The organism is Protofrankia sp. CiP1_Cm_nod4 (assembly GCF_982290645.1).
In genome coordinates, this window is the sequence record NZ_CEVIVC010000017.1 from 8109 (window position 1) to 48687 (window position 40579).

The window sequence follows — 40579 nt, forward strand, 5'->3', positions numbered from 1 at the left end:
AACATCGACCGCAAGCACGACGAACGGGTCTTCTTCTTCGATCCCCGCAACGACCTGCGGGAAACCTACGAGCTCGACAAGCGGCTGCGGGACATCTGGCGCGACATCATCTACAGCTATACGGCGGCGCATCGTCCCGGCGAACTGAAGGAGCCCGACCCCAAAAACCCGGGAGCACTCGTATCGAGCCGTCACCTGGTCCCCCCAAAGGGCATGGAACCAGAGAAAATTACCGACGGTGACCTGCTCTACGTCCGGCTGGACGCCCGCGGTGAGATCGACAGCCTGTATCCGGTGACGATCGCGCGCGAGCTGTTCAGCGTCCCACCGAGCGAGCTGCTGCCCCCGTCGCTGCGGCCCGCGGACTCGATCAGTGAGCTGTCCCCCGCGGACCGGGTGTTCGGCTGGGTCCGCACCGAGGACCGTCCCGGAGCCGGGCCCGACGGCCGGCGCGACCCGGCTGGCGCCTGGCTCGGCGCCGTGCGCATCGGCCCGGTGCGCTGCGACCAGGCGTCGGACGCGCCCGCCGAGAGAAAAAGCCTCCCGCCGCCGGCCGGCGGGCCCGCCGTGGAGCGTTTCCGGGATCCGGGCCTGCCGCTGGCGATTCTCGGCCAGCCCAAACCCGGCCAGGGCCGTTTCTATCTCGGCACCGAACGCAACGGCCATCCCGCGCCGCTGCCGGCCGGGCTGCCCAAGGGGAGCTGGTTCGTCTCCGAGGGCCGAATGCTGCGCGGACGCAAGGTCTACCCGCATCACGCCGGCCTGCCCGACCGCTACTGGCAGGACCCGGCCGCCGACCGCACCCAGAGCCTGGACGGCGGGCGCTACCAGGAATACCGTCGACCGCGAAAGTCCGCGGTACCGGAGAACAATTCACGCGCGAACCCGCTGAACCGCGACGGAACCGCGTTCGCCACCCTCACCGGCGGCGGGGAGAAGGACGAGAACCGCGACGACCAGAACCGGTCGATCGAGGGCTGGGTCCGGCCCGGCACGACGTTCACCTTCAGCGTCGACGTCCGTAACCTCACCGGGGCCGAGCTGGGCGCGCTGCTGTGGCTGCTCGACCTGGGCGCCGGCGAGCCGAGCCGTTTCCACCGGCTGGGCCTGGGCAAACCGCTGGGTTTCGGCAGCGTCCAGCTCACCGTCGACCCGGCCCGCACAGACCTGCGCACCGGCGAGTCGTGGGCCGAGTACTACCGCTCGATCATCCCGGACGAGCCCGTTTCCGACGGTTTCCCGGCCGCGGCCCGAGAAACCGTCGGCGAGTTCCGGCGGGCGGTGGCCGGCGGCGATGACGAGCGGTTCGAGCAGGTCCCGCACATCCGGGCTTTCCTCGCCGCCGCCACCGGAAATCCGCTCACGCCCGTGCACTACCCAAGGGTCCGCCCGAACGGCCTGCGCACCGACGTCCCGGTACCCCCCGACCCCCGCGGCCGCTCGTTCGAATGGTTCGTCCAGAACGAACGCCAGGGCCGCGATGTCCAGGGCGCCCGCGGCGTCAGTCTCCCCGACCTCGGCGCCGCATCCTCTCCCCAGCCTCTCTCCATCTATCCCGGCAAGGATCAGCCCAGCAAGGACCGCTGACGACGGGGACGACAACCACGGCCGCGATCCTTCCCGGCCGCCAGCCGTACCGTGCGCTCCGCACAGTACGGCCCCACCCCACCCGAAGTATCGGCCGATCACGAGATTGAGGGAACAAGTGGCTGTGATAGCAGCCGTTTGCACCCTCAATCCCATGAGCGGAGCGGGATACGACCGGTGGCGCTCCGGCCGCCCGGCGCCGGGGTGTGCGGTCGGGCCCGGCGTGGTCTGCCGGTGACGGGCGGGCGGCGGCAAGGGCGGGATGGCGGCGGCGGTGGTGTCATGGGCTGAGTTGTTACGGGCTGACGGCGCTGTCGCACGCTGACGGCGGTAGCCAGCCGGGGGCGTCCGGCTGGGAGGAGCGCTACCGTCGGTTACTGAAGTCATGTCTTGCGGGGGCTGGAGGGAGGGGATGCCGGTGAGTACGGCTGCGGGGCGGTTGGCGGCGTTGGCTGGCATTCCGCTCGTCTCCCGGCACGTGCAAGGCACTTTCGGGCCGGCGACGCTCCGGCTCGCCGGGGCCCGCGCGGTGCTGGACCTCGACGACGGCGGCAGCCCTCCACTGCGCCTGACCTGGACGGACGAACCCTGCCAGGCAACGGATACACCTGGCCGGACGACGGGCAGGCCGGGCCGGACGACGGTGGGCCGCCAGCTCGCGGACCTGCTGCGCACCAGGGGCACGGCCGTGTTCGCCCGGCCCGACCTGCTGCGGCTCGCCCGCCGCAGGAAGATCACCGATCTGCCGATAACGGCACCGGCCGCACCGCGATCCGTGCAGGCAACCACGGTCCGTGACGGCGTCCGCCTTGAGATCACCTCATGGCCGGACCCCGCCGCCGGGACCCGTGTCCCGCGGAACACAGCCCCTGACAGCCATGACCGCGGCCTCCGCCCGGCTGGAACCCGCGTTCCGCGGAACACAGCCCCTGACGATCAGGCCTCTGAGCCCCAGCAGGCTGGGGCCCGCGTTCCGCGGAACACAGCTCCCACGGCATCGACAGTCCCCGGCGCTGGGCACGAAACCGAGCACGGGCCCCGAACAGCCCCGACGGTTCCAGCTCCGACGGTTCCAGGTGGCGCGCCGGCAGCCCCGCTGTCGGCAGCGGGAACGTCTACGGCCCACGATCCGGATCGTGACGCTCGGGATGCCCACACGACCGGCTTCGGGGCATGGGCCGGGACACGGGCCGTCGTGCTGTCCACGGCACAGGCACGTGACCTCGCGGACCTGCTGGAGGCATGGGCCGCCCTGCCGCCCGGCTGACGGCCGGGTCCAGGTCCGGGTATGTGACGGCCAGGTATGTGACGGCGCCGGCTGTGCTGTTTCTCGGCATCACGCCACCCCGTAGCCGTCAATGCCACGCAGCAGGACGTCGACCCAACAGACACCGGCCCCGGCGACGAGGCGCGTGAAGCGGCCGACTTCGGCTTCGGCCTCCTCCTCGCCCAGCCGCAGATGCCGTCGGAAGGCCGCGACAACGTCGGCCTTCTTGCCGTACGCGGCATCGACAATCACCTTTAACAACCGAACTGTGACGGCATTGAGTACCGGTTCACGAATGACACCGGCCTCACGCGCGGCACCAGGCTCACGAGTGGCACCAGGCTCACGAATGGCGTCGGAACCCGGGGCGGGAGGAGCCGCGCCAGGTCCCGCCCCGGGCATCCGCGCATCCGGACGGCTCTTCGGCCACGTCCCTGGCCGGCCGCTTTTCGGGTGGGTCTTCGGCTGGCTCTTCGGCGCGGTTCTCGAAGGGACCGCCTTCGGCCGCGGCCCCGGATTCTCCCGCCGGCCATAGCCATCGCCATGCGTGTCGGGATGCGTGTCGCCATGCGTGTCGGGGTGCGTGTCGCGCACCCGCCCGTCATCGCTGGGACGAACAGGCGGCAGGAGTTCGGCGATGATCGCCTTTCGTGCGGTGTCGGCGTCCGCCTCGGCCGCGCAGGAATCCTCGACGGACGGCACGTGATCGCCGATACATTCGTCCGGGCCGGTCTCATCCGGAACCCCGCCGGGCCGTCCGGCGAGCGGACCGGCAACGGCCCGCGCGTAGAAGTCGGGGTTGCACCGGCGCAGCAGCGCGAGCGAGCGCCGCAGCCGCTCGTCGGTCTCCCGCTCGCTGAGACCGAACCTGAGCTGCATTTTCGGCAGCGAGAACGGGTCGGTGATCTCGTCCCGGAGACCAAGCAGGAAATGGATGAGAATGTTCTGGCCGACGGGGTCGGCGCGCAGCGGCGCGGCCCATTCAGCGGTGCTGATCGCTACTTCCGGACGGGTCGGCAGGCCGCGTTCGGCGGCCGATTCCCGGCGCACGGTCGGCACGATCCGCCCGGCCGTGGGGAAGTGGACGAGCTGCGCCCACACCGCCCGCAGCCAGCCCGGCGGCTCCGGCGAGATTCCCCCGGGGAAGGCGGGGTGGCACAGCATGGCGCCGTGAACGGCGGCCTCCTGCCATTCGGCCTCGGGCGTCACAAGATGGTCACGGACGACGATCAGCTCACGAACTTCCTGACCGGCATTCGAGCCGCCGGCGATCGTCGGTACGTCGCCCATGAGAGCGGCACGTATCCGGCCGAAACCGTCCATGAGCCGAGGCGTCCACTGGTCCATGCAACGCTGGCAGAGCGGGCCGGGTATCGGGTGGGCGGCGTCGAACATGGGTGGCCGGTCGGGACGGCAGGCGCACGTCCCCGGCTTGGCCCGGTGGACATCGCGGACGATCACCGCCCACAGCGCCGGGCCCACCAGCTCGCGGAAGGCCGCGAATGCGTTGTTGTCGTCCTCGTCCGCGATGTCGGCGAGTGTCAGGGCAGCCATCGGTCCTCCTGTGTTGGGCACGCTGAACCACGGGTGGTGATCCGGCAACAAAGCGACGCCACGAAGACGCCACAGCACTCGGATGCTCCGAGTGCTTCACAGGGGACCGGGACCGCGAAGATCCTGGTCATCGACCACACGCCGCGCGTAGTGGCCGGTCGGCAACGTACTGGGGCTCGTCAGCCCCTGTCAACACCCACCCATTCCGGACGGGACGCCCCGGCCGCCGGCCCCATGGGCCCTCGCCGTCCGGCCCAGCGCCATCGGGTTCGGCGCCGCCCAGCGCCAAGCCCCCACATCCGATCGTCACCCGAGCTCCCTCCGCACGTCAGAGCCACAAGCGAACACGGGAAGCGCACGATTGTGCCGCTTTCGGCTCTGCCCCCGACCGCCCTCCTGCTGGAGAACAGGTCAGATTAGGGCATGCCCCGTCACGCCCCGCGGCAGGGTGCCCACGACACTCCCAGTCAATCCCCTGCGCACCATCGCAAACACAAAGAGCAACGAATCGGGCCATTTTCACGATCACCGAGGACGCGCGGACGCTCTCCTCTGAGAGCCGTAGGCAGAAACCGCCGCGGTGACAACAGCCACCACCTACGCCCCCGGACCCCGTAGGTGGAAACCGTCACGATAACAACCGGAATCACCCATATCTTCCGCAGTTCCGCAATCGCCCTCCGGCCGCCGGGCCGGCTTCCGCCCGACACGGAGATCCGGCCCCATGGACCGAAAGCACCGGAACGCGGAAGTCCGGATTCTGTTTCAAGCCGATGCGGAAAGCCGGTGCTCTACAGCTCAGGGTGCACGGCGCATTCCAGATGCTGAACTAGTTTCAATCCGATGCGGAAGGCTGGGGCGCTGCGACAGTACCACCGGTCCCGGGGGTGCTGACCCGCGCTTCCCACCGCTCCGTCGTCCGTCAGGGATGGGTGGGTCGTGTCGATGCGGTACGGGCGGGGTGGGGACGTTGGCGGGGCCCGGGATGGTGTGGCCGCTCCGGCGGCCTACCGTGAGATTCAGGTCGGGTCCTGGGCTGTGGCACGGGCAGGCCGTGGCAGGCCGGGACGCCGAGGATTGGAGAGGTGAGCTGTGCCCGCTCGCGTTGTCGTGTCCGTCAGGCCGGTGTCCCCGAGGGCGTTGCCGCCACCGTACACGGGGCCGGCGGTCAACGCCGCCGTGCTCGCGGCCGTCCGCGAGGAGTTGTCGCCCGAAGCCAGCGCGTACCTGCACGACGGGCCGCCGCCGCGGCCGTTCGCGATCACCCCGCTCCTCGACGAGCACCAGCGCGCCCCCGGCCGGTCGTCGGCCAGGGTCCGTTTCGAGGTCGGAATCCTGCTCGACGAGATCACCAGCTCGATGCTCGCCGCTCTCCGCAACCGCGACCGGTGGCGTTTCGGCTTCACCGACTACGTGACCGAAGCGGTCGAGCTCGCCGGGGGCGAGCCGTACCCGGATCTGCTCGCCGCCGCTCCCCCGGCGACGTCCTGGGCGTTCGGGCTGGTCACGCCGGTCAGTTTCGCCACCGGACGCGATGACGGCGTGCGCCGCCAGCGCATCCTGCCCGATCCCGAGCGCGTGTTCGGCACGCTGGCCTACCGGTGGCGGGCCTGGGCGCGGGATCTCGCGCCGTTACCCTCCGACATCGATGCCACGATCAACGGCCATCTGGAGCTCGTCGAGACGACCCTTTCCAGCGCCGAGTACGTCGTCAAGATCGGGGCGCCGAAACGCCGCGGCTGCGTCGGGTTCGTCCGCTACCAGCTTGCCGCGCCCGCGGACGTCCCGCCGCGGACGCGCGCCGCCCTCAACGCCCTGGCCCGTTTCGCCTGCTACGCGGGCATCGGCGACCGTACCCCCAGCGGCATGGGCTACGTCGTCGCCGACCCGGACGGCCAGCACCGCATCCGGCGCCCGGAGCGCGTCAGGCGTACGGACGGCGCGCCGTCCCGCGCGCCCGCGTGACCGCACCGGCCCGGGGCGGGGCCCCGCCCCGGGTGGTTGCGGCGGTCGAGCTGGGAAATGCTGCAAGATACAGGTGAGAAGGGAGCGACCGTATGACCGACACGAAGACAGCCTGGGACGACGTGGCAAACAGTCTCACCACGCTGGGGCAACGGGTGAAGGCGCACTTCGACGACGTCGTCGGCGAGCGTCCGTTCGACCGCAGGGGAGTCGACGAGGCGCTCGCCGAGCTCCGCGCGACCCTGGACCGGGCCTACTCCGCGGCCGGCCAGGCTGCGAAGGACCCGACGGTCCGTGAAAGCGCATCGAAGATCGGCTCATCGTTCGTGGACGCACTGTCCAGCACCTTGATCGACCTGGGCCAGCGCCTGAAGAAGCTCCGCCAGTAGCGGAACCTGATCCAGGCGAGTTTGTCGTTGTGCACGCTTTCCGGTCCCGCGGGCGTACACAACGGCAAACTCGCGGCGATCTTCCGCGGCCGGCGGGCGGCCCGGATGGTAAAGGGTGAGACCTGCGGGTAGCGTGCTTCGCCATGGATCCGGTACGGGTATTTCTTCTGGATGATCACGAGATCGTCCGGCGTGGCATCCGGGAGGTACTGGAAGATACCGGGGAGATCCGGGTCGTCGGCGAGGCGTCGAGCGCGACCGAGGCGCTGCGCCGCATACCCGCGTCCAACCCGCAGGTCGCGCTGTTGGACGCGCGGCTGGAGGACGGCAGCGGTATCGACGTGTGCCGGGACATCCGCTCCGCGCACCCGGAGATCGGCTGCCTGATCCTGACGTCGTACGACGACGACGACGCCCTGTTCGCCTCGATCATGGCGGGCGCGGCCGGCTATCTGCTCAAGCAGATCAAAGGCACGGATCTCGTCGGCGCGATCCACACCATCGCCTCGGGACGTTCCCTGCTGGACCCGGCCGTCACGCAGAAAGTGCTGGCCCGGCTGCGGGAGGGCCCGGCCGAGGACGGCAGGCTGGTGACTCTCAGCGACCGGGAACGGGAGATCCTGCTGCTGATCGCCGAGGGGCTGACCAACCGGCAGATCGCCTCCCGGGTCCACCTGTCCGACAAGACCGTGAAGAACTACGTGTCCGCGATTCTCGACAAGCTCGAGCTGACCAGCCGCACCCAGGCGGCGGTTTACGCCACGAAACTCCAGGGGCAGCAGAAAGAGCAGCAACAGGCCGTCCAGAAAAAAGCCGCCCAGAAGTAGGCCCGCCGGGCAGCGCGGAACACGGACGGGCCGCGTACGCGGGCGGCGGCCCAGTCCCAGTCCCAGGCCCAGTCCCAGGCCCAGTCCCGCCGGCCCGGATCGCGTTTCAGATCACGTTCACGCGGCGTTGGACGGCCAGGAGCGCCTCACTGATCGGCACCGCGGTCTGGATGACGCTGGCGGTTGGCCACGGTTGCGCGCGGGCCGCCATCGCCTGGTGGACGGCGAGGGTGGCGTCGGAGGGGTCCTCCCCGGCGGCGGCCCGGCGGGCGATCCGCGCGGCAGCCACCTCCGGGGAGGTGACGCAGCGCAGCTCGACGAGTTCGCTGCTGGTCTGCTCGGCGAGGCTGGCGGCGGCGGCCCGATGCCCGGCCGTGGACCACGACGCGTCGAGCACCACGTTCTCCCCCCGTTCCAGGGCGTGGCCGGCCCGGCGCAGCAGCTCGGTGTAGGTGGCGTCGGTCGCCTGGGCGTCGTAGGGCCCCTCGAACAGGCTGGCGGGCACGTGCTCGCCGGCGGGCAGGCCGGCCAGTTCCTTGCGGACGATGTCGGAGCGCAGCAGCACCCAGCCGTCCTCGGCGTCGGCGAGCTTCCCGGCCAGGGTGGACTTGCCGGTGCCGGGCAGGCCGCCGATGAGGACGAGCCGGACCCGGCCGCGCCGCAGGTGCGACAGCGCGATCCTGGCGAGCCGGCGCGCCTGCCGGGCGGCCTCCGGCACGCCCTGGCTGGCCCGGATGCAGGAGACCTTGGCCCGCACCAGCGCCCGGTAGGCGATGTAGAGATGCCGCAGCGACGGCGGGTGCGTCTCTCCGGCGAACTCCCCGTACCAGGCCAGGAACTTCTCGGCGGCGTCGGCGGCGCCGAGGCGCTCCAGGTCCATGGCGAGGAAGGCGACGTCGCCGAGCACGTCCCCGAGCCGCAGCCGGCGGTCGAACTCGATGCAGTCGAGCACCCGCGGGCCGTCGTCGAGGCAGTAGATGTCGTCCGCGAGCAGGTCGCCGTGCCCGTCCCGGATCCATCCGGCGCGCTGCCGGCCGGCCAGCAGCGCCGCCCGGCCGGCAAGGTAGCGGGGGGCGAGCCGGCCGATCTCGTCGATGACACTCGCGTCGATCAGCATCCCGCTGAACGGCGCGATCCCGGTGAGGCTCTCCCGCCACAGCCCCTCGAGGGTGGCTGGGCTGCCCGCCTCGGCGATCTCGGCGGAGGTCGGGCAGCGCTGGTGGAAGGCGGCGAGCAGCCGGGCGAGCGCGCGTAGCTGCCCGTCCACCCGCCGTCCCATGGCGATCATGCTGGACAGGCGCCGGTTCACGGGCATCCGCCGCATCACGACCATGTGGTCCACCAGCGTGCCGGCGCTGTCGCGGATGTCCGCCACGCCGAGATAGACGTCGGGGGCGAGGCGGCGGTTGAGCTCGACCTCGGCCCGGCAGGCCGCCTCCCTCGCCTGTCGGGTACGGAAGTCGAGGAAGCCCAGGTCCAGCGGCTTCTTCACCTTGTAGACGCGGTCGCCGGAGAAGTACAGCGTCGCGCTGTGCGTCTCGATCGTCTCCAGGTCGGCCAGCTGCGCCATGGTCAGCCGCGGGCCGGTGAAGCGGATGTCGGTGAACCGCGGGCTGTCGAACTCGGGGCGTCCGACCTGGAGATACATGTACGGACGCGCGTGCGGGCCCGTACGCTCCGGCACTGTCGTCCGGCCATCGACGGTCATGACACCTCCAACGTCAGAACATGTGGCGGCGGCAGGCGCGATAGTGATCATCCGAGTCGGCCGGACCAGCCGACCGGCACCGGCCCCGGGCACGCCGCCGCCGCCCGATGTCCATCCTGAGCTGGGAAGAAGGTCGAAACGACCGTCGGAAGTTTCTTCGGGGACGGGCCGTTCGGACCCCGCCACCCGGACCTCCGGCCCACGGCTCCCTCCGGATGGCGCTTCCCCGGACGGACGAAGCGTCCCAGGCGGCTCACGCATCCCGCACGGTCCAGCATCATACGAGCATGATTGATGACGTTGAGTAAGATCAGCCGGCCTGACCGGCTGTGGTGGGAACTGTGGGTGACTCAGGTCAGGGGTACGGACCAGCGCAGGTGGGTACCGCCTTCGGGCCCCGCGGAGAGGTCGAAGGTACCGCCCAGATCTTCGGCTCGGCTGCGCAGGTTCGCAAGCCCGCTACGACGCTCCGTGCTCCCGATGCCCACACCATTGTCGATCACGTCCACGTCGAGCCGGCCCCCGGCGGCCCGTACGACGACCTCGACGCTGCTGGCCCGGGCGTGCCGGGCCGCGTTCGACAGGCCCTCCCGCACCACGGCGAGCAGATGATCGCCGGCCGCCGCGTCCACCATCGTGTCCAGCGGGCCTTCGAACCGCAGGTACGGCGCGAAGCCGAAGGCGTCGCTCACCGCGTCGACGACGGAGGAGACCCGCGCCCGCAGGCCGGAACCGGCCGTCGCCCGCCGGCCCCGCAGCTCGAAGACGGTCGAGCGGATCTCACGGATCGTCACGTCCAGGTCTTCCACGTACGTGGCCATCCGGCGGGCCGGCCCTGGCCGCTCCTCGGCGGCGGCCAGCCCCTGCATGCCGAGCGCGACGGCATACAGCCGCTGCATGACGTGGTCGTGCAGGTCACGAGCGATCCGGTCCCGGTCCTCCAGGACGACGATCCGCTCCCTGGCAGCCCGCGCCTGGGTGATCTCGAGGGCTGTCGCCACATGCCCGGCGAACGCCGCCGCCATATCGAGATCACTGTCCGTGAACGGTGTGGCCCCGTGCCGCCGGCCGAGCACCACCGCCCCGTTGGCCACCTGGGAGCCGGCCAACGGGACGATCATCAGCGGGCCGATCCCCTGCGCGTAGGGATCGTTGCCACTGGCCTCGGCCGCGGCGTCCGAGACGAGCAGCGGCGCGCACATCCGCACCGCCTTGCCCCCCAGCGAGTCGTCCATAGGGATCAAGGTGCTCTGCAGCACACCGGCATCGTCACCGTCGGCAACCTCAACGGTCAGGTGCGACGAGGACTCCCCGCTGAGGAGGATCGCGGCCACGTCCGCGCCGGCGAGCTCCCGGGCCCGGCTGACAATCATGTTCAGTGGCCGCTCGCCGTCACCGAGTACGTGGCGGGTGATGTCCGCCGAGGCCTGCAACCACCGCTGGCGACGTTGCGCCTGATCGAACAGCCGGGCGTTGTCGATGGCGATCCCGGCGCTTGCGGCCAGCGCCAGGACGAGTTCCTCGTCCTCGGCCGTGAACGTCCGGCCATTGCGCTTCTCCGTGAGATAGAGGTTGCCGAAAACCTCGCTGCGGACCCTGATCGGAACACCGAGGAAGGTCCGCATGGGCGGATGGTTCGCCGGGAAGCCGACGGCCCGGGAATTCGTCGCGATGTCGTCCAGGCGGAGCGGCTGTGGCTGCGCGGTGAGCAGGCCCAGCACCCCCTGCCCCCGCGGCAGCTGCCCGATCTTCTCAACCAGTGACGGCTCCATGCCGACATGGATGAACTGCTCGAGATGTCCTTCTCTGGCGATCACCCCGAGGGCGCAGTACCGGGCGTCGACCAGCTGGCAGGCCTCCTCCACGATGCGGCGCAGCACCACCTCCAGGCTGAGGTCGGCGATGACCGTCCGGGTGGCCCGCAGCAGGCCGCGCAGCCTGCTCTGCGTCTCGATGACGTCCTGCGCCCGGTCGACGAGCTGGGTGAGCAGCTCATCGAGCTCGAGGCGGGCAGCTGCCGGGAAGGCCAGCTCTCTCACCGACTCCGCGGACGGGTCACTCGGCAGGGACGCGGATGTGCCGGAATCCAGCGTGCCCGTGGAGATCTTCCCCGTCTCCTGGTCGTCCATACCTCAGACAGACTAACGGACGTACGCCAACACCGACGAGCCCCCCGGAGTGATCGATCCACGAATTCCGCGTCCCCGCGCGGGCGCCCTGCGCCTCTGTATTCCTTGCGGAGCGGCACCGGCGGTGCCCGCCTCCCGGATATTCGCACCGAACTGGCCGGACGCGTCGAATACCCGTTTTGTTATGATGTGACCAGCCGCCAGGAACCAGCCGGTGCCCCGGCGGGCAAGCCGGTGACATGCCCATGCGCTCCGTTCGGGCCAGGCCGGAGAACTGGTGGGAGAACTGGTGGGAGAACTGACGGAGAACCGGCACGAGGCTGCCCCCCGGGCCATCTGCCCGGACGCGGCGGTGACATTTTTCGGCATGGCGGTGACGGCGTTTTCCACCGGATAGACAGCCCCGTCCAGGCGCTGTGCCGGAGCGGTAATGACATCGGCCGCGTCACGGCCCACCGCGACCGCGATCTGGTCGTCCGCCACGCTGCCGCGAGAATGCCGCGCGACAACCGTGAAGAGGTCGTTCACGAGGGCGCCGGGATCTCTGCCGGGGATGCGTGCCAGCTCGTCGGCCAGCCGCCGGAAACCGAACTGGTTCCCGGCCGGGTCGCGCGCCTCGGTAATGCCGTCGCTGTAGGCGCACAGCACGTCCCCCGCAGCCAGGCGGGCCCGCTCTGTCCGCCACGTGCCACTCCCGCCGCCGCTGCCGGCGGGCAGGATGGTGGCGACGAGAGGCCCTGTCGGCGCCAGCGCCACGAGCCCCGCCCTTCCCGCTCCGTTTTTTCCATCCCCTCTTTTTCCATCCCCTCCCGCGCCCAAGCCGTCTCCGGCGGTCAGGGCCTCCCCTTCCGTACCCGGGTCCAGATCATCCGGGTCCAGATCATCCGGGTCCAGATCATCCGGATCCAGGGCACCCGGATCCACGTCGCCCACCCTCACGTCGCCCGCGCGCACGTCTCGCTCGCCGCCCGGACTCCGGATGATCACCGGTTGTGGGTGCCCGGCGTTGGCGTACTCGACAAGGCCGGTTTCACGATCCACTGTTGCGACGAACGCGGTCGCGAACATCTCACCGGTGTCACCGAGGCATCGCTGCGCCCACCGGACCGCCTCGCCCGGGGTGCTCCCGGTGAGCAGCGCGGCCGCGAGCAGCTGCTTGACCAGCAGCGCATGCACGCCGGCGACCGGGCCGTGCCCCGCCGCGTCCCCCACCGTGAACCCGAGACGGCCGTCGGGCAGCTCGAAGATGTCGTACCAGTCGCCGGCGAGCAGGCCCTCCGCCGGGATGATCCGGCTCGCGATCCGCATGCCCGGGATCTCGGCCACGGACGCGGCCAACGCGTCCCGCAGCGCCGTCACCGTCGGTCCCTGTTGGCCGATCGTGGCCAACACACGCAGACGCATCGCGTCCAGCCCCTCTCCGAGCTCGGCCAGTTCGGCCGGGCCGTCCCGCGGCACAGCCTGGTCGTAACCGCCACCGGCAAGTTCCCTGACCGCGCGCAGCAGCCCGCGGACCGGCGCGAGGACCGACCGCCGGACGCCGACGACCATCACGGCGACGACCAGGAAAACCAGGAACACGGCACCCAGCGCGCCGGCCAGCAGCTGCCACCCGGCCCCGTCGGCCTGAGCCGACAGCCGCGCCTGGTGGCGCAGAATCTCCTGCTGTATCGCGGCCAGCCGGGTACGCATGGCGTCAAGGCCCGAGTTTGTCGCGGCAGCCGCCTCCGCCGGATGAATGACCACCGTGTTCTCGGTACGAACGGCGGCCACCGCGGGATCCGCGTGCGAGCTCCAGGCCCCGTGCGCCTCCGTCACCTGCCGCACAAGGCCGGACAGCCGCCCGAGACCGGCGACGGCGGCGGACAGCTGGTTGATCCTGGCCGAAATATCCTGGGACGCGACCAGCGGCGGCTTGAGAAGCTCGGGCCGGCCGGTCGTCAGATAACCGCGCCAGCCGCTGTCCTCGTCGGCGAGATGGTCCAGGAGAACAGCCACATCCGCGGCGGCCGGCTCCAGCCGGTCATGCTGGACGGCGGTGGCGTCCGCCGTCCGGACCGCGGCTGTCAGCGCGGCCCCGAGGCAGCCGAACGCGATGGCCAGCGTAATGGCCACCACAACGACCACCTTCCTCTTCATCGCGTTCTCCCCCGCGCCGACGGCCCTCTGTCAAGCGGTGGCCCTGGTGGTGAGAACCGCTGGGCAGCGGCGGAACGCCGGCTACCGGCCTGGGCCGCCCGTACGGGCCCGCGCCGCCGAGCGGCCCGCGCCCCCACGCGCCCTCACCTGGTTGTGGCTCCGGCCGCTCCACCAGGCCCTCTCCCAGCCTGGCGGAGCCGTCGCGGCTGTGACAGGGACCTTCGGCAGAGGCGGTGGGGTCTGTCCCGACCCGCCTTGACAGGTGCCATGACCTGGCCGGTAGGCAGGCAGCGCGATCTGGCCGGTCGGCCCCGGCGCCGACCGGCGCACGCGGCGGACGAACGGCGGTCATCCCTGGCATGGACGCGGTGGCGGCCACCGCGACGGAGCGTGCGCGGACGCGTCGCCGGCTACGGCGAGCCCCTGCCCGCCGCCACGAGGCGGCCGGAGGGCCCTCAGGATCTGAACGGATCCTTCATCTGGTGGCCGCCGGATGACCTGGTCAGCGCGTGGTACCGAGCTACGGCGTCCGTGCGGTTGGCCGCGCCGAGCTTCCGCAGAATGTGCTTCACGTGCGATTTCACGGTGCCTTCGGTCACGAACAGGCTGCTCGCGATCTGTGCGTTCGTCTTACCCGAGGCAAGGCTGCGCAGCACCTCGCACTCACGGGGGGTCAGGCTGGCGAACAGCGCGTCCTCGGGATATGCCACCGGCGTCTCCCGGAAGTTCTGCCCCGACGAGTACGCGCCCAGCGAGCGGTTCGCCGGCTTCTCCGAGTCATCGCCGATCTCCATGACGTCCTCGGCGATGTCGTCCACGAGGTCGTTGACCGCGCACACATGTTCGTTGAACATCGACCGCATGAACCGTAGCCGCCGGAAGAGCGCGTTTCTCTCGAACGCGACACCCACCCCCGCGGCGAACATGCCGATCAGGTCCCGGTCGAACTCGTCCACCCCGCCGCGCTCCACCTGCCGGTCGGCGTGCAGCAGCCCCACCACCTTGCCCCAGGAGATCACCGGGGCGGCCACATAGCCCTTGGTGTCGACCACGGCAACCATCTCGGTGTGGACGCGCGAGCTCGACTGGGGGTCGCGTACCAGGATCGGGACGCGGCGCCGTGCCATCTCGCTCTCGACCAGCGGGCCGGTCAGCGGCCGAGGGTTCGCGATACCGACCTGCACCAGCGTCTGGGCGAGCTGCTCCTCGCCCTCCATGTAGGCCGTCCGCGCGACCCAGACACCCTTGTCGATACGTGAGAACAGAATTCTGGTGAAACCCAGCCGATGGGCCTCCACCGGCGCCCGCTCCTCCAGAGCCGACAACGAGGAGGCCCCACGTAAGTGGCAGAGCGCCTGCTCGACGCCGAACATCCGCGCCGTCTGCCGCGCCAGCGTGGCCTCCATCAGCGCGACCCGGGCCAGCCCCGACTGCAGAAGAACCTCCCCCAGCTGCCGGACCGCGGAGTCCCTGGACGACTGGACGGCAAGGTTCATATATTCGGCCGCCGCGCACTGCGCCGCCCGCAACGCCGCGTCGGCCGCCTTCGAGTCACTGCTGGTGAAATTCGAATACGTCACGCCGTCGTCAAGAACCCGCTCGGCGGCTCTCAGTATCTCCCTGGCCCGCTGGACGCCGTCCTCGACTGCCAGCGGCCCCGGGCCGGCCATCTCCCCGGCCATCTCCCCGGCCGTGTCCCAGTCGGGTATGGCCGCGTCGGCCGTGCCCGAGCCCATCGCCATCATGCCCGGGCCCGACCCGTCGTCCAGCACGCGAGCATGGACACCACTGCCCATTCCCGCCTCCTCTTCGAGCTCTTCGAGTCGCAAGATCCCCTGCAGTCTCGAAGCCATGCGCCAGAGAGCTGGACGCGCGGCTGGCCGATCCTCCCTCAGCCTTCCGGCGACCGGTGTGGCACGGCTTCGACCCGTCACGCAACGGACGGTCGATGATCGACATATCACTCGACTTTGGTCGATACATTAGACCAATGGGCCAGACTGGTCCAGGCACGATGTGCGGCCGCTTCGCCGAGCGTCATGCGCTCGGCACGCCCCACCGAAATAGTCGATCATATCGCCGTGCACAGCCGGATGGAGGGTGGCCCTCGTCGGCGGGCGCCTTCCGCCAGGAAGATCATAAAGAGCATGTCGCCGGGTAGACCCACCGGGCCAAAAAAAACATACCAGCAGGAAACGCCCGGGCCGGCCGGTTTCGCGAGCCCGGCCTACAGGCCCAGCGACCTACTGATGATTGTCTTCATGATCTCGCTCGTGCCGCCGTATATACGCGTGACACGGGCATCCGCGTACAACCGGGCAATAGGGTATTCCAGGATATAGCCGTAACCACCGAACAGCTGCAGGCAGCGGTCGACCGCCCGGCCCTGCAGTTCGGTGCAGTAGAGCTTCACCTTCGCCGCGTCCACCGGGCTCAGCTCACCGGCGACGTGCTCGGCCAGCGCGCGGTCCACCATCGCCTGCGCCGCCTCTATCTCCGTGGCCACCGCGGCCAGTTCGAACTTGGTGTTCTGGAACTGGCTGACCGGCTTCCCGAACACCTGGCGTTCCCGGACGTAGGTCACGGTCGCGTCCAGCGCGGCCCGGGCCGCGGCCAGCGAGCTGACCGCGATGCTCAGCCGTTCCTGGGGCAGACCGCGGGTCATCTGCTCGAAGGCCGCCCCCTCCTCCCCCAGCAGGTTCTCGACCGGCACCCGCACGTCGGTGAACGACAGTTCGATGGTGTCCTGGATCTTCAGGCCGATCTTCGCCAGGTTGCGGCCCTTCTCGAAGCCCGGCGTGCCGTCCTCGACGACCAGCAGGCTAAGCCCCCGCCGCCGGTCGGAGCCGTCGCGTGAGGTTCGCGCCACCACGACCACCAGGTCGGCGAGCGCGCCACCGCTGATGAACGTCTTCGCGCCGTTGAGCACATAGTGATCGCCGTCCCGGACCGCGGTCGTGCGCACGCCGGCCAGGTCCGAACCGGCGCCCGGCTCGGTCATACCGATCGCCGCGAACAGGTCACCGCTCACCAGGCCCGGGAACCAGCGCCTGCGCTGCTCCTCGTCGGCGTAGTCCAGGAAATACGGAACCACCACGTCCAGGTGCACCTGTAACGTCCCCAGCGCGACCAGCGCCCGGGCACACTCCTCGTTGATCACCGCGTTATAGGTGAAGTCCGACTGGTCGCCGCCGCCGTATTCGGCCGGGAAAGCCATCCCCAGCACCCCGAGCTTGCCCAGGTCCCGGAAGAAGTCCCGGGGGACCGCGCCGGCGGCCAGCCAGTCGTCGAAGACGGGCACCACCTCGCGGGCGAGAAACTCCCGGAGCAGCTGACGGAAGCTCTCGTGGTCGGCGGTGAAACCGGTGCGCCGCATTTCCGACGTCCTCTCATGATGTCGTGGACAGCACGGTAGCCCCACCGGCCTCACCCGTCGCGAACAATCGACGACACCGAAGGGCCCCGGCCAGGTCCGCTGGCAGGGCGTGGGACAGCCGGGGGAACAATCCGGTATATACCGTAGCAAAACAGCCGAAGCCAGAAACGACAGTGCGATCAGAATTGGGCAGGAACAGGAAACAGCGGGGGCGTGGGAACGGCTGCCGGGCACCGCTCCCACGCCCCCGGGCCCGCCCGTGGTCCCACGGACGGCTCCGTGGCCTTCCGGGCTACGAGGTGTTCACTACAAGGTGTCCGCACAAGGTGTCCACCGCGCGCTCGGCTCAGCCCCGTTCGGGCGTCCAGGTGGCGGGCAGCCGCTTGACACCGTTCATGAAGTTGGACAACAGCATGTCGCGCTCGCCGACCCTGAGATCCTTCATACGGGTGTATATCTCCCGCACCTCAGTCTTGATCATCTGCTTGGCGAGCATGTGGCCCAGGCAGTAGTGCGGGCCACCGCCGCCGAACGCCTGGTGCGGGTTGAACTTGTTGACCCGCCGCACGTCGAACGTGTCAGGATTCTCGAACATCTCGGGATCCCGGTTGCTGGATATGTACCACATGACGACCTTGTCGCCCTTTTTGATGGCCTCTCCACCGATCTCGGTGTCCCGTGTCACCGTGCGGCGGAAATGCATCAGCGGCGGTTCCAGCCGCAGGCACTCGTTGACGGCGTCGTCCGCGCGCCTGTCGAAGTCCGCCAGGACGTAGTCGAGCTGCTCGGGATACTGCTGGAACAGCGCGAGCACGTGGGCCATCGAGTGCCGGGTGGTGTCGTTGGCGGCCGCGGCGAGCAGCGCGAAGAAGACACCGAGCTCCTCGACGGTCATCTTGTTGCCCTCGTACTGCGCCTGGGCGACCCAGCTGAGCAGGTCGTCACCCGGGTTTTCCCTGCGTTCCCTCGCCAGCTCGATCGCAAGGGTCGCCAGCTTCTGCGAGGCGTCGGCGAACACCTGGAGCGGAGAGCCGATATGCGCGTACTCGGGGTCGCTCCAGCACGCGAACTGTTCGGCCGCGTCCATCACGTACTGGATCTGTTCCGGGTCGGTGATCCCCATGAAGGTCGCGAAGATCCGGCCGGGCACCTCCTTGGTGATCAGCTGGCAGAGGTCCCCCTCACCCAGGGGGGCGACCCTGTCGATGACCTGATGAACGATCCCGCCGATGTCCTCCGACATCTTGAAGATGTTCTTCGGCGTGAAGGCGACGCTGACGATACCCCGCATCTCGGTGTGCCGAGGAGCATCCGTCACGATGAACGACAGCATCGTCTCCAGCTGCGGGAAGTCGTCGACGAACACGCCGTCGGCGGAGCTGAACAGCTCCGTGTCCCGGGAGACGTTCTGGATGTCGCGGTACTTCACCACCGACCAGAACCCCTGGGCGTTGTTCAGGTTCGGGTCCAGAGAATCGGGTGCCTCGTGCCAGCTGACCGGCTTGTTCTCCCGTAACCAGCGGAATGCCTCGTGATGGACGGACCGGGGCTTGGCCCAGAACTCGAGCGAGCTGAGCCGCGTGTCGACGGTGCCATCAGTAATCGTCATGGTAGCCCCTTTCTCAGGCATGTGCTACAGGCCTGACGGTAATCTTCCGAGCTTCGCCGCACTCCCCTCGTAGGAGTCAACCTGGTGCCCCTATCGAGATAAATTCCCGCGGGAGCCACCGCGCCGCCGGAGCCGTCCGGCGCGGACCGGGGACCGGGGAGTGCGCTCAAAACCACGACGAATTCTCGCCGTTCAGTTCAACCTGCTCCGACAACTGTGGCCGCGACCGCCGAAACACCGTCGCGCACCGGCACCTAACGGATGGAGCCGGCCGGGCGTCATACGATCGCCACGGCCGGCTCCTCTGGTTCTTCCATCAATTCTGTCCAGTTTTCGAGGAAGCCGGTCAGAAACGAATCAGACCGCGGATGTTCCGGCCGTCCAGCAGGTCCTGGTATCCCTCGTTGATGTCCTCCAGGGAATATTCCCTGGTCACCAGCTCGTCGAGCTTCAGCTGGCCACGGTTGTACAGCTCAAGATAGCGGGGAATGTCGTGCTGCGGGTTCGAGGAGCCGAACAGCGCGCCGCGGATCGACTTCTCGTACAGCGTCAGCTCGAACAGCGACCCACTGATCGAGAAGTCCGTGGGATGCCCGATCGCGGTCACCACCACCCGGCCGCGCTTACCCACCAGGCTCAGCCCCTCGCCGACGTACGCGCCCTCGGCGACGTCCGTCGTGATGATGCACGCGTCCGCCAGCTGCCCGCGGGTCAGCTCGCTGACCAGCTCCCGTGCCGCGTCGACGGTGGCGGCCGTGTGGGTCGCGCCGAACTCGACAGCCTTCTGCCGCTTGAAGTCGACGGGGTCCAGCGCGACGACGGTCCGCGCGCCCGCGGCCCTGGCCCCCTGCACCGCGTTGACGCCGATACCACCGACGCCCATCACGACCACGGTGTCACCCGGCCGCACCTGCGCGGTGTTCACCGCGCTGCCGTAACCGGTCGGGACACCGCATCCGATCAGCGCCGCCTTGTCCAGCGCCGCACCCTGATCGATCTTGACTATGGACGCGACCGGGACGACCGTGTATTCCGAGAATGTCCCGAGAACGCACATCTGCCCGATGTCGTGACCGCGCGTGTGGAATCGGTAGGTACCGTCCAGCTGGGGGCCGAGAATAATCGCCGCCCCGAGATCGCAGAGATTCGTCAGGCCACGCGAGCAGTATGAGCAGCGCCCGCAGGAGGGCAGGAAGCTCAGGACGATCGAGTCACCCTCCGCCACCTCGGTCACGCCCGGCCCGACCGCCGCGACGACACCGGCGCCCTCATGCCCACCGACGACCGGGAAAGGAATCGGGATGTCGCCGCTGACCAGGTGGTAGTCCGAATGACACAAACCGCTGGCGGTGAGTTTGACCAGAACCTCGCCCGCCTTGGGCGGATCGAGTTCGATCTCCTCGACCTGCCACTTCTCCCCCAGCCCCCACAGGACGGCGGCTTTGGTCCTCATTCCGGCGACCTCCTTCGACGGTGAAGGCTCCGTCTCGAGCGCGCCAGCCGGCGCCAGCCGAATGCTGCTGGCACGCTCGAGACGCCTGCTCCACAGGATGACCTTGTGACGTGGGTAACAGTACTCCCGCCGCACCCCCGACGGATCTTCCATATGAGGTGTTTCAGTACCCCTACGGGGAGAGGACGACATCGGGGGATGACAACCCGCTTATGATCATTACGGTCGCGGTAGCCACCCGGCCGAGGAGGGCCGGACCGACGACCGCGTGGGCCACCGCCGACGATGTCGCAGGCCGGCCGCCGGAGCCCACGCGCGGGCGGGCGGCGGCTGCGGTAGCCACCCGCTGACGGAACCGACCGGACAGACCTTGAGCAGATCACGAACGACCGGCGGCCCGGTATGCCCGCGCTCCAGTATGCGCACTACACCATTCACCGAGCGTCATCTCGCCGAAAGTCGTTCGAGCAGGCGGAAGCGCTGGCACGACCGGGATCGTGCCCCTGGTAGGAATCGAACCTACGGCCTACCGCTTAGGAGGCGGTCGCTCTATCCACTGAGCTACAAGGGCAGGGCTACAAGGGCAGGGCTACGAGGAGCTACAAGGGCGGGCCTGGTGTCACGAGAAGGCCTCCGACGGCACCCCAGCTTACGCATCATCCGTCGTCCCGGTCGTACCCGGTCGGCTATGCGAGTGGACCAGATGGGACGAGTCACAGGGCCGGCGGAGCCTGACCTGACCGTCTGTCACCATATGTCCCGCCGTCGATCGCTACCGTGACCGCCGCTCATACCAGCGCTCACGGCGCACGGGCACCGGCAGCGCTCGGCGCGGGCCGCGGCGAGCCACGTCCTGCCACGCACCCAGCCGTGTGACCAGGCCCGGTGAGGGACGACCGGGACGGGGCCGCCCGGGCGGTCAGCCGAGCTGTTCGGCCAGCTCGACGAGCTCCTTGCATTTCGGGCACACCGGGAACCGCTGGGGATCACGCACCGGCTCGAACCTGTAACCACACAGCGCGGTCACGCGTCCGCCTTCGATGGAAGCCCGGACGATCTCCTCATGGCGCGCATAGTGGGCGAAGTCATTACCCTCGTCCGTACTGCCGTGAGTTGTCTCCGGTGCGATCTGGGTCGAGCTCATACACCGAAGTGTATGACCCGCACCGGGAGACCGATCCGCCGATCCCGCCAGCCGTTTCCCGGCCGGGCTCCCGGCGGCCGGAACAGGCCCTGAAGCCGGTCGACGCGCAACCGGCACGGGCAGCAACCAGCACGGGCAACCAGCCTGGAAACGGCGCGGACAGGGCGGCCCGCGTACCTAGGTGGGTACGCCTTCACAGGCGTACTCTTGAGGCTGGATGAAGGAGCCCGGTGACTGGACTGATCGACAGTACCGAGATGTACCTCCGTACCCTCTACGAGCTGAGGGAGGAGGGCATCCCGCCACTGCGCGCGCGTCTGGTGGAAAGACTGCACGTCAGCGCACCCGCGGCCAGCGAGTCCACCTCACGGCTGGCCAGCGAGGGCCTGGTCGCCCTCGCCAACGACCGCACCGTGCAGTTCACCGAGAAGGGGCTGGTCCGCGCGACAGCGGTCATGCGCAAACACCGTCTCGCCGAACTGCTTCTCACCGAGGTGATAGGTCTGGACTGGGCCCTCGTCCACAACGAGGCCTGTCGGTGGGAGCACGTGATCTCCGACGAGGTGGAGGCACGGCTCACCGCGATCCTTGGTGACCCGGAGAAGTGCCCGTTCGGGAACGTGATCCCGGCAGGCCCGTTCGACCGCCCGGTGGGGCCGCGGCCCCTGGCGCCGCTGAGCCTGCTGGCCGCCACCGACTTCACCAGCGCCGGGACGGCCTCGGTCACGGTCAGCTGGATCTCCGAACGGCTACAGACGGACGAACGGACCATGCGCCAGCTCCGGGACGGCGGGGTGCTGCCCGGTGCCACGCTCGTCATCCGCGGGCACGGTGACGTCGTCGAGGTCATCTCCTCGGACGCGGTCGCCCCTGCCGAGGAGGCGGGCGCGTCAGGCCAGCTCCCGGGGCGGGAAGCACCGGCCATCGACATCTCACGGCGTGCCGCGGGGCTCGTGTATGTCGAACACCCCGGTATCCCCCCTCACGGCTGAACACACACGTAGCATCATCATCCAACGCCTGGTCTGGACACGGCCGGCTTCAGGCACCGGGGCGCACCGCACCGGCGTACGTCTCCCACCAGACCGGCTCGAGGCGGATCACCGTCCCTGTGCGCGGTGCGTCGATCATGTTCCCGTTGCCGACGTAGATCCCCACATGGTGTAGATCCTCACCGAAGAAGACCAGGTCACCTGGCATGAGTTCGCCGCGGGAGACCCGCCGTCCCTCGTTCCACTGGGCACCGGTGAAGTGGGACAGGGCGACTCCCGCCTTCGCCCACACCCACTGGGTGAGCCCCGAGCAGTCGAAGGCGTCCGGCCCGGCCGCCCCCCACACATACGGCTTGCCCAGCTGCGCACGGGCCTGTGCGACCGCGACCGCCGCCCCGCCGCTCCCGATCGCGGGCGGGCGGGCCGGCGTGGCGGCGGCATCGGTGGCTCCACGGCTGGTGCTGCCGATCAGGTCGCTGCGGCCGCGCAGCTGGTCCCGCTCGGCCGCGGCCGCCTGTGCCTGCGCCTGCGCGGCCGCGGCGGCTGCCAGCTCGCCCGCCCGGCGGGCCGCCTCCTCGCGGGCACGCGCCTGGCGGACAAGCTCGGCGTGCCTGGCGACCAGGCCGTCGAGCAACGCACGCTGCTCCGTCACCGACGCCTCGATGCGCTTCTTCCCCTCTTCGAGGGACGCGGTTTCGCGTTGCCGCTCGGCAAGAGCCGCCTGCGCGGCGGCCTGCGCGCCGGCCAGGTCGTGGCGGGCCGAGCGCAGCTCGATCTCGGCGGCCCGGCCGCGGCGGGCGAGCGAGTCCATCGCGCCCACCCGGTCGAGTGCCGTGCCGGGGTCGCCGGAGAACAGCACCGAGAGCTGTTCGAGACCGCCCGAACGGTAGGTGGCGGCTCCCAGCGCGCGGCGTCTGTCCGCCGCGGCCCGCACAGCGTCCCCCGCATGCCGGACGTTCTCGGTGGCCGTCGACACGGCCTGCTCGGCGGCGCTCAGCCGCAGCCGCCCGGCGTTGAAGGCTTCGGTCGCCGTCTCGGTCGAGTGCGTCAGTTCGGCGAGCTGTTGCTGAGCGGCCGCGATATCTCTGTTGACCTTGTCGATGCCGTCGGCTCTGGCCGGTGTGGCGGCGCCCGGCAGCAGTATGATCCCGCCGGCGAGAACGCCGACCAGACCCAGAGCGCCCGGTAGCCGTTCAGGCACCCGGCGACAGCTTTCCGAGGCCTCCGGAACAGCCGGAGCCTCCCCCGAGGCGCCGGGGACGCGGCCCGGCCGCTGGCGCGCGCGGCGTTCGTGCGATCTACGGACGAACGAGCCACGCCAGCCGGCGCCACCACAACAGTAGCAATCCGCAGTCAAACCATCACACACGGAGAATCACGGTAGCCCGTCGGAGCAAGTAGGATCACATAAACGCGCCGGAAGTCACGGAGGGCGATGTGATGTTCGCCACGAGCCCATCGAAGCGGGCCACGAATCGCCCAATTTAGCGATTTCACATACCGGAAACAGGAAAGATACCGATCCGGAACAGATCCTATCGACTCTTCGGCCGAAGGATCCGGGACGACGGGTGGGCCGCGGACCGGTGAGCATGATCCACGCGGGCACGCGGGGCGACCGACGGGAGAGACATGAACCCAGACCAGCTTAAGGAACTCCAAGACGGTATAGCCGGCGCAGCGGGTGTGGGCAGCACCGCCTGGATTCTGGCTGCCTCGGCACTCGTACTGCTGATGACACCCGGCCTTGCGTTCTTCTACGGCGGCATGGTCCGCGCGAAGAACGTGCTCGGCATGCTCATGCAGAACTTCTTCTGCATCGCCGTCGTCAGCGTCCTATGGGTACTGATCGGTTACAGTATCGCGTTCGGCGACGGCAACCAGATCTTCGGTGGGTTTCACTTCGCACTGCTCAACCATATGAGCGAACCGGTTCCCGGGTATGCCGAGGTGACGTTCGCCCCGCCCTATGAGACGAACTCGCTCGCCCAGGTGATCCCACCGATCGTGTTCGTGGCATTCCAGCTCATGTTCGCAATCATCACCCCGGCACTCATCACCGGAGCCACCGCTGACCGGTGGAAATTCGGGGCTTTTGCCGCCTTTGTGACGATATGGTCGATTCTCATCTACTCGCCGGTGGCGCACTGGGTGTTCTCCCCCGAAGGATGGCTGTTCAAGAGGGGCGCCGAGGACTTCGCCGGCGGTACCGTCGTCCACGCGAACGCCGGAGCCGCGGCCATCGCCGTCGCGCTTGTCCTGGGTAAGCGCAGGGGCTGGCCCGCCACCAGCTTCCGGCCGCACAACCTGCCGTTCGTACTTCTGGGAACCGGCCTGCTGTGGTTCGGCTGGTTCGGTTTCAACGCCGGGTCCGAACTCGCCGCCGACACCCGCGCCGGGTTCGCATTCGTCAACACCAACACCGCGACCGCCGCCGCCGTGCTCGGCTGGTTGTTCGTAGAGAAGATCCGGGATGGGAAGGCGACCACCCTGGGTGCCGCCTCCGGCGCCGTCGCCGGCCTGGTAGCCATCACCCCGGCCTGTGGCTTCGTCTCCCCGGCAGGCTCGATCGCCATCGGCCTCATCGCCGGTGCGGTCTGCGCTCTGGCCACGGCCATCAAGGGCAAGGTCGGCATCGACGACGCGCTCGACGTAGGCGCCGTCCACCTGGTTGGCGGTGTGCTGGGTGCGCTGTTGATCGGGTTCTTCGGCACTGCCGACGTCGCCCCCGGCTACAGCGCGGACGGGATCTTCTACGGCGGTGGCGCCAGCCTGCTCGGCAAGCAGGCGCTCGCCGCCGGCGCGGTGGTCGCCTACTCGTTCGCGGCAACGTTCATCATCGCCTTCGTCATCGACAAGATCTACCGGATGAGGCTGTCGCCGGACGAGGAACTCGAAGGAATGGACATCGTCCTGCACGGTGAGACCGCCTACGAGTTCACCGCGCTCGGTGACGGATCGGCACCGGCATCGGTTTCCACCGACAAGGTCGCAGAGGAGGCCAAGGCGTGAAACTCGTAACCGCGGTAATCAAGCCGTTCAAGCTGGAGGACGTGAAGACCGCGCTGGAAAACCTCGGCGTGCGCGGCCTGACCATTTCGGAGGTCCAGGGCTTCGGTCGACAGAAAGGCCACACCGAAGTGTATCGGGGAGCCGAATACAAGGTCGACTTCGTCCCGAAAATCAAGATTGAAATCGTCGTGGACGACGACGCCGTCGACGAACTGGTAAGTGCCATCACCACGTCCGCGCAGACCGGGAAGATCGGTGACGGCAAGGTCTGGGTGGTCCCGGTCGAAACCGTCGTACGGGTACGCACCGGCGAACGTGGATCGGACGCGCTGTAGACCGTGCACCTTGTCGGTGTGCTGGCCGGTGCGGGCCGTTGGCTGCCGCACCGGCCAGAACAGGCCCTTCGATGACGAACCGGCTGGCGACTCTTACGGGCCGGTCCGAGGAGTTCGGCGGCATCGTCGGGCCGGCGCTGCGCCACGCCCTCATGGACGTCGCCGAAGCCACCCTGTGTGCTCTTTTCGGCGAGCCGGGCGCCGGCGTCGCCCTGATGGCGGTCGGTGGCTACGGGCGGGGTGAGCCCGCCCTCGGCAGCGATCTCGACCTCGTCCTGCTGCACGACGGCCGCCGGGACGACATCACCGGCATCGCCGACACCCTCTGGTATCCGCTCTGGGACGCCGGGATCGGCCTCGACCACAGCGTCCGTACCGTCGACGAGGCCGTCGCGGTCGCCGACAACGACCTGAAGGCGGCGCTGGGCCTGCTGGAGGCCCGCCCGGTCGCCGGTGACCGCGCCCTCGCCGGGTCCCTGCTCGAGCGCGTCCGCGCCCGTTGGCGCGCTCGCTCCCCCCAGCGTCTGCCCGAACTCGCGGACCTGGTCGCCGACCGGGCCCGGCGCCACGGCGACGTCGCCTTCCTGCTCGAACCGGACCTGAAACAGGCCCGCGGTGGCCTGCGGGACGTCCACGCGCTGGCCGCGCTCGCCATCGCCTGGGTCGCCGAAACCCCGTCCGCGCGGGTGCTCGAAGCGCGCCGGGTGCTCCTCGACGCCCGTGGCGAGGTCCGCCGGCTCGCGCACGGCCGCCGGCAGGACCGGCTGCTGCTGCAGGACCAGGCCGCCGTCGCGGCAGCCCTGGGCTATCCCGACCAGCTCGCGCTCGCCCACGCCACCGCCGACGCGGGCCGCACGATCTCCTGGACCTGGGACACCACCTGGTACCGGGTCTCGGCCGGCCTACGATCGTCCGCGCGCCGGCGCCCCGGCCCCCCGGTCCGCCGGCCCCTGGACCAGGACGTGGTCGAGCAGGACGGCGAGGTGCAGCTCGCCCGGGACGCCGATCCCACCCACGATCCCGCGCTGGTCCTGCGGGCCGCCGCCGCGGCGGCCCGGGCCGGCATCCCCATCGGCCGGTACGCCCTCACCCGGCTCGCCCGCGAAGCCCCACCCATGCCGGCACCGTGGCCGGACGCGGCCCGACAGGCCCTGGTGACCCTGCTCGCCACCGGCCCGGCCATGATCGGTGCCATGGAGGCGCTCGACCAGGTCGGGCTGCTCGTCCGGCTGCTGCCCGAGTGGGAGACGGTGCGCAGCAGGCCGCAGCGCAATCCCTACCACCGCTTCACCGTCGACCGGCACCTGCTGGAGACGGCCGCCGCCGCGGCGGCGTCGACCCGCAAGGTCGACCGGCCCGACCTGCTGCTGCTCGGCGCACTGCTGCACGACATCGGCAAGGGCCGGCCCGGCGACCACACCGACGTGGGAGTCGAGATCGTCCGTGACCTCGCGCCGCGGCTCGGGCTCCCGCCGGCGGACGCCGACATGCTCGTCACGATGGTGCGCCAGCACCTCCTGCTCATCGAGGCCGCGACCCGGCGGGACATCGACGACCCGGCGACCATCGAGGCGGTGGCCCGGGCCGCCGGCAGCCCCCGGGTCCTCGGCCTGCTGCACGCCCTGACCGAGGCCGACGCGCTCGCCACCGGCCCGACGGCCTGGAGCCCCTGGAAGGCACGGCTGGTCGGCGACCTGGTGGAGCGGGCGACAGCGGTCCACCGCGGCGAGCGGGCACCGTGCCCGCCCGCCCTCACCGACCGTCAGCGGGCTCTTCTCACGCTCCCGGACGACTACCACGTGGCGGTCAACCCGCTGCCGGACGACCCGATGTTCGAGATCGTGCTGGTGGCACCCGACCGTCCAGGGCTGCTGGCCGCCACCACGGGAGTGCTCGCCGTCAACCGGCTGGACGTGCACCGCGCCTCCGCCCGCAGCGAGAACGGCCGGGCGCTGTTGCAGGCGGCGGTGGCAACCACGCACGACGGGGAGCCCAACGCCGGGAAGCTGCGCGGTGACCTGCTGCGGGTCCTCGCCGGCCGGGTCGACCTGGACGCCAGGATCACCGGCCGGGAACAGGCGTACGCGGCCACCCGGCGCCAGCCGCCGCCCGCGCCACCAAAAATCATCTTTGACGACTCCGGATCCGACACGGTGATCGAGATACGGGCACCTGACCGTGCCGGTGTGCTGTTCCGGATGGTCCGCGCGCTCTCCGCGGCCGGGCTCGGCGTGCGGACCGCGATCGTGGCCACGATCGGCCTCGACGTCGTGAACGCCTTCTACGTGCGGGAGGCCGACGGCAGCACCGTGCGGCGGCCGGAGCGGCGGGAGGAGGTGGCGAGCCTCGTCCTGGCCGCGCTCGGATGAGCGCCCCGCCCGGGCACGCCGTCTGTGGGCAGGCCGTCTGTGGGCAGGCCGGACGGCCCGGCCTCGCCCCGGGCCGTCCGCTGGACACGGATGTGGGAGAGGGCGGCAAAGCCACACCGGAGGTGGCGGCTATACTCAGAACGCACGTTGGAGGCTTCGCCTAGTCCGGTCTATGGCGCCGCACTGCTAATGCGGTTGGGGGTAACCCCCCCTCCCGGGTTCAAATCCCGGAGCCTCCGCCACTGACCAGGCGTTTTGAACACATGTTCGAGACGCCTGGTGTCATTTCAAGATCCATGAATGGCCTCGGTCGGCACAGGGCTGACACGAACGGAAGCGATCTTGTTTCGGCGCGGCGCGGACGCCGCGATCACGACGACCGCCCGCTCCGCCCGCTCCTCGGTGACGACCGCGTACATGTCGCTGGCGAAGGCGGCTGGCACATGGCCCAAGACGTCGCTCACCAGCTTCATCGGCACCCCGGACACGAAACCGGTGGGAGCGCGTCGTGGCCCTCCATGTCGCCAGCCACCCGGCCGGCCGCGACGGGTGGACGCACGGCACACCCGCGGCCGATGACACCGAGCGACCAGAATGCTCCGGCGCGGGCACGGAACCGGCACCACCGGCGAACCGGATATCCACGGATGAATGCTGGAAATCGTGCGACCGCCGGCGGGACGGCAGGCAGCCGTCAATCTGGTCATTCACCCACGAAGCCGACCGGCGGCGGCCGGTTCGCCGACGTACGCATCATGATTCACGGCGCTGGCGTGGCGTGAAGCCTGCGAGCGGGGGCATCACCGACTCGACCACGCACTTCGGCGACCGGCGCCCGTATCCACGGGAGTCGGTCATGTTCGGGAGCCCGATGAGTCGAAAGGAGCTGCCATGCGTTCCACGGCAACGCCGGCGGGCCACGCTCAGGGCGGTACCACGAAGCTTCGATGGTGGTATCTGCTCGGCGCGGGGATCGCCTTCGTCCTTTTTGCGCTGGCAATTCCACAGTTCGGTCTGACCACGGTTCGCTCGGTCGCCATACTTCTGGGAATCGTCCTGCTCCTCAGTGCCGCCAGCGAATTGCTGGCGGCGTCGGCGACAGCGCGGGACTGGCGATGGTCCCATGTCCTGCTCGCCGTCCTCTTCGTCGTCGGCGGTATAGTCGCGCTGGCCTGGTCCCGCCCGACCTTCCCGGTGGCGGCGAGGATCCTGGCCTGGTACTTCCTGATCAAAGGTGTTTACGACATCGTCAATTCCTTCGTCGCGAGACGGGCCGAACATTACGGCGCGGCCGGTGAGGACACCCGCGGAACAGCCCAGTGGTGGATGCCGCTGGCGATCGGCGCGCTCGAGATCGGCGTCGGCTTCTGGGCCGTCAGCTATCCGCGGTTCTCGATCTCCCTGCTGGTCCTGTGGGTGGGGCTCGCGGCCCTCGCCACCGGTCTGACAAAAATCGCGATGTCATTCCGGAAACGTGGCCTCCGCAGGGATATGCCGGCCTTTTCCGAAGGCCACTTCCCGCCGGTTGGATTCGGTACCGGCGCGGCCCGCGAGGCCGGCCGGGCGGAGGCCGGGCGAGCGGAGGAGAGCCGAGCCCGCAGATCTCTTTCGGAAGGGCGGTGACATAAATCCCGGAAAAGGGATATGCACCCCGGGAGGGGTGGTCGCGTACATTCCGCCCCTCCCGGGGACGGCCCTGGCGATGGAGCACCGTGCGTGGCCGCCCCACGGGTCACCGACGCGATTCGCGGAAATCCTCACGTGGGTTTTCACGGCAGGCTCGACCGCCATCGTCGCCACGGGCCGGGGACGCCGATCCCCGGCCCGCCCTCGGCCGCGCGCTTCCCAGCCGCGGCCTTCCCGATCACAAGCGTCCCGATCACAGGCGTCCTTGTTTCGAGCCTTCCCGAGGCCGACACGGGCGCGGTGGACACGTCCCGTTTTGTCGGCATCACGCCGTATCGTACTTACATGCGCCTGACACTCACCGTGGCTGACCCAGCCCAGGATGTCAGTGCGGACATCCTGCTGGACACCGATCCGGACGCGCCCGTCGGCCTGATCGCCGACACTCTGGTACGGCACATCCGTCCAGGCATACCGGCTCTCCCCGTGGGTCGGCCGCGCCTGTTCGTCGAGGGCCGTGCGGTCGGCGAGACGCTCACCGTCGCCGGCTCCCCGATCCGGGACGGTGTTCTGATCAGCATCGACTCGCCTGTGGCCTGCCTTCCTCCCGAGCCACCGGGCCTGGTCGAAGTCCGGGTGACCAGCGGGCCGGGCGCCGGGGTCGTCCACCGGCTCGGCCCCGGCGAGTTCACGGTCGGCACCGCGGAGACCTGCGCCGTGCGCCTGGACGACCCGGGCGCCGCCGCCGAAGCCATGACGATCACCGTGACGGTGGACGGCGCCTGCCGGATCGCACCGGTCACCGCTCCCGCCGGGCCAGACACCGGCGACGTGCTCGTCGAACGCGAGCCCCTGGTCGCCGCGGTCGACCTGCCCGCCGGCAGCACCCAGCTCACAGTCGGATCCGTGCTGCTGGCGGCAGGTGTCCCAAGCCGGGCGGACGCCGCGCTCAAACCGTCCGACGACGGGTCGGGGCTGGACTTCAACCGGCCGCCCCGGCTGCTGCCGCCGATCCGGCGGGCACGGTACAAACTGCCCGGCGAACCCTCCGAGCCGGAGCGGCGGCCCACGCCGATCTTGATGGCGGCGCTTCCGCTGGTCGCGGGCGTCACAATGGCCTTTGTCTTCCGGCAGTACTACTTCCTGCTGATGGCTGTGGTCGGCCCGCTAGGCATGATCGGCATGCACGTCTCGGGGAGCCGTCATGGCAGGCGTAGCTACCGTAAGCAGCTGACCGATTACCACAAAAGGCGTCAGGATGTCGAGGACGATGCCGAGCAGGCGCTCCGCACCGAACGCACCGCCCGCCGCGGCGACTTCCCGGACCCGGCGAACGTCCTGCTCACCGCCATCGGGCCACGCGGACGCCTGTGGGAACGCCGCCGGGACGATCCCGACTACCTGCACCTGCGCCTGGGCACCGCCGACCTGCCGAGCGAGGTCGTCATGGAGGACCCGGCCGCACAGGAGCACAAACGAGAGATCACCTGGACGGCCCCCGACGTCCCGGTGACGATCGCCCTGCCCGAACGCGGCGTTGTCGGTATCGCCGGCCGCGGCGACCTCCCACGGGTGCTGGCCTGCTGGCTGGTCGCGCAGGCGGCCGTCCTGCACAGCCCACGCGATCTCGCGATCTGCGTGCTCACGGACAGCTCCGGCGAGCAGGCGTGGAACTGGGTGCGCTGGCTGCCGCACTGCCGTCCGACCGAAGGCCAGGACACCACCGTCCTGCTCGGGACGGACGACGCTTCGCGGGCCCGGCGGGTCGGGGAACTGCTCGGCCAACTGGGGACGCGGGCGGAGGCGCGGGCCCGGCCGGGCGGCGCGAACCCGCTCACCGACGGCCCGGACATGCTGGTCATCATGGACGGCGCCCGCCGGCTACGCTCCATCCCCGGTGTGATCTCCCTGCTCCGGGACGGGCCGGCGCTGGGCATCCGTTCGATCTGCCTGGACCGCGACATCCGGCTGCTGCCCGAGGAATGCCAGGCCGTGGCCGAGGAGACCCCGACAGGTCTGCGGGTCGTGGAGACCCGCACCGAGGTCGTCCATGACGTCCGCCCGGATCTCGTCGCCACGGCGGCCTCCGACGATCCGGAGCTGACGCTCACGGTCAGTGGCGCCGCGGCCTGGTGCGAACGTCTTGCCCGCGCACTGGCGCCGGTACGCGACGTCGGCGGGGACGACGAGGGGTCGCTCCCGGTCTCCGCCCGCCTCCTCGACGTGATCAGCCTGGAACCTCCGACCGCGGCGGTGGTAGCCGCCCGATGGCAGCTCCTCCCCCGCAGCACAGCCTTCCCCGTGGGTCTGTCCCTCGACGGCCCGCTCACGCTGGACCTGCGCCGCGACGGCCCGCACGGGCTGATCGCTGGTACCACCGGCTCCGGCAAGTCCGAGCTACTGCAGTCGATCGTGGCGTCGCTGGCTGTCGCCAACCGGCCGGACGCGATGGCGTTCGTGCTGATCGATTACAAGGGCGGCAGCGCCTTCGCCGACTGTGTCCGGCTCCCGCACACCGTCGGCATGGTGACCGACCTCGACACGCATCTGGTGGCTCGCGCCCTGGAGTCGTTGTCGGCGGAACTACGCCGGCGTGAGCGCATCCTGGCCGACGTCGGCGCGAAGGACATCGAAGAGTACATTTTTCTGGCCACCGCCGCCGGTGACGCACGGACACCTGGTGACGCACGGACACGCAGCGGCGGGCCGCTGCTGCCGCTGCCCCGGCTGCTGCTGGTCATCGACGAGTTCGCCTCGCTCGCCCGGGAGCTGCCCGCCTTCGTCACCGGTCTGGTCAACATCGCGCAACGAGGCCGTTCGCTGGGTATCCACCTGCTGCTCGCGACGCAGCGGCCCAGCGGCGTGGTGTCCCCCGAGATCCGCGCGAACACGAACCTGCGGATCGCGTTGCGTGTCACCGATGCTTCGGAGAGCACCGACGTTATCGGCGCACCTGACGCGGCACGCATCTCGCCGTCGGCCCCCGGACGGGCTTACGCCCGTCTTGGGCACGCCTCCCTGGTCCCCTTCCAGTCCGGACGGATCGGAGGCCGCCGACCCACCGGTGCCGCCGGTGCCGCCTTTAATGATCTTTCTCCGCCTTGGATCGCCCCGCTGACCTGGGCCGCGCTGGGGCAGCCCGCGCCGGCTCCCCCTCGGCCACGGACCACCGACAACGAGATCACCGATCTGAGGACGCTCGTCGAGACTGTCCGGGACGCGGCCGCCATCCTGGGGGTCGAACCAGTGCGCAGCCCCTGGTTACCGCCGCTACCAGAACGACTTACCCTACGGACAGTAAGCGCATCTATGCCCGGATTCACGTCCGGATCCGTGTCCGAGGAATCACAGGTCGTCTCCCGGCAGCCGCACAGCGGCGGCCCGGGCATGCTGCCTCCCGTCCCGATCGGGCTGGCCGACCACTGCGGCATCCAGGCGCAGCTTCCCTACACGATCGACATCGACAACGGGAGCCATCTGCTGTTCGTCGGTGCGCCGCGGTCCGGACGGTCGACGGTTCTGCGCACCATCGCCGGCTCGACAGCCGCGTCCATCTCTTCCAACGATGTGCACCTGTACGCGTTGGACTGTGGCAACAACGCCCTGGCGCCGCTGGTCCACCTGCCGCACACCGGGGCCGTGGTCAGCCGGGACGCGCCGGAACGGGTACAGCGGCTGCTCACCCGGATCATCCGCGAGATCGTCGAACGCCAGGAGATCTTCGCCGTCCATGGATACGCCGATCTCGCCGAGCAACGATCAGCCGATCCCGAACGCCCGCTACCGTACCTGCTCCTGCTGATCGACCGCTTCGAAGGTTTTCTGGCCTCCTTCGAGGAAGCCGACGGTGGAGCGCTTGTGGACATGCTGGCCCGGGTGCTGCGGGAAGGGCCGTCCGTCGGCGTCCGGGTCATCATGACCGGTGACCGGCGCAGCGCCTCCGGACGGTTCAGCGCGGCGATCGAGAACAGGTTCATGCTGCGGATGGCCGACAGGTCCGACTACACGATGGTGGGTCTTGCGCCCGCGGCCGTACCGGACAACCTGCCGCCGGGCCGGGGGTTCCAGCTCGAAGGGACGGTCGAGACCCAGATCGCTCTGCTCGACGACGATCCGTCCGGCCGGGCACAGGTGGCAGCGCTGCACCGGCTGGCCGAGGCGGCTGCCGCGCGCGACGGTGTACCGACCGGGCCAGGTACCGGTGCCCGCGAGGACCACCGCCGCCCGTTCCGTATCGATGTGCTGCCAGCACGCATCACGGTCACCGAGACCAGGGCACTGCGCCCAGGCCCGGGGCACAGCTCACGGACGGGCCCGCCATCACACCTGGATCCGGGCCTGGGCCCGCAGACGAGCCAGCCGGCGGGCATCCGCACGGACGGGCTCGAGGGCCCGCTGCCGGCAGGGCAGCCGTCGGTGCCGGCAGGTTGGCCGAGCCCGCAGCCGGTGCCGCTGGTAGCCCTGATCGGTGCGGGCGGCGACGAACTCGCTCCGGTTGAGATCGATCTCGCCGCCGACGGGCCGGGCTTCGTCATCGCCGGGCCCGCGCGCTCGGGCCGCAGTTCGACGCTGCTGACCATGGCGGAGTCGCTGCTGGCGGGCGGTGCCCGACTGCTGCTGCTGGCCCCGCGACGCTCGCCGTTGTCCACACTCGCGGACCGGTCAGGCGTGATCGACCTGCTGGGCGCGGATGCCCAGGCCGCCGGCATCGACGCGGCGCTGACGGCAGCCGGCCCGTCCGGCGGCCTAGTCACGATCATGGATGACGCGGAACTGCTGGCCACCGCCCCAGTCGCCGATCGCGTATCCGAGTTCCTCAGGACCGCGCGTGACAGCGGATGCGCGTTCGTCGCCGCCGGCACCACCGAGGATCTGACCAGTCAGTACCGGGGGTTCATGGTGGACGCCCGCCGGTCACGATGCGGAGTGATCCTCGCGCCAGGAGCACCCAGCGATGGCGATCTGTTCGGCATCCGGCTGTCACGTAACACCGGGGGCAGCACGCCGGCCGGCCGTGGCCTGTTCGTCCACCGGGGAAAAACAACACCGATTCAGATCGCATACCACGAGTAAGGACACCACCATGCGACCTGCCCAGGCCCTCCTCCCACGTCGGTACGAATTGCACCGTCACCGCAGGGTGAATCACCCTGCAGGCCATCACTCATTCCGGTCGAAAAATTTCCGACAACCCTCCACATGTTCACCGGAAAGGAGCAGATGATAAACAGTCGTAAAACACTGGATGGCGATCGAATGACTTCCGCCTTCGGCGCGAACCCATCCCGGCGCAGAGCCCGCCCCGGCCGATGACCACCTTTGCGATCTCCATCCTGAAAACATACGGATGTCAGAACGTGTGCGCACCGTCCGGCCGAACAGTGTTATGAAGTAGCGGTGTCCGACCACCGTCTTCCCGGGCGTGACGCCGATCCCGGCCAGGAGCCACCTGGTGACCGGCCCGTTTCCCCGACCGAGCCGGTCACGGAACCATCCGGAAAATCGACCGACCGGTTTTCCGGGCGGCTTCCCCGGCCGGGCCGCCATGCCGCGGGCCCGTCCAGGAATCCGACCGGGCCGTGCGCTGTCGGGCCCGCTCAGGCCGACGCAGGTGTCACCGAGCCGTCCGGTGAGCCGACCGTTTCGACCAGCCGGCTACGGCGCCGCATCGGCCTGGCCGACGCGGTGCTCCTCGGGCTCGGCTCAATGCTCGGGGCCGGGGTGTTCGCCGCGTTCGGGCCAGCGGCCCACGTGGCCGGAGCCGGTGTGCTCGTCAGCCTCGCGATCGCAGCTGTGATCGCTTACTGCAATGCCATGTCGTCCGCGCAGTTGGCCGCGCTCTACCCTGAGTCCGGCGGGACATATGTGTACGGACGGCGTCGGCTCGGCGCCAGCTGGGGCTTTATCGCCGGCTGGGGGTTTGTGGCCGGCAAGACCGCGAGCTGCGCGGCCATGTCCCTGACCGTCGGCGCATACGCGTGGCCGCAGCATCCCCGGCCGGTCGCGGTCGCCGCCGCAGCCCTACTCACCATGGTCAATTATTTCGGCGTGAGCAAGACCGCCCGGCTGACCCGCGCCCTCGTCGCACTCACCCTGCTCGCGCTCGCTGTCGTCGTGGTGGCATGCCTGGCGGGCGGGACCGTCAGAACAGCGCGGCTGAGCCCCTTCTGGTCTGGCAGCGGGCTGGACGCCGTACGCGGGATACTCCAGGCCGCGGCCCTGCTCTTCTTCGCGTTCGCGGGTTATGCCCGGATCGCCACCCTGGGCGAGGAGATCCGTGATCCGGCGCGGACGATTCTGAAAGCGATCCCGACCGCGCTCGGGATCACGATTGCCGTCTACCTGCTTGTCGGCCTGTCCGCGTTGCTGGCGGTCGGCCCGGAACGTCTGGCGAGCGCCGTGGACCCGTTGGCCGCCGCGACCAGCGCCGGTGGCCTGCGCGTCCTGACTCCCGCCGTCCGTGTGGGCGGAGCGGTCGCAAGCCTCGGCGTCCTGCTGTCGCTGCTCGCCGGGGTCGGACGCACCGCCCTTGCCATGGCCCGGGAAGGCGACCTGCCGGGCTGGCTTGCGGCGGTACACCCACGGTATGTGGTTCCCCACCGTGCAGAGTTGCTGCTGGGCGGGGTCGTCATCGCGGTGGTCATCGCCTCGGATGTCCGAGGCGCCATCGGTTTCTCCAGCTTCGCGGTTCTCGTCTACTACGCGATCGCGAACGCCAGTGCCTTCACCCTCGACGGCCCGCAGCACCGCTGGCTGCGCCCCCTGTCGCTGTTCGGCGGTGTCGGCTGCCTGGTCCTCGCTCTTGTACTGCCGGCCGCCTCGGTCCTGACCGGCTTCGCCGTCCTCACCATCGGCATCGTGATCCGTGCCGTGCGCAGGTCGTAAACACAGAAAGCATTATCACTTGCACACCGCGGTACCATTCAGCCGTCACACCGTCACACCGGAGCCATGAGCTCCCCGCCATCGGTGACGAACCGGAAAGTCGAGGTCACCGCGTCGAACAGATCGTGCAATGCGTCCACGAGCACCAGGTTCGGGCTGGAGCAGGAGATCAGGGCCACCTGGTCGGACCGTGGGACCGGGACGAAGGTCTGCATCATCGTCGTCCTGATCCAACCAGCCCGGTCAGGCAGTGAGATGTCCTCCACCCCGTACGAGCGGGCCCCCTGCCCAACGCGAGGAAGATCGACAAGGGTCACCGTAGTCCAGGTGTCATCCTGTGATCGGGCGGCCTTCTCCGCCAGAGAAGACATGATCATTGATGGAGTCACCTCGGTCATGCCGACAACCTGGACATCATCCGGCGCGGGAAGCAAGGATACGGTCACGCTGGCGGATAAGCCGGCGCCTTCTACCGCCTCGGCCATGACGCCGCAGAACAGCGCGCCACCGGCCGCCGCGTCACGGGCGGTGTGCCGGAGCAGCCGGGAGATCGCCGCACGGTTCGCCGCGAGCTCGGGGACACCTCGCGTACGCTCCCGGACCAGAGCGTCGATGGACGCCCGCCGGGTCACCGGATTCAGGTCGACCTCGAACCAGGTATCGGGAACGCTGATCGAAAAACCCAGGACCATGGGCTTTTCGGCAGCAATATGTCCGCTCAGTCTCCTCTCCCCCCTCCCTCTTCCCCACTGGCCGACCGCGACGCACGGACCAGCTCGGTACTCAGATCGGCATCGGCCTGACGCAGGGTCTCCGCCGACCGGGAAGCCATCGTCGCCAGTTTGTTCGCATTTTCGTCGATCTTCTTACGTCCGTCCTTCCAGCCGTGCTCGAAGTCGTCCAGGGCATCCTCGATCTCGGTCGATCCCGTCTGCCCTCGGTAGTTCTCCAGCATCGAACGGGTCGCGTTCATCGCCGAACGGATCGACGTCAGATTGCCGGCCAGCGAGTCCAGCCCAGGAAGATCGACCGAAAGCCGGTCAGTGGTCATCGCGCACTACCTCTCTCACCGTGATCCTGTCGCAGGACAGGCCTACGACGACCGGCCCGTTCACGGAAGGCACAGGAGAGATCGCAGATGTCCCGGGGGCACGGCACCTGTCAACGTCCTTCTGAACAGCGCCCGTTCGGACCGGACGGAAAGCCACCGTGCAGGACGGCGACCTTCGCGCCGTGCCCGGACAAGCACCAAGAATGCCCGGCACGCCGGACGCCTCACCGAGCGAAAACCGCCTCCCGGCGACCTGGGCCCCCGCGCCCATGGACTTCTTCCCAGGACCGGACGCGGAAAACGTGATCACGCCCTGCCGTCGGCCCGTCAGCTCTGGCCACGCAGTGAACTCGCGAGCTGGGTATCAGCGGTCCGGAACACCTCAGCCGCCTTCTTCAGGTAGTCGGCCATGCCGTCGAGCCCGGCCAGCGTGTTGGTGACACCGGTATTGAACCTGTCGTAGGACCCCTGGAACTGCACGCTGGACTGGTCGGTGACGTACCCACCAGCGGCCAGGGCCTCGACCATTTTCTTCAACGTGACAAGCTGGGCCTCGATGTCGGCCCTGCCGTTCCTGAGCCTGATACTGGCATCGTCCATGTCCTGGTACGTGACATTGAGGTTGGGCATTGTCAGACCCTTTCAGACAGGTTTTCAGCAGCAAATATCGACCGCGCAGGATAGGCCGCTCTGGCGACACAGCGTGATTTCTGGGCCGCGCCGCCCAGAAGCGGTGTATCAGACGGCTTCTACCGCGGTCCAAAAATCATGCTCAGGCAGGACGGTGCTGTCAGCGCGTACCCGATCACACTTCCACTGTTCTTGATGAGCACAACACCGGGTCGATACCGAAACCCGCGGCCCCACTCTCACGGATCATGTATCCAGGGGACGATCCGGCAGCTTCGCTGCCAGGAAGTATCGCACACCAGTGCCGTCCGCGACGCATTTCGTACGCTTTGCACCCATCCGCCTGGTACCGGTTTACACCATGCTCCCGGCTTGTGACAAGACCACCGGGAGAGCGACGTCGACACGACACCGACCACATGATCGCTTCGGTGCGGACGTCGACGCCGGTTGCCCGCCATCATGCCGGACCGACCGCCGGGCGACCCAGTTATCCACAGCCAAGTTATCCACAGGAAAGGTCGCACGGTAGCCGCTCCGCCCGTTGGCGGAAGATGATGAGCCCGTGACACCGCGCTACCTCGACCAAGCCAGCCGGCGACGTTCAGCTCCGCCGGCCAGGCGCCACCCGACGGCTGACAACCCATGGAAGCCGACGGGCGGGCTGGCCGCGCTGTTCTCCAGGCTGCTCTCCAGCGTGGCCGTCATCTTCCCATCCATCCTGTTCCCGCCCGCCCCGGACAAGCGCGGCCGGCGTCCCGCCCTGGCTCAGGCGACAGCGACAAACGCACCGGCGGATGCATGCCCGACCGCAACGACAGAAATGAGCACGCCTGACACGAGCACGCCGCTGGACGACAGGTGGAACACCACGACACGACCCGAAGGAACCGTACGCTACCATCCAGTTACGAACCAGCCGCTTCCCCTCACGACTTCTCCCACGGAGGAGGCTGGACAGCGGGGTACCCGGGCACAGGCAGCACCGAGACACCACGACGTACACCCACCCGTCGTCCTATCTGTCATACTGACGACAGGAATGATGGTTGCACTGATGAGGCGACGGCCACGATTCAAGGGCGGCAACCCCCTCGGTCAGACCAGGCCCGGGCTCCGCCTCGCCGCGGACGGGGGGGCTGCCCGATTCCTCGACCAGGCACTGCGGCTTCTCGCCGCGGAGCTCACCACCGCTGGTCGCACCCTGCCATCCGTGTATGCGGCAACCGTCTCCGACAGCGGACTCGTCCTGCACATCGCGCCGGCTGAACCTGACGGACCGCCTTCACCCTGGCAGGCCGGCCGGGCACCGGGTACCTGGCGTATCGCGCGGACCACCACCACGGCCGACGGCCTGCCCGCCGATGACAGCCAGAGAGTTCCCGTAGACACACCAGCCCCCTATCCAGGCCTGGCCACCGTGGGCACGGACGACCGAGGAGCTCGTGTTCTCGTCGACATCGAGGCTGCCCCCGGGATCATCAGCCTCGGTGGGGACGCCGCGCTCGCGCGAGAGGTGGCCGTGTCCGTCGCGGTGGAACTGGCCACGAATCCCTGGTCGGGCGATCTCCGCATATACATGATCGGGTTTCCTGGGCGCCTCATGTCGATTGCCCCGGACCGGCTGCGACCCAGTACCAGCCTCGACGATGTCCTGGACGAGCTGGAAAGCCGTCAGCCGTGGCACGGCCGGTCAGCTGGCGGTGAACCACGAAACGGCGGATCTCCCGATCCGGCGCTCCGAGGGCGGCCGGCGGCCCTGCGCCAGGCCCTGTGGGCGCCGGAGCTGCTGCTCCTGGCCGCCCCTCCGTCCGAGCGGGAGACAGCGCGGCTTTCCGCCCTCTTCAGGGATTCCACCCAGGGGGTCGGTGTCGTGACCGTCGGCAATTCGACCGCCGCACGCTGGCGCTTCACCGTGAGCCCGGAGCGTAAGCTGCACCTCGGTGTCCTTGGGCTGGAGGTCAGTGCTCAGACGCTGAGCACGCGCGAGTACTCCACCATTGCCGGCATGCTCCGTATGGCGGGTACGGCGTACACACGTTCCGGCCAAGCCGACGCCGTGTCACATATCCCAAAAACGGAAACCACGGGCCCTGGTCCCGATCATCCGCACCCCGCATATCCGACAGATCCGCCGCCACGGCGGATCTCCGCTCCAGCGGCACAGTCGCCGCGCCGTCCCGGCCTCGGGAACGGCGTGGCGCAAGTGGACGACCGTAGCCGTGGGAACGAGGACGCCGATGCGCGTGCCGCGTTCCCGGACGGATCCCGGCCAGCCCCCACCTCGAATCCGGACCAGGTGCCGACGCCATGGGTACCCGAAATTCCGCCGTGGATGCGCCCACAGGCATCCACGGCGGAATCAGAGTCCCTCCATCGCAGGCATCCGCCAATTCCACCGGTGCCGTCGGTGCCTCCCCCGTCAGCTCCTGCGCGGACCCCAGCGACGCGGGCCCCGTCCCCGCCCCCGCGGACGCCTTCACCGGCCATCGCTCCTCCGGTTGGCCGACCACCCAAACCCCCGCCGCCTCC

Annotated in this window: 25 protein-coding genes and 2 tRNA genes; 12 read left to right on the top strand and 15 right to left on the bottom strand. The window is 69.4% G+C overall.

Features of this window, described 5'->3' with window-relative positions:
- The coding region (locus AC5LSR_RS05665; protein WP_250282167.1) for a TIGR03986 family type III CRISPR-associated RAMP protein at positions 1-1587 on the top strand (1587 nt) is incomplete at its 5' end.
- A 1336-nt stretch (positions 1588-2923) separates the two neighbouring features.
- Here the strand turns inward: AC5LSR_RS05665 and AC5LSR_RS05670 are convergent.
- Positions 2924-4063 carry a hypothetical protein gene (locus AC5LSR_RS05670; protein WP_493468229.1) on the bottom strand — a complete coding sequence of 380 codons (1140 nt, stop codon included), beginning with the start codon at positions 4061-4063 and terminating at the stop codon, positions 2924-2926.
- Positions 4064-5500: 1437 nt separating this feature from the next.
- Here AC5LSR_RS05670 and cas6 point away from each other — a divergent pair.
- From cas6 to AC5LSR_RS05685, 3 genes are all read left to right on the top strand, one after another.
- On the top strand, positions 5501-6373 hold the full coding sequence (gene cas6, locus AC5LSR_RS05675; protein ID WP_250292635.1) for a CRISPR system precrRNA processing endoribonuclease RAMP protein Cas6: 873 nt from the start codon (positions 5501-5503) through the stop codon (positions 6371-6373).
- A gap of 92 nt (positions 6374-6465) precedes the next feature.
- Complete coding sequence (locus AC5LSR_RS05680) at positions 6466-6762, top strand: hypothetical protein (protein ID WP_250282172.1); 297 nt, start codon at positions 6466-6468, stop codon at positions 6760-6762.
- Positions 6763-6905: 143 nt separating this feature from the next.
- Positions 6906-7589: a response regulator gene (locus AC5LSR_RS05685; protein ID WP_250282174.1), complete on the top strand. Its 684-nt coding sequence runs from the start codon at positions 6906-6908 to the stop codon at positions 7587-7589.
- A 106-nt stretch (positions 7590-7695) separates the two neighbouring features.
- Here AC5LSR_RS05685 and AC5LSR_RS05690 read toward each other — a convergent pair whose 3' ends face one another.
- The 9 genes from AC5LSR_RS05690 to AC5LSR_RS05730 form a co-directional block, all read right to left on the bottom strand.
- On the bottom strand, positions 7696-9297 hold the full coding sequence (locus AC5LSR_RS05690; RefSeq protein WP_250292632.1) for a bifunctional aminoglycoside phosphotransferase/ATP-binding protein: 1602 nt from the start codon (positions 9295-9297) through the stop codon (positions 7696-7698).
- A gap of 350 nt (positions 9298-9647) precedes the next feature.
- The gene (locus AC5LSR_RS05695) at positions 9648-11426 is read right to left on the bottom strand and encodes a sensor histidine kinase (protein ID WP_250292629.1); all 1779 of its coding nucleotides are present in this window, start codon (positions 11424-11426) and stop codon (positions 9648-9650) included.
- A gap of 12 nt (positions 11427-11438) precedes the next feature.
- Positions 11439-13565, bottom strand: a complete 2127-nt coding sequence (locus tag AC5LSR_RS05700) for a PP2C family protein-serine/threonine phosphatase (RefSeq protein ID WP_445548559.1) — start codon at positions 13563-13565, stop codon at positions 11439-11441.
- Between the two features lie 455 nt (positions 13566-14020).
- A complete protein-coding gene (locus AC5LSR_RS05705; protein ID WP_250281250.1) occupies positions 14021-15361 on the bottom strand; it encodes a LuxR C-terminal-related transcriptional regulator in 1341 nt (446 codons plus the stop codon).
- A gap of 431 nt (positions 15362-15792) precedes the next feature.
- Complete coding sequence (locus AC5LSR_RS05710) at positions 15793-16941, bottom strand: acyl-CoA dehydrogenase family protein (protein WP_250281249.1); 1149 nt, start codon at positions 16939-16941, stop codon at positions 15793-15795.
- A 346-nt stretch (positions 16942-17287) separates the two neighbouring features.
- On the bottom strand, positions 17288-18550 hold the full coding sequence (locus AC5LSR_RS05715) for a cytochrome P450 (RefSeq protein ID WP_250281246.1): 1263 nt from the start codon (positions 18548-18550) through the stop codon (positions 17288-17290).
- Positions 18551-18896: 346 nt separating this feature from the next.
- A complete protein-coding gene (locus AC5LSR_RS05720; protein ID WP_250281244.1) occupies positions 18897-20003 on the bottom strand; it encodes an NDMA-dependent alcohol dehydrogenase in 1107 nt (368 codons plus the stop codon).
- A gap of 498 nt (positions 20004-20501) precedes the next feature.
- Positions 20502-20574, bottom strand: a tRNA-Arg gene (locus AC5LSR_RS05725).
- A gap of 348 nt (positions 20575-20922) precedes the next feature.
- Positions 20923-21147 (bottom strand): DUF3039 domain-containing protein, encoded by a 225-nt coding sequence (locus AC5LSR_RS05730; protein WP_047223755.1) that lies wholly within the window; start codon positions 21145-21147, stop codon positions 20923-20925.
- A gap of 230 nt (positions 21148-21377) precedes the next feature.
- On the opposite strand from AC5LSR_RS05730, the gene AC5LSR_RS05735 reads away from it, so the two are divergent.
- On the top strand, positions 21378-22139 hold the full coding sequence (locus AC5LSR_RS05735; protein WP_250281243.1) for a metal-dependent transcriptional regulator: 762 nt from the start codon (positions 21378-21380) through the stop codon (positions 22137-22139).
- Positions 22140-22188: 49 nt separating this feature from the next.
- Here AC5LSR_RS05735 and AC5LSR_RS05740 read toward each other — a convergent pair whose 3' ends face one another.
- Complete coding sequence (locus tag AC5LSR_RS05740; RefSeq protein WP_250281241.1) at positions 22189-23340, bottom strand: C40 family peptidase; 1152 nt, start codon at positions 23338-23340, stop codon at positions 22189-22191.
- Between the two features lie 431 nt (positions 23341-23771).
- Here AC5LSR_RS05740 and AC5LSR_RS05745 point away from each other — a divergent pair, with 431 nt between their 5' ends.
- The 4 genes from AC5LSR_RS05745 (at position 23772) to AC5LSR_RS05760 (ending at position 28097) form a co-directional block, all read left to right on the top strand.
- Positions 23772-25151 (top strand): ammonium transporter, encoded by a 1380-nt coding sequence (locus AC5LSR_RS05745; RefSeq protein ID WP_445548179.1) that lies wholly within the window; start codon positions 23772-23774, stop codon positions 25149-25151.
- Positions 25148-25486 (top strand): P-II family nitrogen regulator, encoded by a 339-nt coding sequence (locus tag AC5LSR_RS05750; protein WP_250281239.1) that lies wholly within the window; start codon positions 25148-25150, stop codon positions 25484-25486. The genes AC5LSR_RS05745 and AC5LSR_RS05750 overlap by 4 nt, the downstream gene beginning before the upstream one ends.
- Before the next feature lie 71 nt (positions 25487-25557).
- Positions 25558-27855: a [protein-PII] uridylyltransferase gene (locus tag AC5LSR_RS05755; RefSeq protein WP_250281238.1), complete on the top strand. Its 2298-nt coding sequence runs from the start codon at positions 25558-25560 to the stop codon at positions 27853-27855.
- A gap of 149 nt (positions 27856-28004) precedes the next feature.
- Positions 28005-28097: transfer RNA gene (locus AC5LSR_RS05760), tRNA-Ser, on the top strand.
- 45 nt (positions 28098-28142) lie between these two features.
- Here AC5LSR_RS05760 and AC5LSR_RS05765 read toward each other — a convergent pair.
- On the bottom strand, positions 28143-28328 hold the full coding sequence (locus tag AC5LSR_RS05765) for a hypothetical protein (protein ID WP_493468230.1): 186 nt from the start codon (positions 28326-28328) through the stop codon (positions 28143-28145).
- A gap of 418 nt (positions 28329-28746) precedes the next feature.
- Between AC5LSR_RS05765 and AC5LSR_RS05770 the strand changes: the two genes are divergently transcribed.
- The 3 genes from AC5LSR_RS05770 (at position 28747) to AC5LSR_RS05780 (ending at position 36366) form a co-directional block, all read left to right on the top strand.
- Positions 28747-29478 (top strand): HdeD family acid-resistance protein, encoded by a 732-nt coding sequence (locus AC5LSR_RS05770; protein WP_250281234.1) that lies wholly within the window; start codon positions 28747-28749, stop codon positions 29476-29478.
- 366 nt (positions 29479-29844) lie between these two features.
- The gene (locus AC5LSR_RS05775) at positions 29845-34554 is read left to right on the top strand and encodes an FtsK/SpoIIIE domain-containing protein (RefSeq protein WP_250281233.1); all 4710 of its coding nucleotides are present in this window, start codon (positions 29845-29847) and stop codon (positions 34552-34554) included.
- A 324-nt stretch (positions 34555-34878) separates the two neighbouring features.
- Positions 34879-36366, top strand: coding sequence for an APC family permease (locus AC5LSR_RS05780; protein WP_250281232.1), 1488 nt, complete (start codon positions 34879-34881; stop codon positions 36364-36366).
- A 53-nt stretch (positions 36367-36419) separates the two neighbouring features.
- Here the strand turns inward: AC5LSR_RS05780 and AC5LSR_RS05785 are convergent, their stop codons facing one another.
- The 3 genes from AC5LSR_RS05785 to AC5LSR_RS05795 form a co-directional block, all read right to left on the bottom strand.
- Positions 36420-37058 (bottom strand): hypothetical protein, encoded by a 639-nt coding sequence (locus AC5LSR_RS05785; RefSeq protein WP_250281231.1) that lies wholly within the window; start codon positions 37056-37058, stop codon positions 36420-36422.
- 26 nt (positions 37059-37084) lie between these two features.
- Positions 37085-37417, bottom strand: coding sequence for a hypothetical protein (locus AC5LSR_RS05790; RefSeq protein ID WP_250281230.1), 333 nt, complete (start codon positions 37415-37417; stop codon positions 37085-37087).
- A 327-nt stretch (positions 37418-37744) separates the two neighbouring features.
- Entirely contained in the window at positions 37745-38047 is a 303-nt protein-coding gene (locus tag AC5LSR_RS05795) for a WXG100 family type VII secretion target (protein ID WP_250281228.1), read from the bottom strand.
- Positions 38048-40579 lie beyond the last annotated feature (2532 nt).

Coding starts and splice junctions, on each gene's coding strand:
- AC5LSR_RS05680 (WP_250282172.1), top strand. CDS start 6,466: ATGACCGACACGAAGACAGCCTGGGACGACGTGGCAAACAGTCTCACC.
- AC5LSR_RS05685 (WP_250282174.1), top strand. CDS start 6,906: ATGGATCCGGTACGGGTATTTCTTCTGGATGATCACGAGATCGTCCGG.
- AC5LSR_RS05690 (WP_250292632.1), bottom strand. CDS start 9,297: ATGACCGTCGATGGCCGGACGACAGTGCCGGAGCGTACGGGCCCGCAC.
- AC5LSR_RS05695 (WP_250292629.1), bottom strand. CDS start 11,426: ATGGACGACCAGGAGACGGGGAAGATCTCCACGGGCACGCTGGATTCC.
- AC5LSR_RS05700 (WP_445548559.1), bottom strand. CDS start 13,565: ATGAAGAGGAAGGTGGTCGTTGTGGTGGCCATTACGCTGGCCATCGCG.
- AC5LSR_RS05705 (WP_250281250.1), bottom strand. CDS start 15,361: ATGGGCAGTGGTGTCCATGCTCGCGTGCTGGACGACGGGTCGGGCCCG.
- AC5LSR_RS05710 (WP_250281249.1), bottom strand. CDS start 16,941: ATGCGGCGCACCGGTTTCACCGCCGACCACGAGAGCTTCCGTCAGCTG.
- AC5LSR_RS05715 (WP_250281246.1), bottom strand. CDS start 18,550: ATGACGATTACTGATGGCACCGTCGACACGCGGCTCAGCTCGCTCGAG.
- AC5LSR_RS05720 (WP_250281244.1), bottom strand. CDS start 20,003: ATGAGGACCAAAGCCGCCGTCCTGTGGGGGCTGGGGGAGAAGTGGCAG.
- AC5LSR_RS05730 (WP_047223755.1), bottom strand. CDS start 21,147: ATGAGCTCGACCCAGATCGCACCGGAGACAACTCACGGCAGTACGGAC.
- AC5LSR_RS05745 (WP_445548179.1), top strand. CDS start 23,772: ATGAACCCAGACCAGCTTAAGGAACTCCAAGACGGTATAGCCGGCGCA.
- AC5LSR_RS05755 (WP_250281238.1), top strand. CDS start 25,558: ATGACGAACCGGCTGGCGACTCTTACGGGCCGGTCCGAGGAGTTCGGC.
- AC5LSR_RS05765 (WP_493468230.1), bottom strand. CDS start 28,328: ATGAAGCTGGTGAGCGACGTCTTGGGCCATGTGCCAGCCGCCTTCGCC.
- AC5LSR_RS05770 (WP_250281234.1), top strand. CDS start 28,747: ATGCGTTCCACGGCAACGCCGGCGGGCCACGCTCAGGGCGGTACCACG.
- AC5LSR_RS05785 (WP_250281231.1), bottom strand. CDS start 37,058: ATGGTCCTGGGTTTTTCGATCAGCGTTCCCGATACCTGGTTCGAGGTC.
- AC5LSR_RS05790 (WP_250281230.1), bottom strand. CDS start 37,417: ATGACCACTGACCGGCTTTCGGTCGATCTTCCTGGGCTGGACTCGCTG.
- AC5LSR_RS05795 (WP_250281228.1), bottom strand. CDS start 38,047: ATGCCCAACCTCAATGTCACGTACCAGGACATGGACGATGCCAGTATC.